Source organism: Exiguobacterium sp. UBA3491 (assembly GCF_002377745.1).
Taxonomy (GTDB): Bacteria; Bacillota; Bacilli; order Exiguobacteriales; family Exiguobacteriaceae; genus Exiguobacterium_A.
This window is the reverse complement of sequence record NZ_DFQK01000028.1, coordinates 451-58,121: the sequence shown is the minus strand read 5'-3', so window position 1 is coordinate 58,121 and position 57,671 is coordinate 451. Positions and strand designations below refer to the sequence as shown.

At 48.2% G+C, this 57,671-nt stretch carries 59 protein-coding genes and 1 other annotated feature (1 of these 60 running past the window's edge); of the genes, 16 read left to right on the top strand and 43 right to left on the bottom strand.

Translation table 11 applies throughout. The features are described 5' to 3' along the window. From B4F99_RS10035 to B4F99_RS09960, 16 genes are all read right to left on the bottom strand, one after another. Positions 1-589, bottom strand: the 5' portion of a protein-coding gene (locus B4F99_RS10035; RefSeq protein WP_056062976.1) for a DUF4097 family beta strand repeat-containing protein. The gene continues 521 nt to the left of window position 1, outside the view; 589 of the gene's 1,110 nt are visible here — the first part of the coding sequence; the start codon lies at positions 587-589; its stop codon lies beyond the left edge, outside the window. 100 nt (positions 590-689) lie between these two features. Beyond that, a complete protein-coding gene (uvrA, locus tag B4F99_RS10030; RefSeq protein ID WP_290757513.1) occupies positions 690-3,545 on the bottom strand; it encodes an excinuclease ABC subunit UvrA in 2,856 nt (951 codons plus the stop codon). Between the two features lies 1 nt (position 3,546). Next, positions 3,547-5,514, bottom strand: a complete 1,968-nt coding sequence (uvrB, locus tag B4F99_RS10025; RefSeq protein ID WP_290757511.1) for an excinuclease ABC subunit UvrB — start codon at positions 5,512-5,514, stop codon at positions 3,547-3,549. Positions 5,515-5,720: 206 nt separating this feature from the next. Next, positions 5,721-6,884 (bottom strand): PDZ domain-containing protein, encoded by a 1,164-nt coding sequence (locus B4F99_RS10020; protein ID WP_290757509.1) that lies wholly within the window; start codon positions 6,882-6,884, stop codon positions 5,721-5,723. A gap of 34 nt (positions 6,885-6,918) precedes the next feature. Beyond that, on the bottom strand, positions 6,919-8,343 hold the full coding sequence (locus B4F99_RS10015; RefSeq protein ID WP_290757507.1) for a S41 family peptidase: 1,425 nt from the start codon (positions 8,341-8,343) through the stop codon (positions 6,919-6,921). A 93-nt stretch (positions 8,344-8,436) separates the two neighbouring features. After that, on the bottom strand, positions 8,437-9,813 hold the full coding sequence (locus B4F99_RS10010) for a M23 family metallopeptidase (RefSeq protein ID WP_290757506.1): 1,377 nt from the start codon (positions 9,811-9,813) through the stop codon (positions 8,437-8,439). Between the two features lie 40 nt (positions 9,814-9,853). Beyond that, on the bottom strand, positions 9,854-10,753 hold the full coding sequence (ftsX, locus tag B4F99_RS10005; RefSeq protein ID WP_214852513.1) for a permease-like cell division protein FtsX: 900 nt from the start codon (positions 10,751-10,753) through the stop codon (positions 9,854-9,856). After that, positions 10,743-11,429 (bottom strand): cell division ATP-binding protein FtsE, encoded by a 687-nt coding sequence (gene ftsE / locus B4F99_RS10000; RefSeq protein ID WP_035410018.1) that lies wholly within the window; start codon positions 11,427-11,429, stop codon positions 10,743-10,745. The genes ftsX and ftsE overlap by 11 nt, the downstream gene beginning before the upstream one ends. A gap of 194 nt (positions 11,430-11,623) precedes the next feature. Then, a complete protein-coding gene (gene cccB / locus B4F99_RS09995) occupies positions 11,624-11,998 on the bottom strand; it encodes a cytochrome c551 (RefSeq protein ID WP_290757463.1) in 375 nt (124 codons plus the stop codon). Positions 11,999-12,113: 115 nt separating this feature from the next. After that, positions 12,114-12,983 (bottom strand): YitT family protein, encoded by an 870-nt coding sequence (locus B4F99_RS09990; protein WP_023469242.1) that lies wholly within the window; start codon positions 12,981-12,983, stop codon positions 12,114-12,116. A 97-nt stretch (positions 12,984-13,080) separates the two neighbouring features. Next, positions 13,081-13,584 (bottom strand): GNAT family N-acetyltransferase, encoded by a 504-nt coding sequence (locus B4F99_RS09985; RefSeq protein WP_290757460.1) that lies wholly within the window; start codon positions 13,582-13,584, stop codon positions 13,081-13,083. Further along, on the bottom strand, positions 13,584-14,351 hold the full coding sequence (locus B4F99_RS09980; protein ID WP_290757457.1) for a class I SAM-dependent methyltransferase: 768 nt from the start codon (positions 14,349-14,351) through the stop codon (positions 13,584-13,586). The genes B4F99_RS09985 and B4F99_RS09980 overlap by 1 nt, the downstream gene beginning before the upstream one ends. Before the next feature lie 62 nt (positions 14,352-14,413). Further along, on the bottom strand, positions 14,414-15,514 hold the full coding sequence (gene prfB / locus B4F99_RS09975; protein ID WP_023469245.1) for a peptide chain release factor 2: 1,101 nt from the start codon (positions 15,512-15,514) through the stop codon (positions 14,414-14,416). Positions 15,515-15,582: 68 nt separating this feature from the next. Next, positions 15,583-18,102, bottom strand: coding sequence for a preprotein translocase subunit SecA (gene secA, locus B4F99_RS09970; protein WP_035410032.1), 2,520 nt, complete (start codon positions 18,100-18,102; stop codon positions 15,583-15,585). Between the two features lie 216 nt (positions 18,103-18,318). Further along, on the bottom strand, positions 18,319-18,882 hold the full coding sequence (gene hpf / locus B4F99_RS09965; protein WP_035410035.1) for a ribosome hibernation-promoting factor, HPF/YfiA family: 564 nt from the start codon (positions 18,880-18,882) through the stop codon (positions 18,319-18,321). 280 nt (positions 18,883-19,162) lie between these two features. Then, on the bottom strand, positions 19,163-19,363 hold the full coding sequence (locus B4F99_RS09960; RefSeq protein WP_023469248.1) for a cold shock domain-containing protein: 201 nt from the start codon (positions 19,361-19,363) through the stop codon (positions 19,163-19,165). A 251-nt stretch (positions 19,364-19,614) separates the two neighbouring features. Here B4F99_RS09960 and B4F99_RS09955 point away from each other — a divergent pair, with 251 nt between their 5' ends. The 8 genes from B4F99_RS09955 to B4F99_RS09920 all read left to right on the top strand — a co-directional run bounded on the left by B4F99_RS09955 (position 19,615) and on the right by B4F99_RS09920 (position 24,964). Next, complete coding sequence (locus tag B4F99_RS09955) at positions 19,615-20,121, top strand: competence protein ComK (RefSeq protein ID WP_029342501.1); 507 nt, start codon at positions 19,615-19,617, stop codon at positions 20,119-20,121. 109 nt (positions 20,122-20,230) lie between these two features. After that, a complete protein-coding gene (locus tag B4F99_RS09950; protein ID WP_290757453.1) occupies positions 20,231-22,084 on the top strand; it encodes a hypothetical protein in 1,854 nt (617 codons plus the stop codon). A gap of 14 nt (positions 22,085-22,098) precedes the next feature. Continuing rightward, positions 22,099-22,389, top strand: a complete 291-nt coding sequence (locus B4F99_RS09945) for an EscU/YscU/HrcU family type III secretion system export apparatus switch protein (RefSeq protein WP_290757450.1) — start codon at positions 22,099-22,101, stop codon at positions 22,387-22,389. After that, on the top strand, positions 22,386-22,778 hold the full coding sequence (gene fliS, locus B4F99_RS09940) for a flagellar export chaperone FliS (protein WP_290752416.1): 393 nt from the start codon (positions 22,386-22,388) through the stop codon (positions 22,776-22,778). Before B4F99_RS09945 ends, fliS (B4F99_RS09940) begins: the two co-directional genes overlap by 4 nt. After that, entirely contained in the window at positions 22,775-23,665 is an 891-nt protein-coding gene (locus tag B4F99_RS09935) for a flagellin (protein WP_290757447.1), read from the top strand. The genes fliS (B4F99_RS09940) and B4F99_RS09935 overlap by 4 nt, the downstream gene beginning before the upstream one ends. A gap of 13 nt (positions 23,666-23,678) precedes the next feature. Then, positions 23,679-24,119: a YaaR family protein gene (locus B4F99_RS09930; protein WP_290757444.1), complete on the top strand. Its 441-nt coding sequence runs from the start codon at positions 23,679-23,681 to the stop codon at positions 24,117-24,119. Positions 24,120-24,145: 26 nt separating this feature from the next. Next, entirely contained in the window at positions 24,146-24,808 is a 663-nt protein-coding gene (locus B4F99_RS09925; protein WP_290757441.1) for a DUF2225 domain-containing protein, read from the top strand. Between the two features lie 3 nt (positions 24,809-24,811). Next, on the top strand, positions 24,812-24,964 hold the full coding sequence (locus B4F99_RS09920) for a hypothetical protein (RefSeq protein ID WP_290757438.1): 153 nt from the start codon (positions 24,812-24,814) through the stop codon (positions 24,962-24,964). 49 nt (positions 24,965-25,013) lie between these two features. Here B4F99_RS09920 and B4F99_RS09915 read toward each other — a convergent pair whose 3' ends face one another. From B4F99_RS09915 to B4F99_RS09895, 5 genes are read right to left on the bottom strand one after another with little or no spacing between them, the layout of a single operon-like run. After that, the gene (locus tag B4F99_RS09915) at positions 25,014-25,190 is read right to left on the bottom strand and encodes a hypothetical protein (protein ID WP_290752425.1); all 177 of its coding nucleotides are present in this window, start codon (positions 25,188-25,190) and stop codon (positions 25,014-25,016) included. 27 nt (positions 25,191-25,217) lie between these two features. Then, the gene (locus B4F99_RS09910; protein ID WP_290757435.1) at positions 25,218-25,604 is read right to left on the bottom strand and encodes a hypothetical protein; all 387 of its coding nucleotides are present in this window, start codon (positions 25,602-25,604) and stop codon (positions 25,218-25,220) included. After that, a complete protein-coding gene (gene fliS / locus B4F99_RS09905) occupies positions 25,568-25,936 on the bottom strand; it encodes a flagellar export chaperone FliS (protein WP_035410054.1) in 369 nt (122 codons plus the stop codon). The genes B4F99_RS09910 and fliS (B4F99_RS09905) overlap by 37 nt, the downstream gene beginning before the upstream one ends. Positions 25,937-25,951: 15 nt before the next feature. Next, a complete protein-coding gene (gene fliD / locus B4F99_RS09900; RefSeq protein ID WP_290757432.1) occupies positions 25,952-27,514 on the bottom strand; it encodes a flagellar filament capping protein FliD in 1,563 nt (520 codons plus the stop codon). Between the two features lie 17 nt (positions 27,515-27,531). Next, complete coding sequence (locus B4F99_RS09895; protein ID WP_029342512.1) at positions 27,532-27,888, bottom strand: flagellar protein FlaG; 357 nt, start codon at positions 27,886-27,888, stop codon at positions 27,532-27,534. A gap of 128 nt (positions 27,889-28,016) precedes the next feature. Here B4F99_RS09895 and B4F99_RS09890 point away from each other — a divergent pair, with 128 nt between their 5' ends. Then, positions 28,017-28,856: an endonuclease gene (locus B4F99_RS09890; RefSeq protein ID WP_290757426.1), complete on the top strand. Its 840-nt coding sequence runs from the start codon at positions 28,017-28,019 to the stop codon at positions 28,854-28,856. 393 nt (positions 28,857-29,249) lie between these two features. Here B4F99_RS09890 and B4F99_RS09885 read toward each other — a convergent pair whose 3' ends face one another. The 6 genes from B4F99_RS09885 to B4F99_RS09860 all read right to left on the bottom strand — a co-directional run bounded on the left by B4F99_RS09885 (position 29,250) and on the right by B4F99_RS09860 (position 36,362). After that, positions 29,250-30,740, bottom strand: a complete 1,491-nt coding sequence (locus B4F99_RS09885) for a flagellin (RefSeq protein ID WP_290757422.1) — start codon at positions 30,738-30,740, stop codon at positions 29,250-29,252. Between the two features lie 214 nt (positions 30,741-30,954). Continuing rightward, positions 30,955-32,238, bottom strand: a complete 1,284-nt coding sequence (locus tag B4F99_RS09880; protein ID WP_290757420.1) for a methyl-accepting chemotaxis protein — start codon at positions 32,236-32,238, stop codon at positions 30,955-30,957. Between the two features lie 168 nt (positions 32,239-32,406). Next, complete coding sequence (locus B4F99_RS09875) at positions 32,407-33,915, bottom strand: peptide ABC transporter substrate-binding protein (protein ID WP_290757418.1); 1,509 nt, start codon at positions 33,913-33,915, stop codon at positions 32,407-32,409. Positions 33,916-34,010: 95 nt separating this feature from the next. Then, positions 34,011-34,247, bottom strand: a binding site (T-box leader). A gap of 62 nt (positions 34,248-34,309) precedes the next feature. Further along, on the bottom strand, positions 34,310-34,702 hold the full coding sequence (locus B4F99_RS09870) for a hypothetical protein (RefSeq protein WP_290757415.1): 393 nt from the start codon (positions 34,700-34,702) through the stop codon (positions 34,310-34,312). Between the two features lie 281 nt (positions 34,703-34,983). After that, positions 34,984-35,814 carry a GNAT family N-acetyltransferase gene (locus B4F99_RS09865; protein WP_290757413.1) on the bottom strand — a complete coding sequence of 277 codons (831 nt, stop codon included), beginning with the start codon at positions 35,812-35,814 and terminating at the stop codon, positions 34,984-34,986. 65 nt (positions 35,815-35,879) lie between these two features. Then, positions 35,880-36,362 (bottom strand): hypothetical protein, encoded by a 483-nt coding sequence (locus B4F99_RS09860; RefSeq protein WP_290757410.1) that lies wholly within the window; start codon positions 36,360-36,362, stop codon positions 35,880-35,882. A 136-nt stretch (positions 36,363-36,498) separates the two neighbouring features. Here B4F99_RS09860 and B4F99_RS09855 point away from each other — a divergent pair, with 136 nt between their 5' ends. Next, complete coding sequence (locus B4F99_RS09855; RefSeq protein WP_290757407.1) at positions 36,499-37,002, top strand: hypothetical protein; 504 nt, start codon at positions 36,499-36,501, stop codon at positions 37,000-37,002. Positions 37,003-37,089: 87 nt separating this feature from the next. On the opposite strand, the gene B4F99_RS09850 is transcribed toward B4F99_RS09855, so the two are convergent. Further along, the gene (locus B4F99_RS09850) at positions 37,090-39,318 is read right to left on the bottom strand and encodes a S8 family peptidase (RefSeq protein WP_290757404.1); all 2,229 of its coding nucleotides are present in this window, start codon (positions 39,316-39,318) and stop codon (positions 37,090-37,092) included. 5 nt (positions 39,319-39,323) lie between these two features. Continuing rightward, entirely contained in the window at positions 39,324-40,364 is a 1,041-nt protein-coding gene (locus B4F99_RS09845) for an AAA family ATPase (protein ID WP_290757400.1), read from the bottom strand. A 142-nt stretch (positions 40,365-40,506) separates the two neighbouring features. On the opposite strand from B4F99_RS09845, the gene B4F99_RS09840 reads away from it, so the two are divergent. Beyond that, positions 40,507-40,677 carry a hypothetical protein gene (locus tag B4F99_RS09840; protein WP_238237768.1) on the top strand — a complete coding sequence of 57 codons (171 nt, stop codon included), beginning with the start codon at positions 40,507-40,509 and terminating at the stop codon, positions 40,675-40,677. A 36-nt stretch (positions 40,678-40,713) separates the two neighbouring features. Here B4F99_RS09840 and B4F99_RS09835 read toward each other — a convergent pair whose 3' ends face one another. Continuing rightward, positions 40,714-42,006 (bottom strand): HAMP domain-containing sensor histidine kinase, encoded by a 1,293-nt coding sequence (locus tag B4F99_RS09835; RefSeq protein WP_290757396.1) that lies wholly within the window; start codon positions 42,004-42,006, stop codon positions 40,714-40,716. Further along, positions 42,003-42,659 carry a response regulator transcription factor gene (locus B4F99_RS09830; RefSeq protein WP_290757394.1) on the bottom strand — a complete coding sequence of 219 codons (657 nt, stop codon included), beginning with the start codon at positions 42,657-42,659 and terminating at the stop codon, positions 42,003-42,005. The genes B4F99_RS09835 and B4F99_RS09830 overlap by 4 nt, the downstream gene beginning before the upstream one ends. 130 nt (positions 42,660-42,789) lie before the next feature. On the opposite strand from B4F99_RS09830, the gene B4F99_RS09825 reads away from it, so the two are divergent. The 5 genes from B4F99_RS09825 to B4F99_RS09805 all read left to right on the top strand — a co-directional run bounded on the left by B4F99_RS09825 (position 42,790) and on the right by B4F99_RS09805 (position 49,036). Next, positions 42,790-43,941, top strand: coding sequence for a hypothetical protein (locus tag B4F99_RS09825; RefSeq protein WP_290757392.1), 1,152 nt, complete (start codon positions 42,790-42,792; stop codon positions 43,939-43,941). 198 nt (positions 43,942-44,139) lie between these two features. After that, entirely contained in the window at positions 44,140-46,965 is a 2,826-nt protein-coding gene (locus B4F99_RS09820) for a sensor domain-containing protein (protein ID WP_290757390.1), read from the top strand. 86 nt (positions 46,966-47,051) lie between these two features. Then, entirely contained in the window at positions 47,052-47,933 is an 882-nt protein-coding gene (locus B4F99_RS09815) for a YitT family protein (RefSeq protein WP_035410093.1), read from the top strand. A 23-nt stretch (positions 47,934-47,956) separates the two neighbouring features. Continuing rightward, the gene (locus B4F99_RS09810; protein WP_290757388.1) at positions 47,957-48,853 is read left to right on the top strand and encodes an alpha/beta hydrolase; all 897 of its coding nucleotides are present in this window, start codon (positions 47,957-47,959) and stop codon (positions 48,851-48,853) included. Positions 48,854-48,868: 15 nt separating this feature from the next. Then, the gene (locus B4F99_RS09805; protein WP_290757386.1) at positions 48,869-49,036 is read left to right on the top strand and encodes a hypothetical protein; all 168 of its coding nucleotides are present in this window, start codon (positions 48,869-48,871) and stop codon (positions 49,034-49,036) included. 49 nt (positions 49,037-49,085) lie between these two features. On the opposite strand, the gene B4F99_RS09800 is transcribed toward B4F99_RS09805, so the two are convergent. The 12 genes from B4F99_RS09800 to B4F99_RS09745 all read right to left on the bottom strand — a co-directional run. Next, entirely contained in the window at positions 49,086-49,910 is an 825-nt protein-coding gene (locus B4F99_RS09800) for a phytoene/squalene synthase family protein (protein WP_290757383.1), read from the bottom strand. Positions 49,911-50,104: 194 nt separating this feature from the next. Next, a complete protein-coding gene (gene csrA, locus B4F99_RS09795) occupies positions 50,105-50,329 on the bottom strand; it encodes a carbon storage regulator CsrA (RefSeq protein WP_035410102.1) in 225 nt (74 codons plus the stop codon). Continuing rightward, positions 50,329-50,769: a flagellar assembly protein FliW gene (fliW, locus tag B4F99_RS09790; protein WP_056063060.1), complete on the bottom strand. Its 441-nt coding sequence runs from the start codon at positions 50,767-50,769 to the stop codon at positions 50,329-50,331. The genes csrA and fliW overlap by 1 nt, the downstream gene beginning before the upstream one ends. Before the next feature lie 4 nt (positions 50,770-50,773). Beyond that, positions 50,774-51,352, bottom strand: coding sequence for a DUF6470 family protein (locus B4F99_RS09785; protein WP_290757379.1), 579 nt, complete (start codon positions 51,350-51,352; stop codon positions 50,774-50,776). Between the two features lie 13 nt (positions 51,353-51,365). Next, complete coding sequence (gene flgL, locus B4F99_RS09780; RefSeq protein ID WP_214852452.1) at positions 51,366-52,304, bottom strand: flagellar hook-associated protein FlgL; 939 nt, start codon at positions 52,302-52,304, stop codon at positions 51,366-51,368. A gap of 7 nt (positions 52,305-52,311) precedes the next feature. After that, positions 52,312-53,838, bottom strand: a complete 1,527-nt coding sequence (gene flgK / locus B4F99_RS09775; protein ID WP_290757374.1) for a flagellar hook-associated protein FlgK — start codon at positions 53,836-53,838, stop codon at positions 52,312-52,314. A 12-nt stretch (positions 53,839-53,850) separates the two neighbouring features. Beyond that, positions 53,851-54,258, bottom strand: a complete 408-nt coding sequence (locus tag B4F99_RS09770; RefSeq protein WP_056063071.1) for a flagellar protein FlgN — start codon at positions 54,256-54,258, stop codon at positions 53,851-53,853. 95 nt (positions 54,259-54,353) lie between these two features. Next, a complete protein-coding gene (gene flgM, locus B4F99_RS09765) occupies positions 54,354-54,602 on the bottom strand; it encodes a flagellar biosynthesis anti-sigma factor FlgM (RefSeq protein WP_035410118.1) in 249 nt (82 codons plus the stop codon). A gap of 36 nt (positions 54,603-54,638) precedes the next feature. Continuing rightward, on the bottom strand, positions 54,639-54,917 hold the full coding sequence (locus B4F99_RS09760; RefSeq protein WP_155960182.1) for a hypothetical protein: 279 nt from the start codon (positions 54,915-54,917) through the stop codon (positions 54,639-54,641). Between the two features lie 144 nt (positions 54,918-55,061). Continuing rightward, a complete protein-coding gene (locus tag B4F99_RS09755) occupies positions 55,062-55,466 on the bottom strand; it encodes a ComF family protein (RefSeq protein ID WP_290757371.1) in 405 nt (134 codons plus the stop codon). 233 nt (positions 55,467-55,699) lie between these two features. Then, on the bottom strand, positions 55,700-56,911 hold the full coding sequence (locus B4F99_RS09750) for a helicase-related protein (protein WP_290757368.1): 1,212 nt from the start codon (positions 56,909-56,911) through the stop codon (positions 55,700-55,702). A 243-nt stretch (positions 56,912-57,154) separates the two neighbouring features. After that, on the bottom strand, positions 57,155-57,671 hold a 517-nt coding region (locus tag B4F99_RS09745; RefSeq protein ID WP_290757365.1), incomplete at its 5' end, for a DegV family protein.

Genomic DNA, 57,671 nt, shown 5'->3' with positions numbered 1-57,671 from the left:
ACGAAATTTCCCCGTTCAACGTCTGTAAGACGAATGATTCGTAATGACGGCGTGGTACTTTCAGATGGACTGTCGCACGGACACTCTTATCCTTCAAACGGATCGAGAGTGTGTTCGCCGATACCGCGTGTTGCACAGCGGCTTGAAGTTGCTCAAGCGCCTGTTCTTCCGTCACCTGTTGGCGGCGGAGCGGACGTCCTGTCACCGTCAATTCGCATTCTTCAAGATCACTCGGTTCGACGACCAAGTTCGCATTGAACAGATCGACGTGAACCGTCTCACCGCTGAACGGGAATTGTTTGACGTAGGTGACGTTCGGACCGGACGCCTGATTAAGCGAAAGATCACTGTCCTTGATCCGGCTGACGAGATTATCGAACGCTGACATGACTTTCGTCGTCAGCGAATCGACAGAATACTGGTCGACCCGATCATATTGTTCTGGTTCATCGACGTACTTATGTTCACTGGCAGAAGTTGCACGTTCGTCGATCGCTTCGAGCCGCTCGAGTTTATCGAGTGCCTCATCAATCGTTAACTTTCCTTCTTTGACTTGCTCCAATATCAATTGACGCATATCTTGCTTCATGAACCGTTCCCTCCTATTCTTGAACCTCAAACGTGTGTTACATGATACTTTCGTTTAAGTTCCCTTAGTTCCTTCCTACGAATCCTCATCCACAAAAGTTTCACGATTCAATTCGTGCCGCATCGCGTTCAAGGACAGGTGCGAGGTATCGTCCCGTGTAGGATGCTTCAACTTCAGCGATCTGTTCCGGTGTACCGGCAGCAACGATCGTTCCGCCACCGTCGCCCCCTTCAGGTCCGAGATCAATCAAGTAGTCGGCCGTCTTGATGACATCCAAGTTGTGTTCGATGACGAGCACCGTATCACCATTGTCGACGAGACGTTGTAAGACTTTCAACAGACGCGCGATATCATGGACGTGGAGTCCCGTCGTCGGCTCATCGAGAATATAGATCGTCTTCCCAGTCGAGCGTTTATGCAACTCGGACGCCAGTTTAACACGCTGCGCTTCCCCACCAGACAGTTCTGTCGCGGGTTGACCGAGACGCATGTACGTCAGACCGACGTCAGCAATCGTCTGCAGTTTCCGCGTGATTTTCGGAATGTTCTCGAAGAAGGCGAGTGCATCTTCAACCGTCATCTCAAGCACGTCGGCAATCGTTTTGCCTTTATATTTCACTTCGAGTGTTTCGCGGTTATAACGTTTACCGTGACAGACTTCACACGGGACATAGACGTCCGGTAAGAAGTGCATCTCGATCTTGATGATCCCGTCGCCACGACACGCTTCACAGCGTCCACCCTTGATGTTGAAACTGAAACGTCCTTTTTTGTAACCACGGAGTTTCGCTTCGTTCGTCGAAGCAAAGACGTCACGGATGTCATCGAAGACACCGGTATACGTTGCTGGGTTAGAACGTGGTGTCCGACCGATCGGCGATTGGTCGATGTCGATGACCTTATCAATTTGATCCAGACCGGTAATCCCTTTATGAGCACCCGGTTTTTCCTTCGCCCGGTTCATCTCGTGCGCGATCGTCTTATAGAGAATTTCATTGATCAACGTCGATTTCCCGGAGCCCGAGACACCGGTGACGGCGACGAACAGACCAAGCGGAATATCGACATCGACATTCTTCAAGTTGTTTTCCGATGCTTTGTGGATATGGAGCATCCGACCGTCCGGCTCTTTTCGAGTCGACGGGACAGGGATGAATTTTTTCCCGGACAAATATTGACCGGTCAGCGAGTTCGCGTCCTGCATCAACTCTTCCGGTTTCCCGGCTGCCGTGACGAATCCACCGTGATCGCCGGCACCAGGTCCGATATCGATCAAGTAGTCGGCTGCCATCATCGTGTCTTCATCGTGTTCGACGACGATCAGCGTATTGCCGAGGTCACGCATCGCCTTCAGCGTATTGATCAAGCGATCATTATCGCGTTGATGCAAACCGATTGATGGTTCATCGAGAACGTAGAGGACGCCCGTCAGACGCGAACCGATTTGTGTCGCGAGACGAATTCGTTGCGCCTCCCCACCGGACAACGTACCGGCTGCGCGTGAGATCGTCAGGTAATCGAGACCGACGTTCTCAAGGAACGACGCCCGTTCGTGAATCTCACGAACGATCATCCGCGAAATCGTCTGATCCTTCTCACTTAATTTCTCCGGCAGTTTGTCGAAGAACATAACTGCTTGTTTAACAGACATCTTCGTCACTTCACCGATATGGTGATCGGATACTTTGACGGCGAGCGATTCCCGTTTCAAGCGATGTCCTTTACACGTCGGACAGGCTTTCTTCGCCATGTAGCCTTCCATCTGTTCCCGGATATAATCAGACGATGTTTCCTTGAAGCGACGCTGTAAGTTATTGAGGACCCCTTCGAAGTAGAGGTTCGTGTTCCGGACCATGCCGAAGTCGTTCTCATAACGGAAATGAATCTCTTCCTTCGTGTTTCCGTTCAAGATCGTTTCGCGATGTTCTTCTGACAATTGTTCGAACGGTGTATCCATATCGATTTTGAAGTGGTCACAGACCGCTTTGAGCAATTGTGGATAATACTGCGAACTCGTCGGTTCCCACGCCACGATCGCTCCTTCGTTCAAAGACTTATCGGGATGCGGTACGACGAGATCAACATCGACTTCAAGCTTCGTTCCGAGTCCGTCACATGACGTACAAGCACCGAACGGTGAGTTGAACGAGAACATTCGTGGTTCGAGTTCGCCGATCGAGAAACCACAGATCGGACAAGCGTGATGTTCACTGAACAACAGTTCGTTGCCGTCCATCGTATCGACGATGACCCGACCGTCCGCGAGGCGAAGTGCAGTCTCCAGTGAGTCCGCAAGACGGGCTTCGACGTCTGGTCGCACGACGACACGGTCGACGACGACTTCGATCGAGTGCTTCTTGTTCTTCTCAAGCGTGATTTCTTCGGCGAGATCCATCGTCTCTCCGTTGACACGAACGCGGACGAAACCTTCCTTCTTCAAATCGTCGAGCACTTTGACGTGCGTTCCTTTGCGTCCGGAAACGATCGGCGCGAGAATTTGCAGACGGGTCCGTTCCGGCAACTCCATCACTTGGTCAACCATCTGACTGATCGTCTGACTCGAAATCTCGATTCCGTGATTCGGACAGATTGGTTTACCGATCCGTGCGTATAACAGACGCAAGTAGTCATAAATCTCTGTGACCGTTCCGACCGTCGAACGAGGGTTTTTACTCGTCGTCTTTTGATCGATCGAAATTGCCGGACTCAGTCCTTCAATCGTATCGACATCCGGTTTATCCATTTGTCCGAGGAACTGGCGGGCATAGGCAGACAGACTTTCGACATAACGCCGTTGTCCTTCAGCATAGATCGTATCGAACGCAAGCGACGATTTCCCTGACCCGGACAAGCCCGTCAAGACGACGAGCTGATCGCGGGGGATTTCGACATCGATGTTTTGTAGATTATTGACGCGAGCGCCTTTGATGATAATCTGATTCTTCTTTTCTCCCAACTTAGGCACCTGCTTTCAATTCTAATATGAGGTCGCGGAGCTCAGCAGCTCGCTCGAACTGCATGTCTTTCGCCGCTTGACGCATCTCTTGGTCAAGCTGTTCAAGCAACGTTTCACGCTCCGGTTTTTTGAGTTTGTTGAACTTCTCGAGTTTTTCGACGGTATCGTCGTTCTCGATTGTCGTACTAATGACACCACGCACGTCTTTTTTGATCGTCTGCGGCGTAATGCCATGTTCTTCGTTGAACGCCATCTGGATCGCGCGACGGCGTTCCGTCTCATCGATCGCCCGTTGCATCGAATCGGTGACTTTATCGGCAAACAAGATGACGTGTCCTTCCGCGTTCCGCGCCGCCCGACCAATCGTTTGAATCAGCGAACGGTCCGACCGGAGGAAGCCTTCCTTATCGGCATCAAGAATCGTCACGAGTGAGACTTCCGGAATATCGAGTCCTTCTCGTAATAAGTTGATCCCGACGAGGACATCATATTTCCCGAGTCGTAAGTCACGGATGATTTCAATCCGTTCGAGTGTCTTGATTTCCGAGTGCATGTAGTTGACCTTGACACCATTCTCTTTCAAGTAATCGGTCAAGTCTTCTGCCATCTTCTTCGTCAGTGTCGTCACGAGAACACGTTCGTTCTTCGCGACCCGGTCACGGATGTTATCCATCAAGTAATCGATTTGTCCCGTGATCGGATGAATCTCGATCGTCGGATCGACGAGACCGGTCGGACGGATGATTTGCTCGACCATCTCTTTCGAATGTTCGAGTTCATACGGTCCTGGTGTCGCCGAGATATAGATCGCCTGACTGATTTTTTCCTCGAACTCCTCGAACCGTAACGGACGGTTATCTTTTGCCGACGGAAGACGGAAACCGTGATCGACGAGGACTTGTTTCCGCGCCTGATCTCCGTTATACATCCCGCGAATTTGCGGCAGTGTGACGTGTGACTCATCGGCAACGAGTAAGAAGTCCTTCGGGAAGTAATCAAGCAACGTATACGGTGTTGCCCCTTCCGGCATCAAGTTCAAGTGACGCGAGTAGTTCTCGATTCCGGAACAATAGCCCATCTCACGCATCATCTCAAGATCGTAGTTCGTACGTTGTTCGAGCCGTTGCGCTTCAAGCAACTGATTGTCTTCGCGTAACTTCGCAAGCTGCACTTCAAGTTCCTTCTCGATGTTCGCGATCGCTTTCTGTAGACGGGTATCCCCCGTCACGAAGTGGGACGCCGGGAAGATCGAGATGTGCTCGCGGTCCGCGACGATCTCACCTGTCAGCGGATCCATGTCACGGATCCGTTCAATCTCGTCACCGAAGAACTCGACCCGGACACACTGTTCGTCGCGTGACGCCGGGAAGATTTCGACGACGTCTCCGCGGACGCGGAACCGTCCACGCTGGAAGTCGATGTCGTTACGCTCATACTGAATGTCGATTAGACGACGGAGCATCTCGTTTCGCCCCATCTCATTGCCGACACGCAGTGACAAAACGTGGTTGTTGTACTCTTCCGGGTTACCGAGACCATAGATACACGAAACGGACGCGACGATCAAGACGTCCTCCCGTTCGAACAAGGCGGACGTTGCCGAGTGACGTAGTTTATCAATCTCGTCGTTGATCGAAGAGTCCTTCTCAATGAACGTATCCGTCGATGGGACGTACGCTTCCGGTTGGTAATAATCATAAAAACTAACGAAGTATTCGACCGCATTGTTCGGGAAGAATTCCTTGAACTCCGAGTAGAGTTGTCCCGCTAGTGTTTTGTTGTGGGCAAGGACGAGCGTCGGTTTCTTGATTTCCTTGATGACGTTCGAGACCGTGAACGTCTTCCCGGTACCGGTCGCCCCAAGCAACGTCTGATGTCGTTCGCCTTGTTTTAGCCCAGTCACCAATTTTTCGATTGCAGTCGGTTGATCACCGCCTGGTTCAAATGGTGAAACGAGTTCAAAATCCATCGTTTGCTTCCCCCTCATCACGTTAAAAAATCTATTTTTATTGTACCACTTTACGAACAAACATTCGATTATGAAGTGCTCCTTTTAGGAAGTTACCCTTTTTTTCGAAAATGCAAAAGTTTCTTTTTGCTTCGAGTGTTGATCCTCGATTTTTCTGCCAACAAAAAAATCCCCGTCACGGCTGTTCCGTGACAGGGATGTACTCGTTAATGTAAGGACCGCACTTTAGTGCGACCATGGACCGGCTCGTTGACGAACAGGATACCAAGTTCATGATGATCTTGTTCATAAAAAGCACGTTGCGCAAACCGGATGTCACCGTTATGGTTCATGACTTCAAGACGCAGATACGGTTTGTGTTTTTGGATGGCTTCGTAGAACGATGCTTCCGAATCGACCTTCTCACCATTGACCTTATAGATCGCTTCACCTGGAATCAAGCCCATCTCAGCAGCCGGTTTATCAGGTAGCGTTCCAAGAATGACGGCACCACGCGTTCCATTGAGGAACAACGGTGTCTGTGCCCGGTTCAAGCGTTTGACCCGCTGATGCAACAAGATATGCAGCACAAGCAACAAAACGATCCCGTACAGCCATTCAGCTTGTCCGGTGACGTATGCAAGAACCGTCAATAGAATCGCGACGAGGCTCGTGATCAAACGTCCTTGAACGAGCGGACGCATCAATTCTTTCGGCAACTTACCCGTAAAGAGGAAGCTGAAACCGATCGGTAACCAAAGCACGATCGGAACAAGCTCTGGGAAGCTGTAACGTGGCCACCAGGCTTCAAGCACGTCACCCGGAACAAAGACGAGCAAAGGCAATAGCCAAAGCTTATTTGCCGACAGCCCACCGATGAAGCGACCGCGCTTCGAGACGACGAGTGACGGTGACAGACGCCGCTGCCCGCGCCACCAGACGAGGAGACATTCCGCGACGAGCGTCAACGCCGCAAGCAATAAAACCATCTTCGGCTCGACCGCTCGGATCGAGTCAAGACGTGAATCCATCACGAACCAGCCGGTCAGTCCAAGCAAGACGATCGGCCAGAGCGGTACGTTCAAACGTACGATACCAATCAACAGCAGGACGCTCGAAAGTCCGAGTAACAATAGAGCGTATTGCGGCGTCAGCGTCAATCCGAGCCATCTGCTGACGACGGACAAGACGAGACCGACGAGTAGACCTGGTAAAAGTGTTTCGAGGACATCGCTTCGTTTGCCGTGTGTCCGGGAGCGAAACAATCCGCGTTCCCGTTTGACACGCCGGATGCCGATGACCCAACTGACAAGGAGTGCTAACCACAAGGTCGGACTGGCGATGAGACTAATCGCGGTCCAACCAATTTCATCGAGTAATTCCACGCGCATTCAGACCTCTTTCCATTCCTTATTATTATTATTATTATTGTGCAGCGACCTCGAGTGCTTTTTTCCGCTGGACGTCATTCTTATCGTCCTGGAGTTTCTTCAGGAGACGCGTCTCCATCTCACCCGCTGTCTGCTGATCGATTTTTCCAGTGACGTCAAGTTTCGCGTCCTTTTGCAAAGCCTCGACAGCTTGTTTCATCGTGTCACCGAAATAGCCGTCCTGTCCTTTTGGCTTATAACCGATCGCTTCGAGGACAAGGTGGGCATTCTCGACTGATTTTCCGTAATCGCCGACAGCGAATGACTTTTGATCAGTCAGAATCTTCGTGACGTTGAAGTACGCCGGTTGTTTGACTTCGACCGTCGGCTTGACCCCTTTTTTGTGGATCCAGTTCCCGTTTGGTGTCAGCCATTTGTTCGTCGTTAACTTCAGGTCGCTACCGTCCTTCAAATCATACGCACTTTGGACGATCCCTTTCCCGAACGACTTCGTACCGACGACTTCGGCGCCAGCTCCTTCCTTCAGTCCGGCTGCAAGGATCTCGGACGCTGAGGCCGATCCGCCGTCTTCTAAGACGACGATGTTATATGGTTTCTTCTCGTCTGCCTTCCCGAATTCCTGCTGGCGCTCGCCTTTATTGTTCTCGACCTGATAAATCGGCACGTCTTTCGGAATGAACGGAGCGATCATTTTCGAGACAGCCGTCAAAAGACCACCCGGATTTCCGCGTACATCGATGACGAGTCCATCAATGTTCTGACTCTCGAGTTTCGTCAACCCCTTCTCGAACTCTTCTGCTGTCGGTTCCGAGAACTGTGTTACTTGTAAGACACCAATCTTCTTGCCGTTGACATTCTCCGTTGACGTATAGACCGTCTCGATTGGAATCGTATCGCGTTTAATCGTGATCTCCATCGCGTCTTGTCCGCTACGCTGAATCGTCAGGACGACATTCGTTCCTTTTTCACCACGAATTTTTTTAACGGCTTGATCCGTCTTTTGACCTTTTGTCGACTTACCATCGATTTCTAGGATGACGTCGCCTGGTTTGATACCAGCTTTTTCAGCAGGTGATCCTTTGATCGGCGAGACGATGACGATCGACTCACCTTTTTGTTCAAGCGTCGCACCGATCCCTTCGAACGAAGACGACAGATTCGTGTTGAACGAGGTCGTTTCCGACTCATCCATATAAACGGAATATGGATCGTTAAGCACTTCTGTCATGCCAGATAACGCACCATCGAGTAACTCTTTATCTGTCACGTCTTTTAGATAATTTTGTTCGATCATCTGCCGGACCTGGTCGATTTTTTTCCAATCACCAGTCGCATTCGAAGATGATGACTGCGTTGCAACGGAATCTGTTCCGCCAGCCGCTAACATACCGACGGCACCTGCCCCTAAACCAAGCCCGAAGGTACTGACCGCAATCACTGCTGTTGTAGATTTTTTCACGCTTGATTCCCCACTTCCATTAAAAACGCATTATTTTTTTCAGTATAGCAAAAAAAGATAGGTTACCCTATCTTTTCAGTATTCTGTGGGATGTCAAAAGATGTACGGTGCTGGGTCAACTGCATTCGGTTGTCCGACTGCCCACTCTCCCTTATGCAATTCGAAATGCAAATGCGGACCTGTCGACCAGCCCGTTGTACCTAATGTACCGACTGTCTTACCCGGCATGACCGTTTGACCGGCGGAGACGCTGATCGAATCGAGATGTGCATAGACGGTCGTGTAGACCTGTCCATCGATCAAATGCGTCACCATGACGACGTTCCCGTAACCTGTTGCACTACCGGCTCGTAGAACGATACCACCTGCCGCCGCATGGATCGGTGTTCCTTTTGCATTTACGAGATCAATCCCTTTATGAATCTCCGGCTTTCCTGTCAACGGATTGTTCCGGGGACCGAACGGCGACGAGACATATCCTTGAACCGGTAAATGGAACGGACGACTCGTCACGGCATCTGCCGGTTGCTCCGGTGTCGCAGTCGGTGACTCGACTTCAGGAATGATCGGTTCCGCACTTGGAGCATCGGATTTTTTCTTTTTCGCCTCTGCCGCACGTGCCGCTTCTGTCGCTTCCGCTTGACGTTTTGCTTCTGCTGCCCGCGCCGCTTCTTCCGCTTTCCGTTTCGCTTCTTCTTTAGCTTTCCGTTCGGCTTCTTGCAGGGCAATCAATTCATTTTGAATCAGACGGCGCTGATCCGCGAGAATTTCTGCCTCCTCGGCTTTAGAGAACTGCTCTTGTTGCAGTTCCTTGACCTTCGTGTTCAACTGGACGACGAGCTTACGCTTCAGTTCGGACTCTGCGATGATCCGCGTCTGGAGCACAAGGAGCTTGCGTTGTTCCCGTTTCATGCTTTCAAGCAATAGTGCTTGTTCCGACCGTTGTTCGCTCAGTTGTTTGACGTTCCCCTTGTAAGCTTGTAAGACATGATCATCTTGTTTGATGATCTCACTGACCGTACTGAAGCGCGAAATCAAATCACCAAAGTCTTTTGCGTCGAGCAAGACCTCGATGTATTTGACGTCTCCTTTTTGCTGGACGGCACGCAATCGGCTTCCAAGCAACTCTTCTTGCTGGTGCAGTTCCTTGAGCGTCTCGGAAATCGCTGCTTCCGTCAGACGCAATTGTTCTTTAGATGCAGTAACAGCCGCTTGTTGATCGGCTATCTTAAGCGCTAAATCATCCAAACGGCTGTTGACTTCATTCAGTTGCGCACGGGCTTCCTTACGCTCCTGTTTCGTCAAGATCAACTTCTCTGATGTCTGATTCTGTAATCGTTCCATCTCTTTCAGACGGCTTTCGACCTCCTGTTGTTCCTTCAGCAAATCTTCTTTAGACGTGGCATCAACGGACACACTAGTTCCAATCAAAGCTAAGCTCAGGACGGCAGAATAGAATCGGACTTTCATGAGAAGCATCTCTCCTCTATTTTATTTTTGAGTAACTGATTTAAATCTTCAAGAAACGACCGAGTGATGTCGTTGATCCCCATACACCGATGAATGCACCGAGTCCGAGCAGGATTAAGACGACTTGTGCCGACAATTCACCTGGTGGAATCAACGAGAATATTCCCGCATTCACGGTAGAAAGTTGGGGTTGGATCGCATTGTAGGAGACTTCATAACCGAAGTAGACGACGACGATCGGAATGATGGCACCTAATATGCCCATCAATAATCCTTCGACGAAGAATGGGGCACGGATGAATCCGTTTTTCGCTCCGACGAGGCGCATGATCTCGATTTCCCGGCGACGGGAGAAGATCGTGACTTTAATCGTGTTCGAAATGAGGAACATCGCCATGAACGTCAATCCGACGATCAGGATGATTCCACCGATCCGAACTCCTTCAAGGAAGCTAAACATCTTTTTAACATATTCCTTACCGTATTCGACACTATCTACATTTTCCATTTTTTTGATGGAATTTGCAAGTGTTTCTGTCTCTTTTGGTGAGGTAGCTTTGACGATATACCGGTCATGAAGCGGATTATCCTTTTCAACCGACTGGTAGGCCTGGGAACCTTCGCCAAGTTGCTCCTTGAAGCGGTCCAGTTCTTCTTCTTTCGAACTGTAACGAACGGAGTCGACACCCGGCATCTGCTTGAGTGCTTCACCGACTGAATCGATCTTCGACTGGTCTGCTTCTCGTTCGACGAACACTTGGATTTCAACGTCTTTTTCGACGTTATCGGAAATCTTGTTGACGTTGAACATGAGCATCGCGAATATTCCTACGAGAAGTAACGTGACGGTAACGGCACTGACAGAAGCGAATGTCATCCAGCCGTTCCGGACGAGACCTTTTGCCCCTTCCCGTAAATGACGGAATCCATTAAACTTCATAGCCGTACATTCCTTTCTCTTCGTCTCGGACGATTTTTCCTCCATCAATCGCTAAGACACGATGACGCATCTTGTTCACGATGTCCCGGTTGTGTGTCGCCATTACGACCGTTGTCCCACGGCGATAGATTTCTTCGAATACTTCCATGATCTCCCAGGCTGTATCCGGGTCCAGGTTTCCAGTCGGCTCATCGGCGATGACGAGTGACGGACGGTTGACGATGGCTCTCGCGATCGAGATCCGTTGTTGTTCGCCCCCAGATAATTCGTCCGGATAGTTGCGCTCTTTATGCTTGAGCTTAACGAGATCGAGTACTTCGAGTACTTTCTTCCGGATTTGTGCTTTGTCTTCCCCTACGACTTCTAGCGCAAAGGCGACATTTTCATAAACCGTCAGTGACGGGAGTAATTTAAAATCTTGGAAGATGACGCCGATTTGGCGACGAAGTTCGGGGATTTGACGGTTCTTCAACTTACCGACTTCGATTCCTTTAAACAAAAATGAACCGCTCGTTGGTTTCTCTTCGCGGTACATCATTTTCATGAATGTTGATTTACCCGCACCCGACGGACCGACGATATAGACGAATTCGCCTTGATTGATCGTCAAATCGACCTCACGGAGTGCCGTGACGCCGTTCGGATAAATCTTACTGATTCGTTGCATCTTGATCACGTACTTCACATCCTTACTTATTTACTGATGCTGAATGAATAGGTCCAAAAACCTACCGACCACCATTATAACAGGGACAAAATTGAACGCACATTACAATCAAATGTCATTTCAGACGATTATACCATAAAAAAGAGGCACGAATGACGAACACATGTCGTGTGTGTCATCTCGTACCCCATCATATCCCATAATCATTTTTTAGCAGCGAGCCAGTCGGAAACAGCCATGATTTCTTTATCATCTTTCAGGATACCTGCAGGCATTTGCCCTTTCCCGTTCTTGATGATTTTTTGAATCTCTTCTGAAGAATATTTCGAGCCAACCTTCGTCAAATTCGGTCCGACGTTTCCTTCAAGGTTTTTACCATGACACGTCGCACAGTTTGTTGCGAAGATTTTCTCAGCATCTACACCGGATTGTGTCTTCGACGAATCATCGTTCATCGTTGACTCTTCCTTCGTGCCTGACGATGAATCATCAGAACTCGAATCGTCACTACCACCACATGCCGCGAGCGCAAGTGTCGTTCCTAAGCCTAACGCGAGTAACAAGTTTTTCAGCTTCATCCGGATATCCCCCTCTTGTAAGTATCTACATAAACGCTACTGACCTAGTTAGAGTATAACCGTTATCCGGAGGAGTTAAGCGTGATTTCACAAAAACTTCACGTTTCAAGAACGATTATGGCACATTACGGTAGCGTTTATCGTCTGTAAACCCGAGTCCGAGCACCTCATGGGCTTCACTGACGACGAGGAATGCCGATGGATCGATGTGTTTGACGATTTCTTTGAGCGTCGTGATTTCCCCTTGACGAACGACGACCATTAGCATCGGTTTCCGTGTCCGTGTGAACGCACCTGCCGCCTCGATTTCCGTCGCCCCGCGATCGAGCGTCTCGAAGATTTCCTTCACTAACGCTTCCCGTTGATCAGAGATGATATAAGCGAGTTTGTCGTTCGTGATCCCAAGCTGGACGACGTCGATCATCTTGATCGTGATGAACAAAGCGACGAGTGCATACAGCCCAATCTCAAGCGAGAAGATCGTCGCCGCACTGATGACGATTGTTCCGTCAAGCAAGGCGATACACAGATGAAGTGGCAATTTCGTGAAACGATGCAGGATTTGCGCAATCAAATCCATTCCTCCGGTCGACGCTCGCCCCCGGAAGATCAGACCGAGTCCAATCCCGACCCCGGCACCACCGAAGATTGCAGCAAGCATCGGATTCATTGTCGCAGCCGGAACATCGAACCGCTCATATACGAGAATGACGACCGGTAAGAAGATCGACCCGACGAGTGATTTGACACCAAAGCCCATCCCGAGGATCATCCAACCGATCGCAAGCAAAACGACGTTCGCGACGAGTTGGAACAATCCTGGCGAAATTCCGAACAAATCGTTCAAGACGATCGATAAGCCACTGACCCCTCCCGAGGCGAGTTGGTTCGGTGCTAAAAATAAACTAAAGGCACTTGCGACGAACAAGGACCCGATTAACAAATACGCATAATCGCGCACGACTTCCTGACGTGTCGATGTCATGACATTTCATTTCCCCTTATCAATTGATTCTCGTGTTTCATTTTAGCGGAAAAGTCAGACAACGACTAGACAGGGGGAACAACTCACAGTGTTCCCTTTATACCGTACTAAAGGGTGGACTGTAGCGAACGATACCGCTAACGCCACGTAATCCATTCCGTTCGAGTGCAAGAACGAGAAAGACCTCCGGCGGAACGGGGAACGGCGGCTTGATACCGTAGTCAATCGCCCGTTCAAAGCCGAACTGTGGATAATAGCTGTCGTGACCGAGGACGACGATGTGGGATTCCCCGGCGTCCCGCGCATCCTCGATCACTTGACGGATCAATTCAGAGCCGATACCCTTTCGCTGCCAAGCGGGCAGGACACCGACCGGCGCTAAGGCAAGCGACGGGATGTCATCGATATGGATCCGGCTCAAGAGGACATGACCAACGATTTCTCCTTTATCAGTCACGGCGACGCGACCGAAGACTGGTTGCGCGGCCTCCTCCTCGCGTAACGCATCAACGAGGTTCGCTTCGTTTGGTTGTTCGAATGCCGCTTCATGGACGAGCCGGATTCCCGTTGCGTCCTTGAAGCCTTCTTTACGGATGATCATTAGTTATTGCTCCCTTCAAGTGGTTTGGTTGCGAGAAGCGTGAACTCGGTCGGGATGTTTTCACCGTTCCAGCCACGATGCTCGTCGAATCGGTCTAATATGAAACGTGTTTGAAGAATCCCGTTTAAGATCTCACTCAATGTAAAATAGCGAACAGAAACGTCTGGAAAATCGACTTGTTCCTCATTCGTAAAGTACGTTTTATACGCCAAGTCACCCGCTTGCAAGGCTTGATCGAAGTAACGCGGTCGATACGTCAAATCCGCGTTGATCCAGCGACCGACCGGATGAAAGTCACTGAGGATCAGCTGTCCACCTGGTTTTAAGATAGTAAAGAGAATTCGTAAGAAACGCTCGAGGTCCGCAAAGTAATGCAAAATCCCGCCTTCTAAGTAGAGAAGATCAAACGTATCGCAATATCGTTCAAGGTCGATCGTATAGAGATCCCCAACGACATACTCAATCGATGTTCCAGAAGCATGCGCCAGTTCTAGCGCGTACCGCGCATTCTCCTCCGAGATATCAAACACCGTGACGTCTGCCCCGAGTAACGCTAACGGCACCGCCTTGCGTCCGTTCGAACCACAGATGTTCGCGATTGTCTTCCCGGCGACGTCTTCGAAATGACGACGATGTTTCTTCAAACATGCGGCTGGATCTTGTTTGATGATCGCTGCATATTCCGCCGGTGTTCCGTCACGTTTCTCCCAAAATTCATACGCCCGGTACTCCCATGCCTGTTTGTTGATCCGACTTTGCTCCTGCATCACCTTTCCCCCTTTGACGATCAAAAAACCAGTCGAACATCGTCCGACTGGTTGGTTGTCTCTTACATATTCATGAGACGGAGGTACGCATCGATGAAGCCCATGATGTCACCATCCATTGCCCCTTGCGTGTTCCCGACTTCATAGTTCGTCCGGTGATCCTTGACCATGCTGTATGGATGGAAGACGTACGAACGGATTTGGCTCCCCCATGCGATATCCGATTTTTCACCACGGATTTCGTCGAGTTTCTTTTGTTGCTCTTCGATTTCGCGTTGATAAAGTTTCGCTTTCAACATCTTCATCGCTGCTTCACGGTTTTTGATCTGCGACCGTTCTTGTTGACAGGAGACGACGACGCCTGTTGGTACGTGTGTGATCCGGACAGCCGAGTCCGTCGTATTGATGTGCTGACCACCGGCACCAGAGGCACGGTACGTATCGATCCGCAAGTCTTCTGTACGGACTTCGATATCGATGTCATCGTTGAATTCCGGCATGACGTCACACGAGACGAACGATGTATGACGGCGACCTGACGAGTCAAACGGTGAGATCCGGACTAAACGATGGATCCCTTTTTCGGCTTTTAAGTATCCATAAGCATTGTGCCCTTGAATACGGAGCGTGACCGATTTGACACCTGCTTCATCACCCGGTTGGTAGTCCATCGTTTCGACTTTCCAACCCTGCTTGTCGCAGAAACGTTGGTACATACGCAGTAACATTGATGCCCAGTCTTGTGACTCGGTACCACCCGCACCTGGGTGTAACTCGAGGATTGCGTTGTTTGCGTCATACTCGCCGTTCAAGAGGATTTGTAGTTCGAAGTCTTCGAACTTCTTCTTAAGGTCGCCAAGTTCTGACTCGAGCTCTTCTTGAAGATCCGCATCCGGCTCTTCCTTGATCAATTCGTACGTCAAAGCAACGTTTTCGTGACCTGCTTCGAGTTCTTTGTATTTGTCGACCATCGCTTTTAAGCCGTTCGACTCATCGATGACTTTTTGTGCCGATTCCTGGTTGTTCCAGAAGTCTGGGTACGTCATCTCGTTTTCGAGTTCTTCAATCCGAGCAATCTTCGACTCGAGGTCGAGTGATGCCTTATATTCGTCGAGTTTCTTTTCCATCCACTCGGCGGTGTTGCGAATTTCTGCTAATTCCATGTGTTCCACCTTCTCTTTCCGTGAAAAGAGGCAGGAATCTCCTGCCTCTCTTTCAGTCGATTCATCACTTATGCCTGACGGCCGTGACAGTTCTTATATTTCTTACCGGATCCACACCAGCACGGATCATTGCGTCCGATTTGGTCGTTTGGATTTTTCCGGACCGGTTTTTTCTTGACCGCTTTATCTTCCTTACCAGAAACCGCGACTTCGTCTTGGACGACTTTTTCGCGTTTGAGGTTCGGGTCGAGATCTGCACGAAGGACGAATTGCGTCACTTCTTCAGCGATCGCAGCGTTCATCGCATCAAACATCATCGAACCTTCTGATTGGTATTCACGGAGCGGGTCGTTTTGACCGTATGCCCGAAGGTGAATCCCTTCACGGAGTTGATCCATCTGATCGATGTGGTTCATCCAGTGTTGGTCGACGGCACGTAGGACGATGACTTTTTCGAACTCATCGAATGCTTCTGCTGGGACTTCTGACCGTTTGTGCTCGTAGTGCGCGAATGTGCGCTCTTTGAGCAACTCGATGATCTCTTCGCGTTCTTTTCCGAAGAGGTCGCTTTCCGTGACCTTCTCTTCGATCGCAAGCGTCTGGTTCGCCCACTCCGCAAGTGCACCGATGCTCCATTCTTCCGGTACGAACTCGACCGGCGTATATTGATGGACGCCTGCTTCAATCGTCTGCTCGATCATCGGACGGACGATATCTGACACGGAACCGGCATCGAGAATCGCTGCCCGGTCCGCGTACATGACTTTCCGTTGATCTGCCATGACGTTATCGTAGCCGAGGACTTGTTTCCGCGCATCAAAGTTATTTCCTTCGACGCGTTTTTGAGCCGATTCAACGGCACGAGACACCATCCGACTCTCGATCGGTTGCGAATCATCCATTCCGAGACGATCCATCATCGACTGCAGCGAATCAGAACCAAAGCGACGCATCAATTCATCTTCAAGTGAGAGATAGAATTGTGATGCACCTGGATCCCCTTGACGACCGGCACGACCACGGAGCTGGTTATCGATCCGGCGTGATTCGTGACGTTCTGTCCCAAGGATGTAGAGACCACCTTTTTCTAAGACACCTTGACCGAGCTTGATGTCGGTACCACGACCGGCCATGTTCGTTGCGATCGTGACCGAGTTCGCTTGACCCGCGTTCTCGATGATCTCCGCTTCACGTGCATGGTTCTTCGCGTTCAAGACTTCGTGACGGATGCCACGTTTTTTGAGGATGTTACTCAGCAACTCCGACGTCTCGACGGCAACCGTACCGACGAGGACTGGTTGTCCTTCACGGTGGGCACGTTCGATTTCGTCTGCGACAGCAGCAAACTTCCCGTTCATCGTTTTGAAGATCAAGTCCGGCATATCGTTTCGGACGACCGGCTTGTTCGTCGGAACCGGTACGACGTGCATGTTGTAGATGTTACGGAACTCTTCTTCCTCCGTCTTCGCTGTACCCGTCATTCCGGCAAGTTTCGTATACATCCGGAAGAAGTTTTGGTACGTGATCGTCGCAAGGGTCATGGATTCGCGTTGAATCTCGACGCCTTCCTTCGCTTCGATCGCTTGGTGCAGACCTTCCGAATAACGACGACCTTCCATGACACGACCTGTGAATTGGTCGATGATCATGACTTCGTCTTCGCGAACCATATAGTCGACGTCGCGATGCATGACAGCGTTCGCCCGCAGTGCGAGGCTTAAGTGATGATTGAGCGCGACGTGTTCGAGACCAAACAAGTTATCAATACCGAAGTATTTTTCAGCACGGTCGATTCCTTGCTCCGTCAACAGAACACTCTTCGTCTTGATGTCGACCGTGTAGTCTTCATCTGCCTTCATGATTTTCGCGAACGCATCGGCTTGCGAATAGAGCGCTGTCGATTTTTCGGCCGATCCTGAGATGATGAGCGGAGTCCGCGCTTCATCGACGAGAATCGAGTCGACTTCATCGACGACGGCATAACTGAGTGGACGTTGAACGCGGTCTTCTTTATAGAGGACCATGTTGTCACGCAAGTAATCGAAACCGAACTCGTTGTTCGTTCCGTACGTGATGTCACAGCTGTATGCTGCTTGTTTTTCTTGACGCGACATGCTTGAGAGGTTCAAGCCGACCGAGAGACCAAGCGCTGCATAAAGCGGCTCCATGATGTCACGGTCACGTTTTGCGAGATATTCGTTGACGGTAACGACGTGAACGCCGTTGCCAGCGAGGGCATTCAAATAGACAGGGAGTGTTGCGACGAGCGTCTTACCTTCCCCGGTCTTCATTTCGGCGATATCCCCATTGTGCAGGACATATCCACCAATCAACTGAACGCGGTAGTGGCGCATGCCGAGAACGCGTGTTGACACTTCGCGACAGACCGCGAAGGCTTCTGGTAAAATATCATCTAAGTCTTCTCCGTTAGCGAGACGCTCACGGAATTCAACGACTTTCCCTTCCAGTTCTTGATCCGATAACGCACCGATTTGTGTCTCGAGCGCTTCCACAGCGTCTGCTGCTTTTTCGGCTTTCTTCAGGACACGTTTCGTTGGTGCAAATAATTCTTTTAGAAAATTAGCCATGCCTTACAGTCCCCTTACTTCGAACGATTCTTTGAACGAACAGAATTCCGAGATTTTTCCTTTATTCAGTGTACCGAATACGACGTCAAATTTCAACAAGCGGACCGAGCAGCGGTCTCGGTCTTTTGTCGTAAAGCAAACGTACCTTGTTTAGAAATAGTTTTCCATCATATCAAAAAGGGACTCGCCCGTAAGAGCGAGTCCCTGTTGCATTCATTATTCTGGTTCAATCAAACCGTAACGACCATCCTTACGACGGTAGACGACGTTCGTGTTGCCCGTTTCTGCGTCTGAGAAGACGAAGAATGCGTGTCCGAGCATGTCCATCTGAAGAATCGCTTCTTCCGTGTCCATTGGTTTGAGTGTGAAACGCTTCGTCCGAACGAGTTCGAGTTCTGCCTCGTCCTCTTCATAGACTGGCGCTTCCGCTTCCGGTCCTTCGAGCGTTTTGAAGTACTCTCCGATGCCGCCTTCTTTAGCGCGCCCTCTCCGGTTCAATTTCGTTTTGTGTTTCCGGATCTGACGTTCGAGCTTATCGACGACGAGGTCGATTGCTGCATACATATCGCCATTGACATCCTCAGCACGGAGCAAGAGGTTTGGCATTGGAATCGTCACTTCGACTTTTTGTTTCTCATTGTTGACTTTGAGATTGACATAAGCCGTTTGCGCTTCCGTAGGAGTTGTAAAATAACGAGTTAACTTTTCAAGCTTTTTCTCGACGTAATCCTTGAGAGCATCTGTGACGTCCAAGTTTTCACCGCGAATGTTGTAGATCATGTAAACTCCTCCTTAAGTAACCGGTTGAACCTATGAATTCGAGATGCTCCAGTCGTTTCCTTCTGAATATTCGAAATTCTTTGGTTCGTTTTTATTATAGCACGATAAGTGAAGGAAGACCATGAGAACAATGACATTCTCATGAACATTCACTACTGTTCTTAGCGTACGATAATATTGAAGCATGTTGATGTTAACGTATATACCCGTTTTGATCGAACTCAAAACAAAAAACCGCTTTTAGGCGAATAGCCTAAAAACGGTGGCGGCTGCTATTGGATTAGATCTTTGAAACGTTCGCAGCTTGTGGACCACGATCGCCTTCAACGATTTCAAATTCCACTTCTTCGCCTTCTTCAAGTGATTTATAACCATCGACTTGAATCGCTGAGAAGTGTACGAATACGTCTTTCGCGTCAGACGTTTCGATGAATCCATAACCTTTTTCAGCATTAAACCATTTTACTTTACCTTGTTCCATTCGAATTCACGTTCCCTTCGCAAACCAGAGTTCGAGAGCAAGCTCTCTACGGCTTAGTCTATCAAAAGAAGGAATTATTGACAATTAAAAATTCTGATTACTTTGAATTCATTCTAAAAAATGAATAATATTCCCTACTTATTGCTCTATATTTAAAAAAATTACATTGTCATTACAGTTGTATTATTGTATTATATCGTTAGTAATTACCTATTTTATCCATTGTCCTATCTTAAGGAGGATGTAGTCGAATGCGACCATTCCATAATGACGAAAAGTATCGAATCACGAAACGGACGGTGGCGATTCTCCCGTGCTACGATATGATGAAGCAATCCATCATCGTACTCGAGGATGGCTCGACCATCATGACCCCGCTTCGACCGTATCAACTACTGCAGCTTTCCTGCAGGCAATACAACAGTTCCATTGAGGAACGCATCGTGACAGCAAAACGTGTCGCATCTGTAAAAGGAAAAGTCCCAGTCGTCATTGAACCGACACTCGGCCTCGTGTTTTTCCCAACGAAATCACCGAAACGTGATGATTGCGAGTGGTACGCTTGGAGCCACATGTCCGAAGTCATCGAGGAAGACGGACAGACGAAGCTCAAGACTCGTAATGGCATGATCCTTCCCGTAAACGCCTCTCCTTACATCGTCCGCAACCAAATGAAAGCAACTGGCGAGCTGATGGCTCGTTATCAACAATTAAACGCGATGACATTAGAGGAACGCTTTAATGCAATCAAATCTTAAACAGTAACCGTAAAAAAAATCAGGGTTGGGCGATGAATTCGCTCAATCCTTTTTGGTTTCTGCCGATATATAATGAGATGACAGTTTTAAAAAACAAGGAGGCTTCTCGATGAACATCCAATTGAACCCGGCACGTCCGGCGCAATCCCCTGGTCAGACGCCGCTTTCGGACACGAAGACCTATAAAGGAACGGTCCTTGAGCAGACCGGACCACATACGGCTCTTGTCCAGGTCGGTCGGGATAAGATCGAGATGACCTTCACGGGCGACGTTCCGATAGGTGATTTCCAGTTCAAGGTCAAAGGACAGACAGCAGAAGGTTACCTGATTGAACAACTAACACCAGCGACACCGGATGCGGAAACGCCACCTGTCCTGTCTTTTCCATCAAATGTCAATCCCGCTTTGCTTGAAGGTGTGCCTGCAGAACTGAAGCAAGCCGTTGCGAAGTTACTCGCGAGCGGTCAACTGCCACAGACACCGGAAATCGTCGCCCAGCTCGTGACGGCACTGCAAGGAACGTACAAGGACTTAGCACTCGAACTCGTATCGCGACCGGATACAGCACTGCCCGTTGACGCCGACGTCTTGATCGCAAGTCTCCTTGCGACGACGGAAGACTATCGGGACGTCCTGCCGGAACGAGACGCCTTAACGGAGCAACCGACGTTCGAAAAAGCCGTCGCGCTTGACGTCGCCCGTGTGACGCTACCGACGCAACGCGAAATCGAGACAGCGTCGCCCTTGCATATCCGGCAATACATTGAACACGTACCAGCAGAGAAACGCCCGGTACTCGTCGCAACGCTCGAACAAGGCGAGATCGAGACGGTCCGTAAACAACTGGCGTCCTATTTCCCGCAAGCGCCACTCGAGCCGAAGACGAGCGTTCGTGAGCAATTGATCGGTCTGACGGCACGGGCAAGTCAATCGGAACCAGTAACAGGGCAACCGGCACCGGTCCGCTCTGCCTTGACGCTCGTCCGCGAAGTGACGCCACGGCTTGCTGAGATCACGAATGATTTCAAGAGCCAACAGCGAACGATCGTCTCCCAACTTCGCCAGATCGAACCGCTCGTCGAGACACGTCCGGCCCAGATGGTCGCTGTCATCGAGAGTACGGCGCAACGCTTAAAACAAGTCTTCCAGCAAACGGATGCTTTGTTACATACCTCGATGAAGGATGAAAAACAGCTAGTCCACTTTTTATCGAAACTCGAACGGGGTGCGGAACTGGCGTTACTCGGGCGTGGAACAGAGGCAAAAGCCGTCTTACAAGAAGTTCGGGTTTCGTTCGAAGCCTTCCGCTATGCGCCAGCAAACGTTCGTCCGACTTACTTACCGGAGATGCAGGGACTACTGCCACAAGCGCCGTTTCCTTCGTCACAAACGGCACAAAAAGCCGTTCCATATGAGCCGCAACAGAACAGCCCACGTCTTTTGCAAGAGACCGTCCAAAAGACGCTTCAGCTCCAGACCGCGGAACTGAAACTGAGTACGCCGGCAGCAAATCCGGAAGCTGCCAAATTGCAGACATTCCTTGCAGCGCAACAGCAAGTCAATAAACCGGATAGCCAGCAACAGTTGAACCAGATTCTCCTGGCGTTACCGGTCCAACTCGTCGAAGCGACGGCAGGACTCCACGTTCACTTGCAAAATAAACGTCCGGACGAAGTGATCGACTGGGAAAACAACACGTTGTATGTCCAGCTCAATACGCCGCGCCTCGGTGAAATCGGTGTCCGCGTTGAGACCGTCAACCGAAAGATGCAGATCACGATTGAAAATGATTTCCCAGTTCTTGAACAACTGGCGACCCCATTCCTTGACCGGACGATGGACGCTCTGCAAGCAACCGGTTACCAGGACGTCCGAATCCAGTTCCGTCCATTCACGCGCGAACAAGTCACAGAAACCGTCAAACAAGACGAGACACCACGTGGCTACGACTACCGTATCTAAAAGGAGAGACCGATATGTATCAGAAAATCGACTTAACCGGACGCAAGACTGCTGCTGTCCTCCGCTACGATGAAGCATCCGGTCAAGCACCGGTCGTCGTCGCTAGAGCTAGCGGTCAAGCCGCCGAGCGAATCCTACAAGAAGCACGGGCGAACGGGGTCGCGATCGAACACGATACGTCCCTGCTCGGTCACTTGCTTGATCTCGACCTCGGGACAGCAATCCCACCGCAACTTTACGACGTGATGGCAGAACTGCTTTTACTAATCGAAGAACTCGACAACGCGAAAGGACGGCAGATATGACAGAACAAGAACTCTACGCGATGACCCCGCAACAGCTGACGGAAGTGATGTTGACGGGGCTCGTCCTACAATACGATCGCGCCATTCTCGCACGTGATACGAACCGTTTTGACGAGGTCAACGAACGCTTACAAAAAGCCTATCAGTTACTCGACAAATTGCAGGCGGGGTTACACGACGACGGTGGCATCATCACGGCACAACTCGATGCCCTCTACCACTATCTTGCTGAGCAAACGTTACAGGTTTATAAGACGCCGCGTGTCTTAGACGAACTACTCGAACTGGCAGAAGACTTACGCGTCACTTGGCAAGCGGCACAGACCGTCGATCGACCACTCGTGCGCGCCGCACATCATCAACGATATGAAGGGATGGAATACGAATGAGAATCACGAACAACGTTCAAGCCTTGAAGGCCTATCGCAATCTCAGCATCAATCAGACGAACGTCAAGACGACGATGGATAAACTATCGAGCGGTCAAAAAATCAACCGGGGTGCGGATGATGCAGCCGGTCTCGCAATCTCGGAGAAGATGCGCAATCGCTTGAAGGCGCTCGATAAAGCGGAACAGAACGTTCTTGATGGCGTTTCGATGATCCAAACGGCTGAAGGTGGTTTGAGTGAGACACATAACCTGTTGCAACGGATGCGCGAACTCGCCGTCCAAGCTGGGAACGGAACACTCGCAACCGAAGACCGGTCAGCAATCCAGGAAGAAATCAACCAGTTGACGAACGAGGTCTCACGGATTGCAAAGACGACCCAGTTCAATGGCAAAGAGTTGTTGAGCGGTAAGTTCAACGATGCCGACAGTGCCCTGTTCATCCAAACGAATGCTGGGGCAAACGAAGGCATCTCGATCACGATTAATGACATGCAAGCTCTTGCGATCGGCGTCAGTTCAACGACACAAACCAATCCCTCGATTCGTCCGCTTGATTTCCCGAGTGGTAGCGCACCCGAGTACGCTCTTAGCGTCATGACGGCAATGGACGCGAATGATGGGATCAGCCATTACACGAAAGCAATCGATACGATCTCTCAGCAACGTTCACAACTCGGGGCAATTCAGAATCGGTTCGAAGCAACGTCGTCCGTCCTCAGCGTCAGCGTCGAGAACTTGACGGCGTCGGAATCACGGATTCGCGATATCGATATGGCGCGTGAGATGATGGAATATGCGAAATACAACATCCTTAACCAATCGGGGATGGCGATGATTGCTCAAGCGAACGCCTTGCCGCAAGGCGTCTTACAATTACTCAACTAAGGAGGCAGACCCGATGGATATCCGCCGCATCCAAGAAACGCAACGACTCCAGTCCTTAAAAGGCGGTCCCCGTGAAGTCGAAGCGTCGACGACGTTCTCTGCTTTGATGCAGGAGAAACGCGACCACAAAGGCTATGAGCGCTTGCAACAAAAGCTCGCTCTCGTCGAAGAACACGGGCAACTGCTCGCTGAAAGTCAGACGATCGAGCACCTCGAAAGCTATAAAGAAAAGATCAAGGACTTCCTAAAAGATGCCCTCGACCAATCACAACAACTCGAAGAGAAGCGCGGCTTCAACCGCCGTGGTCGGACGAAGATCTATAAAGTCGTCGAGCAAGTCGATGCGAAACTCCTTCAGTTGACGAACACAGTCATCTCTGGCGAATCGCGTCGGCTCGATATCCTCGACCAAGTCGGCGAGATCAAAGGCATGCTCGTCAACGTCTTCGTGTAATCTAGAATTAGAGGAGTTCCCCTAACATGCCAGACTTATATCTTAAAAAATGCACCTGCCCCTACTGCTTGAAAACGACAGAGACGAAACGTGTCCTGTCGCGACATATCCGTGTCGCCTCGACCGACTTTGATGGTTTCATCCGTCATCAAGGCGTCAATGTCTACCTGTATGAACCGGTCCAGTGTAGCCATTGTCGATTCTTCTTCCACGAATCGTTCGGAAAGTTATCGCCGGACGTTCGAGCGACCTTACAAGATCATATCCTGTCGACGCTTCCCGTCTTGCCGTTCGCTAGCACGGAGCGGACGATCGGGCAGGCGATCCAGCTCTATAAACTCTGTCTCTATACGGCTCAAGTGACGGAGCAAAAAGCGGCGATCCAAGCAATGCTCGGTGTTCGTCTGTCCTGGTTGCACCGCTTGACCGGTCAACAAACGGAAGAACAACTTTGGGCGAGCCGAGCGATCGAGAAGTATGTCTCTCTTTACGAGAACTACACGTCCGTCAAGGAGAGCGGGCTTCCGGAAGATGTCCTTTTACTGCGAATCGCTGATTTATACGCTGTGATGCAAGATAAAGAACAAGCTCGCCTGTGGTATGGTCGTTTATTCCAAAGTCAAGAAGCTACAGACAAAATCAAAAAAGACGCACGGACCCACTGGGAATGGGTGCAAGAGCAGGACTGATCCTTGTTCGTCATCAGACGGAACAAGGATTTTTTATTGCTGGCAGTCGCTCGTCACCCTGAGGATGGTCGCACGACGAGTCTCTTATTGATTCGTGCCGACCAAGCAATATATACCGTCAAGCAGGAAGAAAAGAACGCTTATCGTTTTAAATGAACGGAAAAATGCCCCGTCCAAATAAGTGGACAGGGCATTTCTCATGAGCTTACGACTCACGACGATATTTTTCTTCTTCATAGGCATCCGGTGCATCGGAGACAGGGCGTTCGAACTCTTCCCATGATTCCGATTCGACGTCCGGTTCAATGAACTGATCGTACGAGCCGTCCGATTGGAAATACGGACGTGGTACAGGACGTTTTTTTTCTTCCCGCTTGGTCACGAAAGATCCCTCCCTCACACAAGAAAGTTACTGACGAGAATCAAAATACGGTGAAAAACTATGATCGACTTCCTCGTACGGATCAACGTACGATTTACGACTCGTTTGCGTCTGACGCAACTGACTGATTTGTACCCCTAATTTAGCCGTTTCCGCTGATAATTTCAAGTCGATTTTCCGACTATCAGCGACGAGTTCTTGGATGATGGTTTGATTGGCACCAGCTAGCAGATTCGAGTGTGCGGCAATGAATGCTTCCCGTTCGTTCAGCAGCCCTTGAATCTTCTCGATCCATTCGTCATACGTCTCCTCATTCGGCGTTTGATCAAGCAGTTCGATTAGTCGTTTCGTCTTTAGGCGAAGCGGATCGAGTGGACTCATCGTTGCCGTGCGAGTTTCATCGCTTCTTTCCATGTCTCACGAAATTCTTCCGCAAAACCAATCACTTCGTCGATTGCCACCAAATCGTTTTTGACATTGGCATCAATCAGGCGTGTTTGCATGTAGTCATAAAGACTATTCAAGTCTTTCGATAGCGCAATCGACTGATTGAGCGTCAATTGCAACTCCGAAATGATTGCTTGTGCTTTTTGGATATTTGTATTTTTTTGTTCGATCATCTTCTGTTCGATCGCTCGTTTCGCAAGCATCGAGAATTTGATCAATCCTTCGTATAACATCAGTGTTAAATCTTGAGGTAACGCTGTCGTTACCGAGTTCGTTTGATACGTCGCATAAGGGTTCATCGCGTTTCCTCCTTTTTATCCTTGTCCGAGATAGCCAGCAAGCGTTGATGACTGACTGTTCGCTTGGTTCATCGCTTGTTCCATCGCCGCAAATCGGCGATAATAACTGTCTTCTTTTCGTTTCAGTTTGTCTTCCCACGACAGCATGCTCTTATCGAGATCAGCGAGTGATTTCCCAAGTCGATATGTCGTCGCAACCGCTCCATCCCGTCCGGCAACACCGGAAATCTTATCACGGAGTGTCGTCGCAAATCCTTGAATCTGACGGACAAAACCATCACGTCCATTCGGATTTGGAATCGTGTTCCCTTGCGCATCCTTCGTCGGTTCAGGGGCATCAGCTGTAAACAGTTTATAGACACCTTCCGGTTGTTCTTCGAGCATCTTCTTCAGTTTCGTCTCATCGATTTTCAGCTTCCCGCCGTCACGGAAATCACTCGTTGAAGTGATACCGATTTGCGACATGTACTGGAGTTGAATCGTATCCGTACCTGATGTATAGGAATAACCGGTATCGATTTTCGACGAGATTACACTTCGGAACTGATTCAGTCCGTCCTGTAAGTAGCTATCGTTCTTTAAAACACCACTCATCGCTTTTTCTTCCCATTTCTTGACTTCATCTTCGCTGAGTTCCTTGCGCTGGGCATCCGTCAATGGTTGGTAGTCACGGTATTTTTCTTCACGAACCTTTTTGTTCATCTTATCAATGACATCGTTGTATTTATCGACGAAGTTCTTGATCGAGTCGAAGTTTTTCTGCGTATCAAGTATCGTATTGATCGTCGTTGCTGTTTTCGAAGTGTTGTTTAACGTGATCGTCAGACCGTTCTGCGTGAATGTATTCGTCGTCTGTTCGAGTTGTTGTCCACCAATCGTATACTTCGCATTCTGTCCTTCACGACCGAATGTATCTGTCATTGAATCTACTTTGACAGCGCTAGTTGAGGCATCAATAATTGAGATGTCAGCACCGTTTGGATTCAAATGCCCAGTACTCGTTTTCGTCAAGACCAGTTTTCCTGTTAAATCGTTGAAGACGGCATTCATGCCAAGACTGGTTTTACCGTTGATTTCCGCTGTTAAGTCCGATATTTTTTGTGTTGCGTCAAGCTTCAGAATCTCTGTCACCGCTTTACCTGTTGAGTCAAACGTATTAATTTGTACATTAATTTTTCCATCTACTTCTGTAAACAGTCCACTATCTTTTAGTGCAGTATCACTTGATTTCGCTGTAGAAATCAGTGTTACCGATGCAACGCTTGCCAGTTGATCGATACTATCAATCGTTACGCTTCCAGCTGATGCTGCTGGACTTGCTGTTACCGTCAGCGCAGTCGGATTGGAACTGGTGACGGTTTTTGATTGATAGTTCTTCGATAACAGCATATCGCTTGCCGCTGTCCGAAAATCAAGCAATGCTCGATTTATCTCTCGATATGCATCGCGTTGCCACGTCAATGTCTGTTTCTTTTGTGATAACCGGTCGACCGGCGCTCGTTCTGCCTGCATCAATTGTTTGATCATCGTTTCTGTATCAATTCCACTTGCTAAACCGCTCAGTCGAATACCTGCCATATAATCAGTCCTTTCTGTTAAATTCGTTTATCGATTAATTGATTAAACTCCATGAATGCCGCAAAGAAATCGAGTTCTTTTTTACTTGGGATTTCTTGCACGACGTTATTATTCGTATCAACGACTTGAATGTAATATTCGTTCAGCTGTTCATGTTTGACGAACTTCAAGCCGGTCCGTTGCAGTTCAAGTTTAATGTTTGCTTGTTCCATCGCCGTTTCGAGTTTCGTAATATGTTGGGGTGTCGGTAGGACAACGACTCCTTCTTCTGCTAGCGCTTCCTGATTCGCTTCCACAAACACATTCCGTGTCGCTTCGTACGGTAGGACGTTCGAAGGTAGATGAAGGCGAATTTCCGTATTGATGGAATTCATAGTCGGTCACTCCTTTTTATTCTCTATGTAGTATATCGGCTGAATCAGATATTTTATAAGTATTAATTTAAGGAAGATGATTTCGGGGTAATTAGAACATATGATCCTATATAGAAGGAGGTACTCTAATGCTTCTGCTAAACGATCTATCATCGTCACAACAAGCTATTTTATTGGCCAGTATTCTCGGAGATGGAGAAATTACAAAGTGTTACCCAGGTTCTAGGCGAAAGAACAATAGTTATCGCGAACACTTTGGGGAGTCACAGCGATTTTATCGGGAATGGAAGCGACAACAACTTCCTGGTTTGTTATATATTCGTCAAAACAACTTAGTGTCACGCTCACTTCCTTTATTTACGGAACTTTATCCTTACTTTTATCCATCTGATCAAAAAGATGTTCCTTTCGCTTTACTTCCCTCATGCAATCATCCGCTTTTCTTATTGACCCTGTATCTTGATGACGGCTCACTAATTGTCTCAAAGCGTCTCACATCTAAAAAACAACTGATTGTTTCTCCTACAATCGCACTTTATCTTCAGTCCTTCCCTAAACAGTCACTAACACTCTTTTGTGAATGGTTAAATCATAATTTTCGACTCCATTTCAGAGTAGCCAAAACGTCAAATGGTTCTGGATATTTCTTGCGAACAACTCGTTTTGAAGATACGATCCAGTTTCTTGATTATTTGACACCCTATGTAAATCAGTTACCCGATTTTTCTTATAAACTCGATTGGGAAATTCGAATGAAGCAAATACAACAAGATCACCCGTATGTAAAAGTCTTAAGCACAAAGCCAAATCGGCACTTCAGTGCATCAGAACTTGAACAACTGATGAATGACACAGCAAATCAAGTTCCTGTACCAGAAATCGCACAACGTTTAAATCGTTCGACATGGTCAATCTACGCCAAACTCAATGCCATCAAAAAAAAGTCACGGAACGAGTCCGTGACCTGAACAATTGAAATGTGCCAATTACGATTAACGGAGTAATTGGAGAACGCCTTGCGGCTGTTGGTTCGCTTGCTACGCGCATTAGCTTTCGCTAATGATAAGACTATATCTTCATCCTAGATTTACTAGGAGCTGGGCACTTCCCCCGCCGTTTACGGAGTACGGATTTCATAACCATCGGACAAATCCATTAGGTCGTCTATCCTAGTCGTTGAACCTTCACCAAGGTTTCCCTACAGGTGCTTGGCTGCTGATTGTCCAATCCTTGATGTTTTTCAGAACGGTCACGCTCGCCGTTTCCAGCCACGTTGTCGTACATCAAGGCTCTCAGGAGTTCCAGCAATTCACCCAGTCATGATCTAATCCGTTACCAGATTAGACGCCCGGTAGAATCAATCATCGAAGGAGTTGAAGAACGCCCTGCGGAGTTTGATTCGATTGAGCCAACATTGCTTGTGCAGCTTGTGCAAGAATCGAGTTCTTTGTTTGGTTCATCATTTCTTTCGCCATATCAACGTCACGAACGCGTGATTCAGCCGCTGTAATGTTTTCAGAAGATGTTTTGAGGTTGTTGATTGTATGCTCAAGGCGATTTTGGTACGCTCCTAATTTAGAACGTTCCGTTGATACTTTAGTAATAGCATTATTGATAGTTTCAACAGCTAAGTTTGCAGAAGACTGTGTGCTAACATTGAGTCCTTTTTTTGTATCAGCTGCAGATGTGACTGTTCCATCTGCCCCAACTACTGCAACACTTGACTGTTGTTTTGTTTGTGAAATTTGATCACCCACTGCTGTTCCAGCTGTCAAGCTCGAAGCCATAGCAGCAAAATTAAAGCTTACAGTTGCAGTCTGATCTGTTGAACTATTTCCAATTACAGCTGAAGACTGATTATTATATACTGTAGACACATTACCTAAACGTGTTCCTGTACCATCAGCAGCTGAGTTGATTTGTAAGTCGACTTTTGCAGCGTTCATAGTAAAGGTGATTGTATTATTTGCAGCATTAGCTGCGTCATTTGCTACCGCAAGAGTAATTCCATTACCTAAATCAAAATTAGAACCTGATTTACTAGCAACTTTCCAACTAGCTCCTCCATCAGTTGTGTATTCAATATTATCTACTTGCGTAGCTCCACCTGTTCCAGAAACAGCAGTAACTTTTGCTTGGAATGTTGTATTAGAAGAACCATTAAAAGTACCGTTTACTGTAGCAGCACCACCCGCTGATTCAACAGCTGCTGTTGTAGCTGCAGCTGCTGTTGTAGCTGCAGTGTATGTTGCAACAACATACTGACTATTTAAAGACTCTGAACCAGTAGTTATATTAGATACTTTAGTGTTTGTACCTGTAAATGAAGTTGTTACCGAATCTCCTGCAACTCCAAGAGATTTAGCATCCATAGCAGCAATATCTAAAGAAATATTCTGATTTTTATTAGCACCAACTTGGTAAGTATTTTTCAACCCACCTGCTAAAAGGTTCTGTGTGTTAAATTCAGTCGTATTTGAAATTCTTGTAATTTCTTTTGCTAACTCATCTACTTCTGATTGGATTTTCTTACGATCATCATTTGTGTTTGTATCTGAAGAAGATTGAACAGCTAATTCACGCATACGTTGAAGAATGTCATGCGTCTCATTTAAAGCGCCCTCACCAGTTTGGATAAGAGAAATTGCATCTTGAGAGTTACGTGAAGCTTGATCAAGACCACGTACCTGAGCACGCATTTTTTCAGAAATCGCAAGACCAGCTGCATCGTCGCCCGCTTTGTTGATTCGAAGACCTGAAGCTAGTTTCTCCATTGATTTGCTCTGAGCATTCGATGCTGCAGACAGCTTGTTGTGCGTGTTAAGAGCTGTAATGTTGTGATTGATAATCATTGTAATTTCCCTCCATAGGATAAGTTTTTTGTCTCTTTGAAGATCCGTCTTCTCCGAGATGTGTCCCCTGGCCGGCCCAAGGGTGACACGGTAGAATTAGTCGATGACTGCTTCCACCTTATATATCGTCGTCCGCTCGAAATGTTTAACAATTTTCTTCAAAAAAATGCAAAAAAATCGTACATCCCTGTCGGATGTACGATTTTCTTATAGTTTAGAGACGCGTTGCACCCGTCTCTTCCTGTAATTGTTCCGCTACCGCCACAAGTTCTTCCATCGCTCCATTGACTTCACCGAGTGATGCTGCTTGATGGCTTGATGCCTGTAAAACTTGTTCCGCGTGTTTCGATGCTTCCTCAACCATTGCGAGGATATTCGCTGTCGTTAAACCAACTTGATCGATTTCTTGATCCGATTTGACGACAAGCTGGTCAACTGATTTCACACGCGAGTAGACGTTCTCTGTTGAATGATGAATCTCTTCGAACGATGATCCTGCTTGCTCAACGAGTCCAACACCTGTCGCGACTTCACTCTGAACATCCGTCATCGCGTTCGCTGTATCGTTGACGAGACGTTTAACACCAGAAATCAAATCGGTGATTTCTTTTGCTGATGTCGCTGTCTGTTCAGCAAGTTTTTTAACTTCTGCTGCGACGACCGCAAAACCACGTCCTGCTTCGCCAGCTCGTGCTGCTTCAATCGATGCGTTCAAACTGAGTAAGTTCGTCTGTGCTGAAATATCACTGATGACATCGGTAATTCGTGAAATCTCACCCGTCATATCCGTCAGACGACCGTTCAGTGTCGCCGACTGTTCCATCTTCTTCGAGATCATATGCATCGCTTCGACAGAATCTGTCGCAAGCGTCTTGCCATTCTGTGCTTCCGTCTGCATGACCGTCGCCGATTTCAACGCTTCATTCATTTCTTTCGCGACTTCATCCATCGTCCGTTTGACGGCACCGAGGGCATCCATCGACAAGTACGCTTGATCGACGTTCTCGTTCATCTTCGCTGACAGCTCTGCCATTGCTGAACGAATGCTTTCACCCGATGCGTTACCTTCCTGGACTGCTGCTGCAATCTCTTGTGCGGACGCTGTCAGCTTATCGCTTGAGCTTCCCATCTGTGTCGCCTGTTTGCGGATATGTAAGACCATGACTTCGAGCTCGTGCATTAGTTGGTCGACTTCATCGCCGCGCTTTGCTTCCTCGAAATCGACGTTGAAGTTGCCGTTCGCGACTTCTCGTGCTGTCTCTGTCGCCTTTTCAATTGCTTTGATTGGTTGACGCAAGATTAACTGAATCAACGACGTTCCAATCAATGATAACAATAAGCCAATCCCTGCTCCGAACCAAATCGCGTTCGTATCTGCGACATCAAGTCCACGGTGGAGATAAAGCACAAGCTGAGCTGAAATACCGCTCGTGATAACCGAGATAGCTAAGACCCAAAAGAATAACCGTACCTTCAAGTTGCTTCGTAATTTACGCATAACCGAAACTTCCTTTCCTGTATCTTCTTTCACCGTCCTCTCTATCGGTTTCTTTTGTAACCGTTTTAAGTCAGTTGACCTGATTTTCAAAAGCGATTTCCAGCGATATGACAAAAATACATCAAAAAGAGTGATGGACCGCTTCATCCATCACTCGTTACCGTACTATTATTTCCGCTCAATCTCGACATACTTATACGAGATATCCGTTCCGACATTATGACGAGCGAGGTTTTTGACTTCTGTGTTTTGCAGGAAAGCATTCTTCCGTTGGTAGACAGGTGAGATTGCTTGATCGTCGAGCAACACACTTTCTGCTTTACTGAGTAACGCGAGACGTTTGTCTTGGTCGAGCTCACTTTCAGCCTGTTTCAAGAGACGGTCATACTGTTTGTTCGAGTAATCCATCATGTTGAACGGGTTACCGGTCGTGAACAAGTTCAAGTATGTCGTTGCATCCTGATAGTCCGGCGCCCAGCTCGCGAGCGACAAATCATAGTCTCCTCGTCCTTCACGGGCGAGACGCTCTTTCTTCGGTAGTGACAACAGTTTGACGTCGACGTTTTGTTTCTTCAACGCGCCTTGGATATACTCACCAATTTTTTTCGAGACATCGTCGTCTTCAATCAGCATCGTCAACTCGAGGTTTTGTTTTGCAAGCACTTTGTTCGCCGCTGCTACATCATATGATGATTCGATTTGACGCGCGTTATCGTATTTCGGATCAAGTTCTTGCGGCACGATGTAATCCGCTGGGAGTGATCCATTTCCGAGTAATGTTTCCGTCAATGCCTTTTTATCGTATGCCGCGTCGATTGCTTGACGTGTTTTCTTATCCTTTAAAGCATCCGTCTTTTCGTTCATCCGGATGAAGAACATCCGCGAATCACTGAACGTGTTGTACTCTTTTTTCCCTTTGTACGTGACGACGTTCTCCGAGTTGAGTGGTGCAACATCGAGATCGCCTGACTCGAACAAGTTGATCGCAAGCATCGGATCCTTGATGATCTTGACGTCGACTTCGTCAATCTTGACGTTTTTCCGGTCTGCGTACTCAGCATTCTTCGCAAGCGTATAACCTTGCTCGGCTTGATATTTCTTGAACGTGAATGGTCCGTTGTAGACGTTCGTCTTTGGATCCGTTCCGAACTGGTCGCCTTCTGCTTTTACGATATCTTCGCGGACCGGCATATAGGTGCCGAACGTCGTCATGCTGAGGAAGTACGGCGTCGGACGTTTCAATTCGATCTGGAGTGTCTCATTGTCGACTGCCGTCGTTTTTTCGACCGGCTCAAGCAAGTAAGCAAACGGTGAGTTCGTTTTGACGACACGCTCGAGCGCATAACGGAAGTTCTCCGCTGTGACAGGTTTTCCGTCTGACCATTTTGCATTCGGGTCAAGCTTGAACGTATAGACCTTCCCGTCCTCTGACACGTTATGTGATTTCGCTGCCGCCGGAACGAGTTCATTCTTCTCATCGAAGCGATAGAGTCCTTCGTAGATTTGGTTGAAGATGTTTGACGTGATGGCATCTGCCGGGTCGACCGACAAAAGATCATAACTTTCCATCGTATGCAGGACCTTCTTATCCGCTTTTTTATCTTCTGCTGGTTCTGTCGTTGCACATCCTGCGAGTAAAACTGCCGTGCTCGCCGCTGCGATCAATGTCTTTTTCATGTGTAGTGCCTCCTGAGAAATGTGATGAGCGTTGGATGATTCGGCATTTGACGTACAACAAAAGGCGCCCTCTACACATAGCTAACAGCTAATGCATAGAGGACGCCTGTATCCGCGCGGTGCCACCTCTGATTGAGACGAAAATCGTCTCCACTTGTCGCTGGTCCAACAACCAGCTAGCCCAGTAACGGGGGCAACCGTCCTGTCTACTCGAAGGTTCAACAGGCTCTCAGCGGTCCATTCTCGTTCAGCTTACCGTGTCAGGCTCTCACCATTCCTGACTCGCTTAGTCGGCAGTGTTGACGATACTTACTCCGCGTCGTCGATGTAATTGATATGGCTTAACTTGTTGTTTACTTTACACGGCTTGTTTTTCGCTGTCAACGAAAAAAACTCAGAACGGGTGGTCTTCTTGTTTTTCTTGTTCCCGACGGACCGGACGTGGTTGAATCGGTTCGACGTGTTTGACATGTGTTCGTGTAACGATGCGGTTACTGAGTGTTGCATCGACCAAAATCGTGATCGCTGCTGCCATGTGTAAGAACATCCCGACGACGGGAATGACACCGACCGTTGATGCGACAATCCCGACGATGTTCCCTTTTGAGACATTTCCGGCACGTGCCGTCAATACGACAACGACGATGTGGAACGCAAGCATCAACCACAGAGCATTATAACCTGAGAAAATGACGATTGAACCACCTAAGAGCGGAATCCCGAGCACCGCTTCCATTCCACCTGATACCCACTTCAACGTCCGCAATGAATCCTGTCGACTCTCCATGACGTCGCCTCCTCTTTTTTTCCATATGTCTAGTATACGACGGATTGCAGAAAAGGTTCCAACGTTTTCGTTTAGTTTGTAAAATAACAAAAAAAACGATCGACGACTATACTCAAGTCTTGCTCCCTTTCCTCAGGCGAGACACAAGCCGCGACTCTTTCGCTTCAAGCGAAGAGCCGGGTCTTGTTTGTCTCTGACAGCGCAACTGCGCTTTTTCCTGTAGGAATGGAGCAACTTGAGCATCCAGCATGCACTGGAATATCCGTCAATCGCTCATTATTTTAAACCGCCAACACGTGGAACTGATAGCCACGATGGACGACGAATCCTGCCTCTTTGTAGAGATCGAGTGCACGATCATTATCCGTCTCGACGTCGAGTTCGAGTTGTGTCCGACCTGTCCGGAACAACGCTTGAACCATCAGCTTCAGCATCTTTTTGCCGTAACCATTACCTTGTGCTTCCGGACGGACGGCAAACGCATGGATGCTCGCTTGTGTATCGGAAGCGAGATAAGCACGGATGACACCGACCGGTTTGCCGCTCGCGACACCGATGAACGTGATCCGGTCGTCGGATTCAATCGCTTGATAGATCGATTCTGCTTCCTCGTCTGTGTTCCCAAATGATTTGCCGAGCGTCTCGACGATGAACGGGCGGTCGTCCGCTGTCGCTTCTCGCAATTCAAAATCCGGATCGACTTTTAAGAACAACTGCGCCTTTTTCAAAATCATGTTGTACTCGGTCATCCGGTACTCAGCCCCTAGCCGTTCAAGAACAGCTTGACCTGATTCACTAGCGTCATCAATGACGAACGTGAATGCCTCAACGCCTGCTTCCGTAGCACGTGCGCGCGCCGCTTCAACGAGTGCTGTGAAGATACCCTGTTTCCGGTAATCGGGATCAACGAAGACATTCAATTCCCATTCCGTTGGTAAGTACGCGAACGCTTGCAAGTATCCAATCAATTGCTTACCATCATAGATGGCGAAATCGTTCTCGCCAACCCAATCGGCTGCGACTTTTAATTCAATGCCATCATGATCGTTGACACATTTTTCGAGTTGTAATACATCTGTTGTCTGTTTGACGTCTGTGACGTTCCATTCCATAATTCACTCACCTCATTTTCAACTATACCGAACGAATAAAAAGAAGCACTAGCAAAAGCTAGTGCTCATTGCAGTTTGAATGTCTTCATCATCTGCGGAACGTCCTTAACGATCAAGTTCTCGATCGCTTTCTTACCGACAGCGCCTTTGACAGCTTCCGTCGGTAAGACGTAGTAGTACGTTTTACTACCTTTTGTCCCGAGATATGTACCATATCCGATTTCACGGTCGAATTGCTTTTTCGAGAGCTTCTTCGGCTCGTAATTTAAGTTGACGAGTAGTTGATCGGCTCCCTTGACTTTATAGTACAACGCGAACGTCCCACTACGTGTCACGACACCGTATTTTGATTTGACCGTCTTGTTTTTAACGAGATCAACCTTGTCTTGTTGAATTGCTTTTTTTAACGCATCCGTCGTCTTGACCGTATAGCCGAACGTCTTGTTCGCGACGACTCCTTTGCTATACGTTACGTTGCTTGCAGCAAAGCCCGTCACCGGAGTCAGACATGCTCCGAGTAGGACTCCTGTCATTGCGATTCGTTTCATGCTGACTCCCCCTAAAATGATTGATAATAATGGATTCCCTTTTGTGAAATAGGTAAACTCTATTCTCGAAAAAGATTTGACGGAATTGTCTAAATTTCTTACGATAGGGATAACGAAACGAAATGGGGTTAAAGCGATGACTGAACAAGAACAATTAACGCAAGAACAGCTCGATAACTTGCTCAAGAATGCGTTTGCAATGCAGGTTCCGATCCTCGAGAAGTTCATGAAGGATACACACGATCGTTATGCACTCGCAACGACGTCGTTCAAGCGTGACATGGAAGCAATGAAAGAGACGGAATGGCATCAGTTCTTCGCTAGTAAACTGTTACCACACTTCTTCCTCGAGCACCTCGGATTCGGGGCATCGTTCCGCTTCAATGGACACGATAAGGAAGTCGATCTTCCAGAAAACGTAGTGCCGGTCCGTAATGATGCTGATGAGCAAATCGAAAAAGTTGTCCTCGGGGTCAAAAAGGCGATGCAAGATGAGCACATCAAGAATCACGATCTCGTCGCGAACTTCTATAAGGAAACACTCGAACTCGCGTGCCAAATGGGTAGCCGTGTCGGGATGAGCGATGAGTTCTATACACTCGTCAAACCAAGTCTCGTTCATGCGAACGACAGTGAATAATTAAGTGATCAATCAAAGACGTATGATTTTCTTACAGTTCCTCAGAACGGAAGAAGAAAATCATACGTCTTTTTGAGTGAAGAAAGTCTATTCTAATTCAATCGTCTCATTTGCAGTTTCATAGATATCAATTCTTTCCTCCACATTGATACGATTTACAAGCCATCCTTTTAAAGAACACTGCTGAATAAAATCATCAATTCGATTAACGCCGTTAATTTCTTTCAACGTCACAACGACTCCGAATCTTATTCCATCCCCATCTCTTGCATTCAATCTTTCTTTAGTCTTTATGCTCATTCCCCACATAGAATTACTATATACTTTTTTAGGCTTGTTTCGACTTTTCACTTCTTCTTTGATGTGTTTTATATTATCCCACTTCCGAAAAAGTTTACGTGCTGATTCTTCATGTAAATAGTGACCATCTTCACCTAAACTTTGCTTATTACCATTGAGCGGCATCAACTTACCTTTATCATTTATTCTTCCGAAATATATATCTAATTCAGTATTTGTATAGTCAACACCCTGATTTCGAGAGCATTTTGGAAAATAGCACATTGTAGCTTTTGCGATATATGGATGTTTTTCGTTATGAATTGGTACAGGGAAGTTATAATTGAACGTTTCATATTTTTCAGAAACCCCTGATACAATGAACTTAATTTCATCTTCAGTTGTATTTACGATATCTTCTATTCTAATCGGAACAACACCGTGACCTTTTAATGCCAATTGTGAAGTCTCTGGCGTTCTTCCCCATCCAATCGAAGCATCAATTATAAGTGCTTTAGCTACCTCTCGATTAAGTCCGACTATATCAATAAGGTATGAAAGTTTACGTGCGATCCATGGTGTCGCAAATGATGTGCCGCTGACTAGAGCTTTTCCTAATGGCTCGCATACTGATATATAGTCCCCTTTCGATCCTCCGTAGTAACTAACGTCTGGTTTTGTGAAAAAGGACATCACAATACCATGTCTCGAATATGATGTTGGCATCTGTTCTCTATCTACCGAATTCACAACCATTGAATTGATAGAATCTGCTGGAGCACCAATTCGTTTGCTGATGTTAGTGTCTACTACGCGTTTATTCGTACCAGCAATTACAAATATGACATCACTCTCAAATTGAATTTGATCTAATACTGCGCCTTCTGCTGAAATGAAGTTCTCATTCACTTCATCATTAGAGCCTAAAGACAAATTCCATACCTTTATATCAGGATTACTTGTAATTATTTCTTTTATTTGCCGAATGATAGTGAATGAGTTAAAAGCTTTTCCTGTAGCAACACCAAAGTGCCTTACTCTAAATCTGCCACAGCCATCGTCTAAATTTGGATTGAGTGTCGGTCCATCAACTATGATTGAACTAACAGCAGTTCCATGCTTATAATCACTGGGCTCAATTGGAATGTGACTATCAATCATATTATGAAACTCGACCCATTCACTAAAATAAACTCGATCATCGAATAATGTATCAATAACTCCGATCGTCGGTTCTTCTGCTGGTAAAGGAATTGATGCAGCATCAGATTCTATATATTCTCGGAAATCAATAGGTGCTAAATCAGATATATTTTCTGTTACCATCGCAACTAAATAGGGAGCTTTTTGAAGTAATAAAGCTAAATCTATTTCATCCAGCAACACAGTAGTTTCGTTAATAATTCGCATATCCAAAACCTTGACACCAATTTTTTCAAGTAAGTGTTTTGTGTTGTTCTGGGTATCGTATATTGTAACAATTGATGTTTTCGCTGAATCAACCTCACTTGTTTCCACATCAAATTTCTCTACATAAAAAATATCTACTACTACACGTTGAAATTTGCTCTTTGATATTCCATAACTAGAAAAATTAACGTTTTCTAATTTGTTTAATGTTTCTGTGGAAATACTCCCATCAAACTCGTTTAGTAAAATCATTTTTGCCTTTTGAAAAACTTCAACTGCACGTTCTAAAGAAGAAATCGAAATATAGTGCGTAATAATATGCTTTTTAATTTGTCCATCTGAAAATTTAGCACCGACAATCGTATCGTTGGTAGACATGTTCCCATTGGCGAAAACGCTGTTTAAACGATTGCTTTTAGCAACAATTTTATTGTAATAGACACTAACTAATGCTCCTTCAAATATTTCCTCAGTAGCCCAGAAACTAATTAAGCGAAGTAAGTCTTGTTTTAAGCTTTCTAGATGTGTCGCATTCACAGATGCACCTTTAGGAAGTTTTGGTGCACCCGGCCTGCTGCTATTAGCTTTCTGTTCAAACCGACCTTTCAATTCTAATATTTGGTTCATTTACATCACCCTTCTTTCAACTCTCGTGAAACTTGGCTCTTTGAAACTCCTGTCAAAATTTCAATTTCCCTTAAAGTAAAACCTTTCGCATGAAGTTCTTGTATACTCCATGGTGTTTCACGGTTAGTAATCGAACTAAGAATCCTTTTTAGATAATCGTACTCATTAGTTGGATCACTGAAGGCTAATGCAATTTTTATTATATTTTTCAACTCACCAGGATTTGGTATTTTTTCAACACTTGATAAAATCTTTCTAAACAAGCGCATCTCTCTGCTTGCTCCTTTAAATTTTTTAAGCAGTGAGTTCAATAAAACTTCAGCAATTTCTATCAAATCTTCTTTACTATAACGATCAAAATCAATTACAGAATCAAATCTTCGAATTAGTGCTTTATCGAAATTTTCAAACAGATTTGTAGTAGCAATTAATACAACTTCCTCATTCAGTTTCTCAATTTCTTTCAAAATTGTTGAAGTAACTCTTCCCATTTCTCGAACATCATTCGAATTAATTCTATCCAAAGCTATAGCATCTATTTCGTCAAACAGAATAACTACTTTTGACGGATAAGCCATGCGATTGATTTCGTTGAATACAGTTACAACATTTTTAGAAGTCTGTCCCATTTTGCTATCAATCAATTCGCTAAACTCGACGATGTATAATGTTCGTTCAAGTAAGCGTGCTAATTGCTTTGCCGTCTCAGTTTTTCCAGTTCCAGGAGTTCCTTTAAATAAAAATTTATTAATACCAACTCTATGATGAACTGCATTAATGATTCCTTTTACATCTTCTGCAATTAATTTTGGAAGCGGTAAAGGTTCATTATCTAAATCAAGTTCCTTTAAAAAATGACTTTCAAAAGAATTCATTTGAGGAACAAACGTGTTAGCCGTAGATAGTTGACCCATGATATATTCAGCGAGTTGATGATCTCCAATTTGATCAAAATAACGTGCAATTTCTGTTGCCTCTTTTCTAAATTGAAGATCGTTTTTTTCAGTATGATATTTAATTAAATTTAGTATGTTTTTCTTCTTCATTTTAATCACTTCCTCTCAAATATATTATAACACTCTTTGGGACAAAAATAATTATTTTGGGACAAAAAATAATTATTTTTGTTGACGAAACAGCTTTTAAAAAGTAAGATTTAGACATCCTAATTATTAAGAAGGTGAAACTATGGCGAAAAATGGTGCTCCAGGAAAAGGTCGAGTAGGCGCTGTCAAAGGACGAAGTCAATTCAAAGCTCCTAACGGCAATTATGTAAAAAGAGACACAAAAACTGGTCGTTTTTTAGATCAAAAAACAAGTAGTTCATCACCGTTTAAAGGTGTTCGAAAAGAACATTAATAAGTAGTTATTTGAAAAAGCAGGACACCATTTTTATTAAAGGTGCCCTGCTTTTTCAAATATAAATAGCTTTATATAAAAAACCGCTCCGCCACCACTTCGGTCGCGAACACCATAGTCGAATTGATGACTATCAAGGATCATCCGACTGATCGCAAGACCGAGTCCATGCCCGGCACTGCCTTCTTGTTTGACGTAGACATCCCAGATCGTCGCCCGGTCTTCTGCTCGAACTCCCGCTCCTTCATCCTCGACCGTCAATTCGTCATGCGTTAAGCGAACGGTGACCGTCCCACCGACGGGTGAAGCAAAGCGAGCGTTCATCAAGAAGTTGATTAAAACACGTTCGAACATGCGTGGATCAAGGGACTGCCTAACCGGTTGCAGCTCCGTCGCCAGTGTCAGTCCTGCCTGTGTGAACGTCCCGCGGAGTCGTTCGACTGTCGCAAGCACAAGTTCATCGAGTGCCACATCCGTTTTTTCAAGCGGCATTCGTCCACCGGCAAGCTTCGAATAAAGCAACGTCTCATCAATCAGATGACCGAGTCGATCCGTCTCCTCGATGATGCTCGTCGTCACGTCGGGCAGTTCAGCAACGGGAATGACACCTGCCGCGAGTGCCTCGGTCTCGTTTCGAATGATTGCAAGCGGTGTCCGCAAGTCATGGGTGATGCCGGCAATGAACGTCTTCTGTAGATGATCCTTTTGTTTGAGTTGCGTCTGCATCTCGTCGACCGCGTCAATCAACTCGCCGACTTCATCCTTCGGTCGTGCTGGCAAGACGACGTCCGTCTCCCCAGCACCAATCTTTTGGGCAACGGAACGGAGCGTGACGATCGGTCGTGTCAGGTGCCGTCCCATATAGTAAGCGAGTAACGATGCGAGCAACAGTGTCACGAGTAACGCGAGTCCGATCGCGAGATAAACACCGCTCAGCGCACTACTCGCCAGTGGTGCTTGTCGGACCGTCGTGATGCGCGTTCCGTCAACGGTCAACTGGTACGTCAATAATCGTTCGCCTTGCACTTCGATGACATCTTCCTTCTTGAGATTATCAAGAAGTGGTAATCGCCCCGCCGGTCCGCGCGCGCCAATCCGTTGCGTCAACCCGTCGGTCGTCAAAAACCCTTGAATATCACGCGGAATTGGCGTGTCAGCTTCAAGCGCTTGTTTGATGATGTTCGCTTCCCGGGCGAGTTGATCGTACCGTTCACCTTCTGCGAACCGATTGACGAGAAACGCCGTCAAGACGAAACTGAGGACGCCCATCACGAGCAAGGGACCGACGACAGCGTATAAGAACTTACGCATCAAAGGACGTCGTTTCATTCAATCGCCTCCAATCGATAGCCGACCCGGTGGACCGTCTTCAATTGTTGTTTAACGACGGGTAACTTATCCCGTAATTGTTTAACGTGTGTATCAACGGTCCGGGTATCGCCTCCGAACGCATACCCCCAGACGTCATCAAGAATCTGATCCCGACTGAGTGCCTCACCAAGATGTTCGATGAAATAAAGTAACAGTTCGAACTCCATCTTTGCGAGACTGACCGCCTGCTCCCCCGCTTTGACTTGGCGTCCCTTCTCATCGATCGTCAAGTCACCGAACGCATGGCGAGCGACCGGACGGACTTTAAGTGCCCGTTCAAGCCGGATCGTCAACTCCTTCAAGACGACTGGTTTGACGAGATAATCATCGGCACCGAGTTCAAGTCCGAAGACGCGATCATCGGCCTCGCCACGCGACGTCATCATAAAGACGACCGGCGGCTGGACTTGTGATTTGATGCCTGGTACGAGCGACCAACCGTCACCGTCTGGTAAGCGGACGTCGATCAAAACGGCATCAAACGCTGTCGTCAAACACTGCTTCGCCTCCGCTAATGAACCGGCAATCGTTACGTCATACGCATGATGACGGAGGAAGCGTGCCGTCACTTGCGCTAATTTTTGTTCATCTTCAATCAATAGTACGTTCATGGTCATCCCTCCACTCTTAGTGTAGCGCCTTTTTGCCCGCATTTGCCTTTCTTCGCAGTTTCTTTGCAACTTCCTCACAACTTCTCTTTCGTGACCCTCTACCATAAAAGGTGAAAGGAGTGATCATCCCATGACATTCAAAAAACAATGGATCACTGCATTGACAATTAGCGCATTAACAGTCGGAGGCGCATCAGCATACGCTGCGACGAACGACGACTCGAGCACGACAAAACAAGCGAAACACGGGCACCACTTCGAAGGTATGAAAAAACACGACATGACGTTACTCTTGAAAAAATTGAACCTGACACAAGCTGAGGCAGATGCTGCCCGGGAAAAAGGGCAATCAATCGCCGATCTCGCAAAAGCAAAAGGCATCTCGTTCGCTGATTATAAAAAGGCAGAACTCGCAGCAGCGAAGGAACAACTGGCAAGTCTCGTTAAATCCGGTGACTTAACACAAACGCAAGCAGACGACATGTTGAAGCGCCAGACGGAACGCTTCAGTGGCGTCAAAAGTTATGATGAGTTAAAAGAGAAGATGCCGATCGGTCGTCACGGTGGACCTGGTTTCTTCAACGAATCGTTGATCGCAGACGTCTTGAAGGCACTTGGACTGAGCCAGTCGAAATTCGATGCAGCAAATCAATCGCTTGCTGCTTATGCGAAGGCACAATCGATTAAGTTCGCTGACTACAAAAAAGCGTTGCTTGCAGCTCAGACGAGTGAACTCAATCAGCTCGTCAAAGACGGGAAGATGACGAAAAAACAAGCAACAGAAATCAAGTCTCGTCTGACAGAGGAATACAAGGACGCGAAGAGCTATGATGATCTTCCGGATCGCGGTGAACACGATAAGCGCGGTGACCATGGACCGGGTGGGGTCTTCGGCGACGCGACATCAGCGATTCTAAAAGCACTTGGACTCGATGAGGCGAAATTCAAAGCAGCGGATCAATCATTGCCTGAATTTGCGGAAGCGAACAAGATTGCTTACGCAGATTTCGAGAAAGCCGTCCTAACAGCGCAAAACGCTACGATTGATCAACAAGTCAAAGATGGCAAGCTAACAGAAAAACAAGCGAAGCAGATCAAGGAACACATCCAGTCACGCGCAGATGCGGTTTCAAGCTACGCTGATTTGAAGAAAGGACCAGAGCGCGATGGTCATGGTCGAGGACACGGACCTGGTCCGGATGGTGACATGCCGAGCGCACCGGATCAAGGACCGGATGCGGATCCGAATGCGAGTGCTACATCCGTCGATTTAGCGATTTAAGATTTAGACCGAAGCTCCTTCACCAGAGCTTCGGCTTTTTTGCGTTCACGTTAGGACAATTGTCTTTTAATCATGAATTTCATATACTGGTTCACTTTTTTGAAAAATAAGTCTATTCCTTGAACGAATGTTGCAATTTCCATTTCCTACACCCGATACTAGTAGAGAGAACGTTAGTATCGTAAGGAGGTGACGTGAATGGCTTTTCATGAAGCGATGAATCGGATTCGTCAATCCGACACAGCCCCACTCTATATCGGTGGACTTGAAGTATCCCGTCCGGAAACGGCGGAAGCCTTCTTTCAACAACAGACAGATGCAATTTTTTTATTTGACGCCTCTGGAACAATCATCTATTTCAACGAACAGTTACGGGACATGCTCGGCTATTCCGCTGAGACGCTCTATGAGCACTTTGCCGTCTTCAATCCACCTGATCAAGTCGAAGCGGTAACTGCCTTTTTCAATCGTGCGTTACATGGTGAGACCGTTCATTATACGGCACAAGGACTCCATGCCGATCAACACCGGGTTACGTTAAAAATTACGAACATGCCGATCGAACAAGACGAACAAGTCATCGGCGTTTACGGGATTGCACGTGATATCACACGTGAGAAACAACTCGAAGAAGATGTCTCGTCCATTCGCTCTCAACTTGAACTGACGGAACAGATTCCAGAACTCGTTGTCTTCCACTTTGATGTTCAAAAACAAACAATTGAGTTCTCCCCTGCTCTACTGAATTTTTTGGGACTTTCAGAGGTGGATGCGACGACACTCGATCAAGCACAGTTGTTCAGCCGAATTCATCCGCGCGACTTCGATCCGCTCCGGTTCGAGATGGAACGGCTGATCGCTGGTGAAAAAGGACGATTTGAAATGGAAGTCTCCCTGCTAACCGCTGACGATACCTATCAGCTGTTGCGCTTGAAAGCCTTCCATCGTCCCCATCATCCGGATCATCTATCGGTCGTCCTCTATGACTTATCGGAAGTCGACGAGGCACGCCGGCAACTCGTTACGGAACGGGCGCAGGCACGTGAAATCTATGAATCCGTCAACGCCGCGATTTCACAAATCGACTTATTCTCGGGTCGGATCCTGTTTCATTCGCAAGGATTTCTGCATATCTTTGAAGAATTGCCGCAAGATTTAATCTTTAATCGTGAGTGGTTGTTCGAACGATTAGACGCCCGCGATCATGCTGCAATGAAACAATTCATCGGACGATTGGTGGACGGTCAAGCTGATACGATTCAGTACCGCCTTCACTTTCCGGATGGTCGCGTCAAATGGATTGAGGACCAACAGATCCCTGTCTTCCAACTGGACGGTACGATTGCCTATACGAACAGCATCATGCATGATATCACGCTTCAAAAAGCGTACGAGGAACGATTGAGACAGCTCGCTTTACGTGACGCTGTGACGCATCTGCCGAACCGGCAAGCACTGATTGAGACGATCGATGTGTGGCAACAGAAGGACCACCCCTTCTTCGTCCTCACCGTCTCCTTCAACCGGATTGCTGAGATCAATAGTGCCTTCGGACACGGCTCCGGTGATCAGTGGCTACAAGGAACGGCTGCCTTATTACAACAAACAAAGTCAGATGGAACGTTTCTCGGACATCTTGGTGGTGATGAGTATGCCTTGCTCGTACCGACAAGCGATAAACAGGACGTGACGGCATGCGCCGAGGCACTACTCGATCTATCGGAAACACCGATCTCAATCGAACCATACGCCTTGTTCGCACGTATTTCCGTTGGGGTCAGTCGCTATCCGGAAGACAGTACGGACGCCGTCGAATTGTTAAAGCATTCCTATACCGCCTTACGACGATCGCGTCGTGAAAATCACAGTACGATACACCACTACGCATCGAATCTCGATATCGATTATTACCGGCGCTATCGGCTCGAGCAGGACTTACATTACGCGATCGAACGTGATCAACTGTTCCTCGAATATCAGCCAAAAGTCGACAGCTGGACAGGAAAGATTGTCGGTTTAGAAGCACTGATTCGCTGGCAACACCCGGAATGGGGACGGATTCCACCGAACGACTTCATTCCGCTTGCCGAAGAGAGTGCCTTACATGTCGCAATCGGAGACTGGGTCGTCGAAACGGCGTGCCGTTCGATGCAAGACTGGAAGGCGACCGGAGCAGAGCTTGTTCCAATTTCCGTCAACGTCTCACCGAAACGATTCTTGATCCTCGGCTTCGAACACCATATCGAGCGGATGCTGTCGACGTACGATCTCGCGCCTGAGTTACTCGAACTTGAGATCACGGAAGCGGCTTTAATCATGGATGATCCGATGACGAGTCGGACACTCGAATACGTCAGCCGGATCGGTGTTCGGATCGCACTCGACGACTTCGGGAAGGGCTATTCCTCAATGGTCTACCTGCAGCGCTATCCGATCGACGTCATCAAGATTGATCGGCAGTTCGCGACCCACATCACGGATGACGCCAAAGCCCAAGCGATCGTCAAAAGCATTCTCTACATGGCAGGTGAGTTCAATCTGACCGTCGTCGCCGAAGGCATCGAGACGCTCCGTCAGCTCGATACGTTCCGGACGCTCAATTGTCCGAGTATCCAAGGATATCTATTCAGTCGCCCGGTTCCAGCGGATGTCATGGTATCGTTCCTCCTGCGGGAGATTTTGTATCCAATCGAAGCCTGTTCCTTGTCGAGCGATACCGTTCCTCGTTTTTCCGTCTCTGGGAAAGTTCGCATGCTGACACATCATGCCCAGTCGTTCGAACTGCCCTTCTCAGACATTGAAGCGCATCAAACGAGTACGCGGGCACTCTATTTTTCGTCAAAGACGTTGTTACCGTTGTCGGACGCAACGTTTGAGATTCGCTTGAGTGAAGACGTTCAACTCGTCTCCTGCACAGTGACGATCACCGGACAACAAGATCATCAATACATCGGTGAATATACGAATCCGATCGAAGCAGAACAGATCATGCGGTTCTTCCAGTCGTTACGTTATCGCCCTTGACCTCTCCACGAAGACGTTCACACACGTCTTCGTGCTTTTTTGTTATAGTAATCCTAAAGCGTTTTACTATGGAAGGGAGTAATGGCATGCAGTCACCACTACCTACGAAACATCATCGCCGCTCTACGAAAGGTCAGCTTTTTCGACGATTATTGATGCTGACGATCGGTGCCATCATCTTCGCACTCGGACTCAAAGGATTCCTTGTTCCCAATAACATCATCGATGGCGGGATCGTCGGAATCTCAATCATCGGCTCAAAGGTGACGGATACGACGCTCGCTTTGTGGCTGTTCTTCTTGAACATCCCGTTCATCTTTTTCGGCTATAAGCAAATCGGAAAGACGTTTGCCCTGTCAACGTTATATGCGATCTTCGTCATGGCCATCGCAACGAAACTCCTCGAGCACATCGGTCCCTTGACGAGCGTTGATCTGCTCGCGACCGTTTTCGGTGGCTTAATTCTCGGAATCGGCGTCGGGATCGTCATCCGTTCGAGTGGATCACTCGATGGAACTGAGATTCTTGCTGTCTCTTTCAGCCGCTCGACACCGTTTTCAGTCGGTGAGATCGTCATGTTCTTCAACGTCTTCATCTTAGGCGCCGCAGGATTCGTCTTCGGTTGGGACCGGGCGATGTATTCGTTGATCACCTATTTCGTCGCCTTCAAGACGATCGATGTCGTCATCGACGGACTCGATCAATCGAAGAGTGTCTGGATCATTTCGGAGAATTACGAAGAGATCGGTCTTGCGATCATGGACCGACTTGGTCGAAGCATGACGTACTTAAACGGGGAAGGTGCCTTTACCGGTGACGGCAAAAAAGTCATTTTTTGTGTCATCAGCCGGCTCGAAGAATCTAAACTGAAGGACATCGTTCGTGACTTCGATGAACAAGCCTTTATCGCGATCGGCAACATCCATGATGTCCATGGCGGTCGTTTCAAGAAAAAAGATATCCATTAACCGAACGAAGGGAAGGAACGCGGGTGTGGAAAAAACATCGTAAGAAAATCATCGGCGGCGTAATCGTCATCGTGACGCTCGCTGTCATCGTTGTCATCGGGATTTCCGGTTATGTCGGATCATCGTTGACGCAACCGGAACGCGAAGCCTTGACGACGACACCCAAAAAAGCAGAAGGACTTGACTATGAAGATGTTACTTTCCGTTCTTATAAAGACCGGACACGTTTGTCTGGCTGGTGGATGCCAAGCGAAGATGCGAAGTTGACAATCGTTTTCGCTCACGGCTATGGCAAGAACCGGGAACAAGATGATGTTCCTGTCTTCCCGCTATTTAAGAAGTTTCACGATGCCGGATACAACGTCTTGACGTTCGATTTCCGAGGATCGGGTGAATCGGACGGGAAACGCGTTACGGTGGGTGCCAAGGAACAAGATGATCTACTGACAGCTGTTCGTTACGCGAAGTCACGTTCTTCAAAACCGATCGTCCTCTATGGTATCTCAATGGGCGCAGCGACATCACTCGTAACGGCACCGAAAGCGGATGTCGTCGGTGTCATCGCCGACAGCCCGTTCAGCGACTTAGAAAATTATCTCGCAACGAACCTGCCCGTCTGGAGCGGGTTACCGAACTTCCCGTTTACACCGATCATCCTTGAAATCACGCCACCGTTGACAGGTCTTAATCCAGAACGAGTCAAACCGGTCGAAGCGGTCCGGCGCATCGAGTACCCGATTCTGTTGATTCACGGGAAGGATGATGATGCGATTCCCGTCACGGAAAGCATGAAAATCCAAAAAGCTGCTCCGCGCTCGGAACTCTACTTAACGGAAAACGGCGGACACGTCCAGTCATACGCGCACGACCGGAAGGCGTATGAAGATAAAGTGTTGACCTATCTGTCTGACTTGCATTGATGGAAGGGGAGACACATGCAACAGCTATCTGTGTTCTTGACCTGGTTTGTCGCGTTGACGGTGATGACGATCGGACTACTCGTCTCCCGTCACGCTGGCTATCGTTTGCCCTTTGGACGGACGATCGCTTTGATTTGGACGGGTTCTGCCTTGATTGGACTCGCTTTTTATCTATTACGTTAAAAAAAGCCGCCCGCTTCCTTGAAGGAAACGGGCGGCTGTTCGTTTGTGCTTATCGTTTTAGTACGGCGGCGCCGACGATCTTCAAGACTTCCGGACGACTCAGTTTTTCTTTCCCTTTTGCAAGGGCATCCAGCGTTCCATGTGCGAGTGCAAGTGGAATGTGACAGAATTCATAAATCGTCGTCTCCTTCGGAATGGACGCAAGGTACGCATCGGCTTCTGCAAGGTTCTCACGCGCATAGGCGAACATCGTATCCGTCGTCCAACCAGGTGGGAAGTAACCGACACCACGCTCCGCATCTTCCTGTTGGTTACGAAGGATGTTGACGGCTTGCAAACCACGACCGAATCCGATCGCTTGCTGTTTATCGGTGACGATACCAGCCTTCCAGTACCAGATGTCGGATAACATGACACCGACAAGTCCCGCGACATAGTATGTGTACTCATCAAGATCCGCTTCCGTCTCGACCGTCCAGTCACGCTCAGCCCAGACCGCCATGCCTTCTGCCATCTCAGCCGTCGAATCGAGCACTTTCGGACGAATCGCAGCCGGACAGTAGGCGATCCACTCCGGTAGACGAAGGGTCACTTCTGGTAGGTGTTCCGTATACGGCGCAATCAACTCAAGATAGGCGGTAGCGGAAAATGTGCCCCGCATCAACAATGCCGTCTCCCGGAGCAACATCGTCTTGACGTCCGTCGCCAAGTCCTCATGGTCTTCAATCTCATCGATGGCGCGCATGCATAGATAAGCAGCACCGACCGCTTCCTGTAAGTCTTGCGATAGTCGACTAATCGGGATGTAGAAGGTGCGACTCGTCGCTTTCAATACTCGGTTCGCGTCTTTTTTCAGCTGCTTCGTCTCATTCATTCCTGACAACTCCCTCTTTGGCTCAAAAGGTTTCTTTTCTCTCCATTACTATACACGATTCAACGCGTTTCAGCATTCGTTTCATGATAAGAAAGACTCCCTTTGCGCTAGATTCAGGCAAAGGGAGTCTTTTCATCCTCGTTTGAAGCGTATCGTTCACAAGAAAAATACGTTCCAATGACATTCAAATGGAATCATTTTTCCTGTTGTTTCAAGAGTTGTCCGATCAACCCTGTGCTACGGGAGGCTTCCGTGTTCTCTTCTTGGATCGACAAGTAGACTTCCTTCCGGTGGATATCGACCTGTCGCGGTGCCTTGATACCGAGCTTGATTTGATCGCCTTCAATCGCAAGAATCGTCAGTTCAATGTCGTCACCGATTTGAATCGCTTCTCCCGTCTTTCGTTTGAGTACGAGCATCAGCGACCACCTACTTCCGTCAAGCTGCCGATCAGATGACGATTCGTATATGTATCGTCTAAGATGATTTGTTTCGCGAGTCGTTGTTTCGTCTCCATGACGAAGGGTGCCCGTAAGTTCGTCGTCGACGTCGTGAACGGATCTCGCAACGTGACTGTCGTATAGACAGCGACTTGCGCCGTATCCTCAATCCCGAGCTGCTCTTTTGCTGCGTCCGGTAACTCGAAGACGTATTCCGGATCAATCCAGAACGGGTTCGTCACGACGAACGCACACTCCGGCTGATCAATCGATTGAAACGACCAAAACGGTACGCCCTCTCCGAACGGGAGCAGGATGAAGCGCTTTGCGTCCGGAAAACCTGGTAATTCGGACGCGAAAGTAATGATTTCCGTCTCGTCAATCGTGATAGTTCCAAAAAAATCGGTTTCGATTTGCATGTCGTTATCCTTCCCCGTCGAATATGCCACCAACCGGCCACATATTCAATTGATTTTGTTCTTGTAAGAAAATCTCGACCTGTCCGTCTTTTACGGTCAGCTCCGGTTGATGCGTTTCGACATCGATCTTCGGACGATTCGCGGTGTAGCTCAATCGGACTTCCGCCGGTGTAAAGGTCGTCTTGACCCGATCAAGACTCCGCGGGATGAATCCGAGTGTCGTCACTTCGGCAGGCGGTGCGTCGTTAGCTTTTGCAATCCGCGCGACCGTTCCACCACCCTGCTCGATCCGCATCAGTTGATCCCCTTCCGATGCTCTCTGCGCGACCGCTTCCTGTCCCTTTTGTCGACCGTAAGCAGCGTACTGCCGAACGGACTCAAGCGCAGGAACACGCCCCATCTCGATCCAGGCTTGTGTCGAATCGATCTCAAGACGTGCCGCGACGGTTTCAATCGACAGCTCCCCGCGGGGCTGTTCGATCGAAAGGGAGGCAGGTGTCTGCTTCTGCTCGATTTGCGGACGTGTGATGTTCATTCCGATTCGTGCTGCCGTCTGACGCATTTCAAGATGTGGAAGATTCATCTGCCTTCACCCCTTATCGTAGGAAATCGAGTAACGTCGGTTGAATGATTCGTGCTCCGGCGCTGAGAGCCGCTCGGTGTAATGTTTCGTACGACTTCAGTTCCATGATGACTTTTTCCGCCTCGATGTCTTCGTTATCCGACATGACCGTCTTTGCGATGATTTCCTGATCCTCGAGCCGTGACGTGTTCAAATCCATCCGGTTAACCCGTGCCCCGAGATCCGCACGCGTCTCGACCGTGCCGTTCACCATCTCATCGATATCCTTCAACATACCGGATAAAGCAGCTCCATTATTGTCAGCATTCGTCCCTAGGGCATCGTAGACTTTTTTCAACGTTTGGAACGTTCCCGGTCCAAAGACGCTAAGCGGCGAGATGTTGACTTGGACTTCGATACCGGAAGAGACTTCATATTGAATCGACTCCGTCTCCTTACCTGTCGGATCTCCATCCGTGAAGACACCGTCAACAGGACCTGAAGCACTTGCTAAGTAATCACGCAATCCGTCCATCGAGACGAATTCCGTATCCGTCTTCGTCCCGTTGAAGATCCCTTTTTCATTGTATTTCGTATTCGCGAGCGTCCCGATGTGTTCGATCAATTGACCGACCTCGCTCTGGATCGCTTTACGCTGTGTCGCATCATACGTATCCGTCGCCGCCTGTGTCGTCAACTCACGAATCCGGCTCATCGCCGACGTGACTTCGTTAAGGGCCGAATCCGTCAAGTCCATCCAGCCCGTTGCTTCACTGGCATTTTTCTTGAACTGTTCGACTTCTCGTACTTCCGTCCGGTAACGCACGCCCTGCATCGCGACGACCGGATCATCGGATGGACGCTGAATTTTCTTCCCGCTGATCAATTGCTCTTGAAGCGTGCTCAAGCGCTGGTAGCTAGAGGATAAGTGCCCGATATTCGTTTTCGTCAACATCGTTTGTGTTACTCTCATCTATTCATCACCGTCCTACGAGTCCCATACCGTTAATGATTTTATCGAGCATCTCATCGACGGTCGTAATATTTCGTGCTGCCGCATTATAAGCGTGTTGATACTGAATCATCATCGTCATCTCTTCATCGATCGAGACGGCAGACATCGACATACGCCGCTGGTCCGCACTCTCCATCAAGACAGCGGCACTTTTTCCGAGGCGCGCGACTTGGTCGGTCGAGACCGCCATGTTGCCGATGACGTTTTGATAGAACGAGCCGATCGTCGTCGTCGTGTTCGACTTCGTGAACGTAATGCTTGCCGTCTTCATCTTCGCCAGTGCCAGCGCCCCTTGGCTGTCACCGATGTTCCCGTCCGTCGACGTTGCAATGTTATCGAGACTCGCTTTGATGTCTGTACCGACAGAAATCGTTGCTGCCGTGATGTCGCCACTTGTCGAAGCAAAGAACGCATTCGATCCCGCTGTCCCGTCTTTTTTCAAGTTCGTCGCGTGCGCGACGTTGAACGCGTCGGCGAAGGTCTTCGCCATCTCATCAAGTTGACTCTCCATCTTGACGTATTCACCGACAGCTTGACCGTTTCGTTCTTGCCCGTACATCTCGATCAATCCTGTCAAACGACCTGTTGAGAAACCGCCTAGCTGATCGAACGTGTAGGTTTGTGTCTCCGATTTGAAGCCTGTGTATAGTCCTTGATCGTTCGTCGTGAAGGTTAGTGTCCCTGCTTTCGGTAAGTCGGAGTCGACCGCAAGCAGCTTGTCCCCATTCGGAAACTTGATGTTGACGTCAATACGTCCTTCCGCGTTGCGTAACGCATTCCCCATCTTCCCTGTTTCAATCGCCTGAGCGTCTACCGTCACTTTTTCGAAATCGACATATTGAGCAAGTTCATCAAAGTAGCGATCACGTTCATCATAGAGCGCGTTCGGCAAGGTACCGAGCGGTTCGACGACATGGATTTCCGTATTAATGTTATGGATTTTTTGCAAGAGATCATTGACTTTTTTCGTCGAGACATCGATTTCACTTTTTAAGTCTGATTTGACCTGATTGATTGCCTTCGACATGTAATTGAAGGTCTGTGCGAGCGTCTCTGCTTTTTGCCGGACGACACTGCGCGCACCCGAGTCCTGCGGGTTCGTCGACAAAGTCTGAAGTGATTCCCAGAACCCGTCGAATGCTTTCGCAAGACCCGTATCCGACGGTTCATTGATGATATCTTCCATCCGTCCGAACGCCGCTTCCTTCGTGCCGTAATAGGAAACCTTCGTCACTTCATCCCGGTATTGCTTATCGAGCATGATGTCACGAATCCGCTCGATCATTTCTCCGCGGACACCCGTTCCGACTTGACCATTTCGGCCAGATCCAAGCGATATCGAAAGCTGTTCTGTCGTTCCCATGACGAGACGCTGACGAGAGAATCCTTCCGTACCGGCGTTCGCAATGTTATTTCCAGTCGATTGCAGGGCCCACTGGTTCGTCGTTAATGCCCGACGTCCTGTCTCAAGCCCCATGAAAGTCGATCCCATCCGTATTCCTCCTTACGCGTTTCGGTTAAAGTGTGTCTGGTTCAGTGCGGACTGCCCATATGTGAAGTCGTCTGCTTCTGGAATCAAGAGTTGAAGATGCCAATCCAAATAGTGCAACGATTGCTCGAGCAACTCTGCGTTCAGTGCATTCAGCTGCCGCAACTGACCGATCGTCTGCAATAATGTCCGGAGTGAGTCGATATCTTCCGGGTGCGTCTCGATCCATTCGGTCATCGTCACGCTACCCATGAGTGCAAGTCGTTCTTGCTCTAATGCTTCAATCCGCTTGATATGTACCGGTTCTTCCTTGACAATTTCAGACAAGCGACGCATGTCGTTCGCGATCAAGACGTGCTTCTTTTCTTCTGCGAGCGCGAGCAATTGAGCGTGCGCCTCGTTGAGTTGATTGATGAGTTGCATTCGGTTTCTCCTTCCGAATTAAAAGGTTCCATTCATATAAAAAACGACCCGCGCATCCGTGCCCCGAGTCGCCTCCATTTTCTACGATGTTCCGCTTACAGGTTCAAGAAACGTTCCGCGATTTTTTTCGCGTCCGGTTTATAGGTTCCATCCTGGATCGCCTGCTTGAGGGATTCAATCTTTTCAGTCCGTGACGTCTGTGTCTCATTAAAACGCGCGCGCGCTTCTGTTGAGATACTGACTTCGTCCGGACGGTTCGTGCGTTGGTTTTTTGTTCCTTCTACTGATTGAGTTCTTTCGTACGTTTTGGGCATGTTCACCCATTTCGTAGAATCAATTCGCATGTGAACACCTGCTTTCTAGACTACAAGATTCTTAGTTCAAGTCCGATACGTCCTTGGTTTCGAAGAGTCAGAAGAGTCAAGCATCGCCTGGGCGAGGTCACGTCGTAAACGATCACGACATGCGGCACAAATCGTGCCTTCACGGGAGGGCTTCCCGCAATTCTCACACATGATTTCCATTTGGGAAATCTCGGAGATCAATAAGCGCCCTTCCTTGATGTAACGGAAGACGGTATCTCGACTGACACCCGTTCCGATCTCGACATCTTTAGGTGAAGTCCGGATTTTTCGTCGTTCTCGCAGAAATTCGCGCACCTTCTCAAAATCCGTATGATCCTTTCGTATGCAATCAATACACAGTTCTGAAGATTGACGCACGACTAACTTTCCGCAAGATTTACAATTGATGACATCCATTTCTTTCACCTCATACAGAGTATCGGCAGGATTGTCGCTTTCTTAAACACTTCGAAATAAAGTTACAGCAGAAATTTCTTTTGCGCCTGCCTCCTTCAGTCGAAACATTGCCTGTCGAAGAGTCACACCTGTCGTGTAGACGTCATCGACGAGCACAATGTTCTTCCCTTTGACGTCATTTTTCACGCAAAACGGATTACTTCGCGCAAGCCGAGCCTGTCGTCCTGCCTTACTTTGGGCAGGACCCTCCAAACGACTCAAATACGGCGCGATTTTCCCACGCATCTGGCGTGCGATCAGTTCCGCTTGATTGAAACGACGATCTGCGAGACGCTCGGTGCTTAACGGTATCGGAACAAGAACAGCTTGTTTGATTTTTACCTTCTTCAAGTCATCGGTAAACATCTCAAGCAACGCAGTATCTCCGAGAAACTTGAACCGACGCATGAATTCCTTGGCTGCCTCATTGTACAGATAAAGAGGTGTCGTCTGGAGCGTCAGCCCTTGTTGCCGCCACGCCGTACAATCTGAACAGCATGGCGAACCCGGCTTTCCACAATCGACGCATTCCCCTCTTTTTACAAACTTTATTTTACAGGTCGGACAGGTCACTTGCCTAGTCCAGAGATTTCCGAGTTCCCAACTAGGTAGATAGACCTCTTGACAGAATAAACATCGATTCATGGTTGCACGGCATTCGCTTTTTTAATGTGATGGATCGCTTCATACATCGCATCACTTCGGTCATTCGCGCAAAATAAAATGTCACCATCCGGATACGCCGACGATCGTCCGACACGTCCGCTGATTTGAATCAAGGCTGCCGTACTGAATCCGTGATCGGCATCAAGAATCGCAACCTGGACGTTTTCGATCGTCACACCCCGCTCTAGAATCGTCGTTGTCAGTAAGATTCCTGTCGATTGTCGAAAGCGTCGGACCTTCTCGACTCGTTCTGAATCCGCGGCATGGACCGTCGAGACGGTATAGCCTGCATCTGCGAATCGGTTCTGCCATCGCTCAAGCTCCGCAATACGCGAGACGAACACGAGCCGTGGTACAGCAGCATGACGCGCCAACCAATCGAATACGATCTGTTCGGTATAAGGTACGACGAGCTTTGGTACCGGTAACGGATGCCCGTGATAGCGTCGCATCAGTCGGACTATCGGAAAGCGTCGATGCCAAAACGAAGGGGTGGCGCTTAATAAAATCAAGGCAGCGTCTTTCGTCATCGCTCGTTTGACGTACCGGTGCAACGTCCGGTCCATCCGGTAAGGGAAGGCGTCGACCTCATCCAAGAAGACGACATCGAAACAATGCCGGTAATGAATCAATTGGTGTGTCGTACTGACCGTGATGTCACCTAACTCGAGACGCTCCGACGAACCACCGTATAAAGAGACAATGGACGTATTTGCGAATGCTCGCTTTAAATGCCCTGTCAATTCCCGGACGACATCCGCCCGAGGTGCTGCGACAAGAACACGTCGTCCGTTTGTAAGGGCGTCGGCGATTCCTGGAAAGAGCATCGGCGTTTTTCCGGCACCACACACGGCATGGACAAGAAGTCGTTTCGGACGCAAGACGGTCTGCTGGATTGCTTGTGCGATGCGCAGTTGCGCCGGCGTCAACAACAATGGTCCGTGTTGCGACGGGATCACTGGATCAAGCGCCTCCAAATCCGTCACAAGCCTCCCGCAGCTTCGCAATTTGCCATAAGCGAGACATTTTCGGCAATAATAACAGGCTGTTCCACATGTACAGGCACCTCGTACTGGTAGTGCGCCACACCGTTGACAACGCCATGTCACGGCTGGCATGTATCGATATGTTTCGTTTGGTGTATCTATCCATTCAGCAGGTACGAGCCGTCCTCGAAGATCCATCATCATGACCTCTCCTTTCTGTGACGTTCCTTTCTCGCATATGCCTGGTATCTCCTTGTCCGCATTCGTTCCTGCTCCATCGCTTTTTTCCTCAGTCAAATTAAGAAAATAGTGTATGTTATGTCTCTAAAAGTTGTCGTAAGTAGAATCATTCATGAAAATCGAGGATTTTGACAAAACAAAAGCAACAGGTATTCTCAATGTAAGAGAATTCCTGTTGCTCATCTGTTTTCTCGGATATATTGTTCATTCCGCTGCATGATACCACGTGATACCAATTGCACCAGGTCCGAGGTGGGTCCCGATGACGGGTCCGAAGAAGCTCATCTCGATGCGCGCCTGCGGGAAAAGTGCCGTTAGTTCGGCAATTTCTGCTTCTGCTTTCATAGAATCCTCAGCATGGATGACACCGATGACATATCCTGCTCCGTCTCCTTTGATGTCTTCCTTCATCATTTCCTCGATCCGATTGACCGCTCGCTTGAACGTCCGGATTTTTTCGAACGGAACGATTTTCCCGTCGATGAAGTGAAGGACCGGTTTTATCTTCAGAAACGAGCCGACGAATGCCTGTGCGACACTCAGACGTCCACCGCGCTGGAGATGGGCTAGATCGTCGACGACGAAGTAGGCTCGAATCTGTTTTTTTAATGTCTCCAGACGATCAACGATCGTCTCTGCCGTCGCTCCTGCATCTCGCAAACGAACGGCTTCTTGGACGAGAAACGCTTGCGGCATACAGGAAATACGTGAATCGATTGGA

What these genes read in the sequence shown, in the direction of transcription:
- uvrB (WP_290757511.1), bottom strand. Translation starts at nt 5,514, where the DNA reads ATGGATTTTGAACTCGTTTCACCATTTGAACCAGGCGGTGATCAACCG.
- B4F99_RS10020 (WP_290757509.1), bottom strand. Translation starts at nt 6,884, where the DNA reads ATGCGCGTGGAATTACTCGATGAAATTGGTTGGACCGCGATTAGTCTC.
- B4F99_RS10010 (WP_290757506.1), bottom strand. Translation starts at nt 9,813, where the DNA reads ATGAAAGTCCGATTCTATTCTGCCGTCCTGAGCTTAGCTTTGATTGGA.
- ftsX (WP_214852513.1), bottom strand. Translation starts at nt 10,753, where the DNA reads ATGAAGTTTAATGGATTCCGTCATTTACGGGAAGGGGCAAAAGGTCTC.
- cccB (WP_290757463.1), bottom strand. Translation starts at nt 11,998, where the DNA reads ATGAAGCTGAAAAACTTGTTACTCGCGTTAGGCTTAGGAACGACACTT.
- B4F99_RS09990 (WP_023469242.1), bottom strand. Translation starts at nt 12,983, where the DNA reads ATGACATCGACACGTCAGGAAGTCGTGCGCGATTATGCGTATTTGTTA.
- B4F99_RS09985 (WP_290757460.1), bottom strand. Translation starts at nt 13,584, where the DNA reads ATGATCATCCGTAAAGAAGGCTTCAAGGACGCAACGGGAATCCGGCTC.
- B4F99_RS09980 (WP_290757457.1), bottom strand. Translation starts at nt 14,351, where the DNA reads ATGCAGGAGCAAAGTCGGATCAACAAACAGGCATGGGAGTACCGGGCG.
- prfB (WP_023469245.1), bottom strand. Translation starts at nt 15,514, where the DNA reads ATGGAATTAGCAGAAATTCGCAACACCGCCGAGTGGATGGAAAAGAAA.
- secA (WP_035410032.1), bottom strand. Translation starts at nt 18,102, where the DNA reads ATGGCTAATTTTCTAAAAGAATTATTTGCACCAACGAAACGTGTCCTG.
- hpf (WP_035410035.1), bottom strand. Translation starts at nt 18,882, where the DNA reads ATGATCTACAACATTCGCGGTGAAAACTTGGACGTCACAGATGCTCTC.
- B4F99_RS09960 (WP_023469248.1), bottom strand. Translation starts at nt 19,363, where the DNA reads ATGGAACAAGGTAAAGTAAAATGGTTTAATGCTGAAAAAGGTTATGGA.
- B4F99_RS09955 (WP_029342501.1), top strand. Translation starts at nt 19,615, where the DNA reads ATGCGACCATTCCATAATGACGAAAAGTATCGAATCACGAAACGGACG.
- B4F99_RS09950 (WP_290757453.1), top strand. Translation starts at nt 20,231, where the DNA reads ATGAACATCCAATTGAACCCGGCACGTCCGGCGCAATCCCCTGGTCAG.
- B4F99_RS09945 (WP_290757450.1), top strand. Translation starts at nt 22,099, where the DNA reads ATGTATCAGAAAATCGACTTAACCGGACGCAAGACTGCTGCTGTCCTC.
- fliS (WP_290752416.1), top strand. Translation starts at nt 22,386, where the DNA reads ATGACAGAACAAGAACTCTACGCGATGACCCCGCAACAGCTGACGGAA.
- B4F99_RS09935 (WP_290757447.1), top strand. Translation starts at nt 22,775, where the DNA reads ATGAGAATCACGAACAACGTTCAAGCCTTGAAGGCCTATCGCAATCTC.
- B4F99_RS09930 (WP_290757444.1), top strand. Translation starts at nt 23,679, where the DNA reads ATGGATATCCGCCGCATCCAAGAAACGCAACGACTCCAGTCCTTAAAA.
- B4F99_RS09925 (WP_290757441.1), top strand. Translation starts at nt 24,146, where the DNA reads ATGCCAGACTTATATCTTAAAAAATGCACCTGCCCCTACTGCTTGAAA.
- B4F99_RS09910 (WP_290757435.1), bottom strand. Translation starts at nt 25,604, where the DNA reads ATGGAAAGAAGCGATGAAACTCGCACGGCAACGATGAGTCCACTCGAT.
- fliS (WP_035410054.1), bottom strand. Translation starts at nt 25,936, where the DNA reads ATGAACCCTTATGCGACGTATCAAACGAACTCGGTAACGACAGCGTTA.
- fliD (WP_290757432.1), bottom strand. Translation starts at nt 27,514, where the DNA reads ATGGCAGGTATTCGACTGAGCGGTTTAGCAAGTGGAATTGATACAGAA.
- B4F99_RS09895 (WP_029342512.1), bottom strand. Translation starts at nt 27,888, where the DNA reads ATGAATTCCATCAATACGGAAATTCGCCTTCATCTACCTTCGAACGTC.
- B4F99_RS09890 (WP_290757426.1), top strand. Translation starts at nt 28,017, where the DNA reads ATGCTTCTGCTAAACGATCTATCATCGTCACAACAAGCTATTTTATTG.
- B4F99_RS09885 (WP_290757422.1), bottom strand. Translation starts at nt 30,740, where the DNA reads ATGATTATCAATCACAACATTACAGCTCTTAACACGCACAACAAGCTG.
- B4F99_RS09880 (WP_290757420.1), bottom strand. Translation starts at nt 32,238, where the DNA reads ATGCGTAAATTACGAAGCAACTTGAAGGTACGGTTATTCTTTTGGGTC.
- B4F99_RS09875 (WP_290757418.1), bottom strand. Translation starts at nt 33,915, where the DNA reads ATGAAAAAGACATTGATCGCAGCGGCGAGCACGGCAGTTTTACTCGCA.
- B4F99_RS09870 (WP_290757415.1), bottom strand. Translation starts at nt 34,702, where the DNA reads ATGGAGAGTCGACAGGATTCATTGCGGACGTTGAAGTGGGTATCAGGT.
- B4F99_RS09865 (WP_290757413.1), bottom strand. Translation starts at nt 35,814, where the DNA reads ATGGAATGGAACGTCACAGACGTCAAACAGACAACAGATGTATTACAA.
- B4F99_RS09860 (WP_290757410.1), bottom strand. Translation starts at nt 36,362, where the DNA reads ATGAAACGAATCGCAATGACAGGAGTCCTACTCGGAGCATGTCTGACT.
- B4F99_RS09855 (WP_290757407.1), top strand. Translation starts at nt 36,499, where the DNA reads ATGACTGAACAAGAACAATTAACGCAAGAACAGCTCGATAACTTGCTC.
- B4F99_RS09850 (WP_290757404.1), bottom strand. Translation starts at nt 39,318, where the DNA reads ATGAACCAAATATTAGAATTGAAAGGTCGGTTTGAACAGAAAGCTAAT.
- B4F99_RS09845 (WP_290757400.1), bottom strand. Translation starts at nt 40,364, where the DNA reads ATGAAGAAGAAAAACATACTAAATTTAATTAAATATCATACTGAAAAA.
- B4F99_RS09840 (WP_238237768.1), top strand. Translation starts at nt 40,507, where the DNA reads ATGGCGAAAAATGGTGCTCCAGGAAAAGGTCGAGTAGGCGCTGTCAAA.
- B4F99_RS09835 (WP_290757396.1), bottom strand. Translation starts at nt 42,006, where the DNA reads ATGAAACGACGTCCTTTGATGCGTAAGTTCTTATACGCTGTCGTCGGT.
- B4F99_RS09830 (WP_290757394.1), bottom strand. Translation starts at nt 42,659, where the DNA reads ATGAACGTACTATTGATTGAAGATGAACAAAAATTAGCGCAAGTGACG.
- B4F99_RS09825 (WP_290757392.1), top strand. Translation starts at nt 42,790, where the DNA reads ATGACATTCAAAAAACAATGGATCACTGCATTGACAATTAGCGCATTA.
- B4F99_RS09820 (WP_290757390.1), top strand. Translation starts at nt 44,140, where the DNA reads ATGGCTTTTCATGAAGCGATGAATCGGATTCGTCAATCCGACACAGCC.
- B4F99_RS09815 (WP_035410093.1), top strand. Translation starts at nt 47,052, where the DNA reads ATGCAGTCACCACTACCTACGAAACATCATCGCCGCTCTACGAAAGGT.
- B4F99_RS09805 (WP_290757386.1), top strand. Translation starts at nt 48,869, where the DNA reads ATGCAACAGCTATCTGTGTTCTTGACCTGGTTTGTCGCGTTGACGGTG.
- B4F99_RS09800 (WP_290757383.1), bottom strand. Translation starts at nt 49,910, where the DNA reads ATGAATGAGACGAAGCAGCTGAAAAAAGACGCGAACCGAGTATTGAAA.
- csrA (WP_035410102.1), bottom strand. Translation starts at nt 50,329, where the DNA reads ATGCTCGTACTCAAACGAAAGACGGGAGAAGCGATTCAAATCGGTGAC.
- fliW (WP_056063060.1), bottom strand. Translation starts at nt 50,769, where the DNA reads ATGCAAATCGAAACCGATTTTTTTGGAACTATCACGATTGACGAGACG.
- B4F99_RS09785 (WP_290757379.1), bottom strand. Translation starts at nt 51,352, where the DNA reads ATGAATCTTCCACATCTTGAAATGCGTCAGACGGCAGCACGAATCGGA.
- flgL (WP_214852452.1), bottom strand. Translation starts at nt 52,304, where the DNA reads ATGAGAGTAACACAAACGATGTTGACGAAAACGAATATCGGGCACTTA.
- flgK (WP_290757374.1), bottom strand. Translation starts at nt 53,838, where the DNA reads ATGGGATCGACTTTCATGGGGCTTGAGACAGGACGTCGGGCATTAACG.
- B4F99_RS09770 (WP_056063071.1), bottom strand. Translation starts at nt 54,258, where the DNA reads ATGCAACTCATCAATCAACTCAACGAGGCGCACGCTCAATTGCTCGCG.
- flgM (WP_035410118.1), bottom strand. Translation starts at nt 54,602, where the DNA reads ATGCGAATTGATTCTACGAAATGGGTGAACATGCCCAAAACGTACGAA.
- B4F99_RS09755 (WP_290757371.1), bottom strand. Translation starts at nt 55,466, where the DNA reads ATGCGTCGGTTCAAGTTTCTCGGAGATACTGCGTTGCTTGAGATGTTT.
- B4F99_RS09750 (WP_290757368.1), bottom strand. Translation starts at nt 56,911, where the DNA reads ATGATGGATCTTCGAGGACGGCTCGTACCTGCTGAATGGATAGATACA.